This is a genomic window from Wolbachia endosymbiont (group A) of Trypoxylon clavicerum (assembly GCF_947251665.1).
GTDB lineage: Bacteria > Pseudomonadota > Alphaproteobacteria > Rickettsiales > Anaplasmataceae > Wolbachia > Wolbachia pipientis.
Genome location: NZ_OX366374.1, coordinates 403,701 through 461,371, shown reverse-complemented (window position 1 = coordinate 461,371; position 57,671 = coordinate 403,701). Strand labels below are relative to the sequence as shown.

Below are 57,671 nucleotides of genomic sequence, written 5' to 3'. Positions count from 1 at the left end.
CTTCTGCAGCTTTAGAGCTATCTAGTGATTTTAAAGATAACACTCCACTCTTTAAAATGTCTAACTCTTCCAATACATTAAGCTTAAATGGTTCATAGAGTGAAGACCATATGCGATATCTTAAATAAGAATCATAGTATAACTTAATTTTGTACATTAAAGTGGTAGATGCATCAGGAGAAATGTTATTCTCATATTGTGCAAGAGAAGATAATAAATTCTCATAATCTACTTTGCTTAAACATGGTTGTAGAGTCGATTTAAATTTTTCACTAAAGGTTAAATAACTAGAAGAAATGCCATGACTATATTTACTAAAGAATTCAGGAAATATATCCGCTTGTTCTAATTTAAGAGGTAAATCTTTTCTAATTTCTCTTGGTAAATTATGTATTGAGAACTGATAAATAACCCATACAAAATTCTCGTCAAACTTATCTGAGTAATCAGCATTATTATCAGGAAAAATTACATTACCTTTCTTATCATTCCAGGGTAGTATCTTATAGAAAAATTTGTTCAGCCTTTGTTTTAATTTCAAAATACCTTCATTTCTATCACCTGCTTTATACAATATTTCGCCCATTTGCTGTTTAGCATCTTTAGGGTTTATTCTGTCACTTATGTGCAATCCAATTCCATTTTTCTCTAATAACTCCCAATCAAACAATTTGTGTGGATCTGGTTTACGCATTGTATAGCCAAGCTCTGGATCATGCACTATAGTTCCTATTTCAGAATGACTAAATATCATATCCCTTTTAATTTTAAAACGCTCCATAAGATATAAAATCAGCTCTTTAACGGATCTCATTTGCTCTTCCGGAAAAGGCTCAAGTCCTGTGTTTACAATTTCAATACCTACAGAGTAGTTGTTAAGCTTCCGTAGCTCTTCAAGCTTGCTATCTATCTTAACTCTTGCATAACTAATACCAGCATGCCATGCTTCTTTCTCTAATGGAACCATTAAGGTGATGCTGCCATCCCTATCGACAATAAAATGAACTGACAATCCTCTAGCATTCAGTGTATCTTTTGTACCTTTTAATGTTGATGTTTCAGTATGGTGAACTATAACCATTAACACTTTTTTACCTGCCCTATCACCATAATTTAAAGCTGAAGCTGGATCTAAAAATAACAAATCCTGATCTTTCAATAATGGTAATTTTTCTTGTAAATCTTGAAAATCATTCTCGATATTGCTTGAACTGGATACTTGCCCAGATATGAGAAATGCTGAAACAGTAATCAGTAAAACTAATAAATATTTGTTAACTTTAGATAGTTGGATTTTCATACCATCTTTATAAACACTTTGTAGATAATTTTTCATTCTATAGTTAGAATAGGGTTGTTGAATAAATTTACAAGACAAAATCATACTAGTCCGGTAGTAGTAACATGTTCAGAGATGGAGCGTTTAAAGTGCTAGGAATAGATTCTGGAGCTAACCAAAATGAAATCAATAAAGCATATTAAAATTTAATGAAGCTAGTCCATCCAGATATAAGGAGGCTCGGAATATTTTACACAAAAATTAAATGCGGCACGTGATAGGTTGCTGAAGAGGTAATTAATATTGCTTTAAAGTTTTTATTTGTGCGTAAAGGATAAGTTGCTACAATAAAAAAATAAGATAAAAGTAGCAATGGACATGTGTTCAGAAAGGTTTAAGTTATGCAGGAAGATAACAAAAAAGAAACAATAAAAGAAGAAAAAGGCATATTAGGATGGATAGAATATAGATTGCCTATATTTTCTTTTCTAAGACACACTGCTTCTTACCAAGTGCCAAAAAACTTAAATTATGCTTGGAACTTTGGCTCTTTGGCTGGTATAGCGCTGATTTTACAAATAATAACAGGTATATTTCTTGCTATGCACTACACTCCGCATGTTGATTATGCGTTTAATAGTGTAGAGCGCATAATGCGAGATGTGAATTACGGGTGGTTAATACGCTACACTCACGCTGTTGGAGCATCGCTCTTCTTTATGGTAGTCTATGTTCATATAATGCGTGGATTATATTACGGATCTTATAAAAGACCGAGAGAGATGGTGTGGTTTATTGGAATATTTATATTTTTTGCAATGATGGCAACTGCCTTTATGGGATATGTATTGCCTTGGGGACAAATGAGTTTCTGGGGTGCAACAGTTATAACCAACTTATTTTCTGCTATACCTTTAATTGGCAATAAAATAGTTATATGGTTATGGGGTGGTTTTTCAGTGGATAACCCAACACTTAACCGTTTTTTCGCTCTGCATTATCTTCTGCCTTTTGTTATTATTGCTTTAGCTATGCTTCATGTGATAGCTCTGCATAGGTTTGGCTCTGGTAACCCAAGTGGAGTGGAGGTAAAATCAGATAAGGATACCATCCCTCTCTATCCTTATTATATAGTCAAGGATTGCATAACTTTTGGTCTGTTTTTTGTAGTTTTGTTCGCATTTGTTTTCTATGCTCCCAATTATCTTGGGCATCCAGATAATTATATAGAAGCTGACTCTATGGTAACTCCGGTACACATAGTGCCAGAGTGGTATTTTTTACCTTTTTATGCAATGCTACGTTCGATTCCAGATAAACTTACTGGTGTGCTTACCATGTTTGCGTCTATTTTAGTGTGGTTTTTGTTACCTTGGCTTGATAAATCAAAAGTTAAAAGTGGTGCTTATCGCCCGGTGTTTAAGAAATTTTTTTGGGTTTTTGCAATAAATTTTGCACTTCTTGCCTGGCTTGGAGGACAAGAGGTGAAAGAACCTTACATCACTATGAGTAGGCTATTTACTCTTTATTACTTTGCATACTTTGTGATAGTTTTACCACTGCTTAGTAAGTATGAAAAGCCAAAAGAACCACCAAAAACCTTAAGTGATTCTGTGCCGGAGATGAGGTGATGTCAATTCAAAGCAGATCTCTTACAAAATTCTCTGTCATCCCAGAACTCTCTTCTTTCACCCCAGAGCCCTCTTCTGTCATTCCAGAACTCTCTTCTGTCATCCCAGCACCCTCTTCTGTCATCCCAGTGCTTGACACTGGGATCCAGAAAAAAAATAAATGGATTCCAGCATCATGTACACAACTGTATGAACGTTGTATACAACACACAGTGTCATTCCACTATCTTCCGTTGTCATCAATTCGAAATTTACTAAAACAGTGGTTACGCATGGGATCTAATGTATTTGCAATCTCCTGCATGTTATTTCTATCTAGTCTTATATCTGCAGAAGAGTTTAAACCATTACCAAATAAGAAAATAGACTGGAAATTTGATGTAATTGTCGGATCTTTCGATAGAGAGTCAATTCAGCGTGGCTATAAAGTGTATAAAGAAGTCTGTGCTGCTTGTCATTCAATGAATAGGGTAGCATTTCGTAATTTGCAAGATGTCGGTTTTTCTGAAGAAGATGTAAAACAGATAGCAGCTTCTTACCAAGTTAAAGATGGTCCGAATGATTTGGGTGAAATGTTTGACAGACCTGGAGTACCTTCGGATTATTTTATTGCGCCTTTTGATACAAAAGAAGCAGCTGCAGCAAGCAACAATGGTGCAGTCCCACCAGACTTATCATTAATTATTAAAGCAAGGCATGATGGTGCAAATTATGTCTATTCACTGTTAACAGGCTATCAAAACGGCGAACACGATGAAAATGATTTATATTTTAATTCGTATTTTCCAACAGGCAGATTAGCTATGGCGCCACCACTTTCTGAAGGAATGGTGGAATATGATGGTGCAAGACAAGCCACAGTTGAAAATATGGCATATGACGTGGTAAATTTTTTACAATGGGCAGGAGAGCCAGAATTAGAGCGCAGGCATAAACTTGGATTAAAAGTAGTGGCGTATTTTATAATTTTAACAGTGTTTTTTGTATTAACTAACAACAAAGTTTGGAGCAAGCTCTATAAAAAGAAGTGATAGTCAATTTTGCCTCAAGCACAATGGTTGTCATCCAAGTAGCTAACACTGGTTCCTTTATGACGGTGTCATCCGAGTAGCTGACACTGGGATGGCTTTGTCGCATCGTACCTTATACGGTAATAATTTACGATAAATTCATGTAGCCATTTCGAATTTAGCCATACCAATGTCAGTAAATTTATTAAGCAAATAGCACTTAATGAGCAGTTCTTTTTCACGATTTATAGCTCTTTTCATAGAAGTCCGGATGTGATAAGGATAGATAATGATAAGGAGGTTGAATGCCAGCAGCATATAGTTATGATTTAAGAAAAAAAGCAATGGAGGCGCTAGACGAAGGAGAAAGCAGAGAAGCAGTGGCAGCAAGATTTAAGATTGGACGAACTACTTTATGGGAGTGGCAGCACTGTAGGCTTGACCATAAATTATGTTAAGATAGAAAATGACTATTTTAGATAGAGCTTGATGTAATGCAGTGCGATACAAAATAACGGTAGAATATAATGGTAGTAGTTTCTCTGGTTGGCAAAAACAGCAACACTCTGCTAACTCAATCCAGGAGAAGATAGAAAATGCTATATTTAATTTTAGTGGTGAGAAAGTTACTTTGTACTGTGGTGGCAGGACTGATGCAGGGGTTCATGCTTTAGGACAAGTTGCTCATTTTGATATGGAAAAGGAATTTGAGCTTTATAGAATAAGGAATGCAATAAACTATCATTTAAAATCAATTCCTATAGTCGTGCTTAATGCAGAAGTTGTAGATGATGCGTTTCACGCACGGTTTTCAGCAAAAAAAAGATATTACGAATATAGAATAGTTAATCGCTATGCTCCTGCCGCTCTGGAGACGGGTTATGTATGGCAAGTGTTTAGCCCACTTGATGTAAATATTATGCGTGAAGCTGCTAAACATCTACTTGGAAAACATGACCTTTCAAGTTTCCGTTCAAAAGATTGTCAAGCCGCAAATCTGATAAGAACAATTGATGATATCGATATAATACAAAATGGGAATCATATACACATCAAAATATCTGCTATTTCCTTTTTACATAACCAAGTGAGGATTATTGTGGGTACTTTAGTTGAATTTGGAAAAAATAGAACCAATCCGCAAGAAATGCTAAATATATTAAACCAATGCAAAAGAAGTGCCGCTGGAGTTACTGCACCACCTTTTGGCTTATATTTGGTAAAGATAGATTACTAATTTAATAAAAGCTAGTGAAATAAGTGCCATACCGCCACGGTATCTCCAGATTCCGCTAACAAGCAGCGAGATGACGAGTTTAAGTTCTCATTGGCATTACTACATATAATGCACTTGAATCGTCTTCATCAGTGATAATTGTAGCACTATTACCATCGGCTAAGCTAAACTTACATTTATTTTTTATGCAGGATAGAACATCAAGTAAATAACGCGAGTTGAACCCTATTTCTATAGGGGCTTCATTGTAGTCCACTTCTATGGATTCAGTTGCATCACTGCACTCTTGGGAGTTTGAATGCAGAGTTAGCAGCTTTTCTTGTAGTGAGAATTTAATAGATTTTACTTTATCAGATACAACAACGGAAACTCGATCTATAACGTCTGAAAGTTTTTTACTTTCAATAATCATATGCTTATCTTGAGATGCTGGAATAACTGCTTTATAATTTGGAAAAGTTCCATCTATTAATTTTGATATTAGAATATATTCACCGCATGTAAACTTGATTTTTCTGTCTGAGAGTTTTACTTTAATTTCATTACAATCGTCCAATATTTTTAACAGCTCCATAACAGTTTTACGTGGAATGATCACACCAAATTCGCCATTGATGTTCCCAGGCTTTGGCCTCTTTATACATGATAAACGATGGCCATCAGTTGCAACGCAGTACAGAAATTGCTCATCTGTATGTAGATATATTCCATTTAAATTATACCTTGTATCATCTAGTGATACAGCAAATTTTGTTTTAGTTAATAAATCTATCAGGTCCGTATTTAGTAGAGTAAAATCATGTTTATAATTGTCTTCTTCAAGAGCAGGAAAGCTGCTTGAAACTACATTCGGTAAAGAAAAGTTTGCATTTCCGCAAGACATCAATAATTTTCCTTGGTTGTTTACTTCAAAATTGACATCCAAATCAGCGGGTAACTTCTTCACTATGTCATGTAAAGTATGCGCTGAAATTTTTACTTCTCCTTCTGTTAATACGGTTGCAGCAAGTGAGGCAAACATTGAAATGTCAAGATCAGTTGCCATTAATTTTATGCTGCCGTGTTGTGCTTTGATATTTATACACGCCAAAACATCTATTGCATTACGCCTTTCAACCACTCCACTTACTCTGGATAATGTATTTAAAAGACTTGTGCGGCTCACGCTAAAACGCATCTGCTCACACACAGAATTTTGCTTTTTGATTTCTGTATCTACACCTGCAACCTCTGACATTACTAACTCTCAAAAATATATTTTAAATGATATCCGCATTCCATATAAAGTAAAGTGCTATTCATTGAAAGAGTAGTCTAGTTTATACTATAGCTGGGTATTCTGTTACAATAATTTACTTTGTATGGCATAAATCATGCATTTTTTGATACGCTTTTTGAAACCCAAGTAGGGAATAAGTATCATCAATGGTCACTGTTTTTGTTTTCCCATTCACTACCATTGATAATCCCTGCTTCATTTTTAGAATGAGATCTTGATCTATTTTTGTATGCTCTGCCCATGCAAAACTTCCCTGTATTATGGGCAGTGTATATTTAATTTTTTTATCGATATTGAGAGCTACAGGCTCCTTATCATACTGAAAACCAGAGGTAACGCTTACCTCATCTGCTTTTTTATCAACATAACTAACCATTACATATGGCTTGTGGTTGGTTGTATAATGTTCGCTTTTTTTTTTAGGATAGGATACAATATAACATACTTTCTCTCCATCTTCCAATGCAGTATACACGAGCCAATCTTTATATTTTTCCTTCAATTGTACATCACTAACTGATGCAAAAGTGCCTATTGAAAAAAATATTAGAAATATAAAAAAACTACGCATGCAAACCAAATTTCAAACTTTCAGATTGTATATATCGTTTTACCTTAGCCATCGCCTGCTCAGCCAACTGCCTTATTCTTTCTCTTGAAACACAATATTTTTTACTAAGTTCATCTAGAGTTTGAGTGTTTTCAGACAAATATCTACTGATAAAAATGTCTCTTGCCCTTTCGTTGAGGCTTGCTAGTGCATTGTTTAAAATTGTTTCTTTTAATTCTTTTTCTTCATGATTCTGATAGGTTACTTCTTGACTGACCAAGTTACATGGGATCATATCTTGTAACTCCCTTTTAGAGTCATCACCTATTTTTATGCAATCGTTTAGCGACTGATCCTTACAAGCCAAACGGTAATTCATTTGTACAACATCTCCTTCGGATACAGAAAGCTCATTAGATATTGCTTTTATTTCTTCATTATTTAAAGTTTCTCTGTTTGTATACTGTAAAATTCTTTTTTTTATTTTACGTAAACTAAAAAATAATCTTCTTTGTGCTTGCGTTGTGCCTATTTTCACAAATGACCAAGATTTCAATATAAAGTCTTTTATTGAAGCTTCAATCCACCACACTGCATAAGTTGAAAAACGAAACCCTAAATCAGGATTAAACTTTTTTACTGCATGCATTAAACCCATATTCCCTTCCATGACCAGGTCCATCAACAATAGTCCATAATTTTTGAATTTCATTGCAATTTTCACTACCAAATTCAAATGGCTGGTAATCAATTTATGAGCAGAAGAAATATCCTTGTATTGGTTCCAATTTTTTGCTAGTTGTACTTCTTCCTCTTGAGACAGCATGGGAAATTTTCGCACCCTAGCAATATATTGTATGAGATTGGTTCTGCTATCGACACATAAGCTTGCCATTGGGGTCAACATAACAACTTAAATTAAAACTTCATGCATATAATATATTGATTTTCCAGCAAAAATTCAAGCTTTGATTTGAAAAAAGTACAAATTTTCCATCTAATTTCTTGGAGACAGTAGGCCGCAGTGTTAGCTAATTGGATAACATTATGTAACTTTAGATGATATTCTATCAATACAATGGTGAACGTTATAGCTTAAACACATAGCAAATAGTGTTATTCCAGTGCCTTGACACTGGAATCCACATTTCTTTTTCTAGATCCCAGTGTCATGCTACTTGGATGACAAGAAAAAACCCACTGGGATAACAAGACTGAGATAGACTAGAAATTAAACGCTACTCCAGCTTCTGCACCAACAGTGCTGTAAAGAACTTTGTATGCGCCTGCATCAGTAACCTGTTTGGTTGAATCTTTAGGATCTGTTTTTTTTCCATCAAAATTAGCACCATAAGAACCGAAATAACGAGCTCCAGCATAAAGCTTGATTTCTGGAGTTACATCATAGCTAACACCAGCTTTTACTTGACCAGCAAAACCAAATTTACTTTTTTGATCATTTATAGGGGTTTTCAAAGGAGTGCTAATATACGCTGCACCAACACCAACACCAATGTATGGAGTGATAGGCATATCTTCAATTGCTACATCGTAATAAACGTTAACTAGTCCTGAAATTGCTGTTAAATTATCTGCAACTGTATCACCTACTACATCTGCATCTTTATTCAACCATGAGTAAAGCCCTTCAACATCAACTCTAATGTCGTCCATTTTATAGCCAAACGCACCACCACCAGCTATAAAAGATGCTTTTAAGGGACTATCCTTTTCTTTGCCTGTTACATTTGTAATACCATCAACTTTTGTGAAAAGAGGTAAAAATTCACCATTGTATTGCAAACGAACGTAGTAGCTAGTTTCTTCATCACTTATTGGACCAACAGGATCTGAAAAAGCAGAGCTTGATAAACTTAGCAACGTTGCTAAAGCGGCTGCTGAAAAAAACTTTTTATAATGCATAATTGTCCTCGTAAAAAAATTAAAATTCCACTTTAGCAGTCTAAGTAACAACTAAAGTTAAGTCAAGTGCTAACTTAATAACACAAAATATCTTACATTTTAACTAATTTTTAGGAGAAGACAAAGATTTTATTAATGAATAAATACGACTTTTTTACTCTTGATTTTTTGGTATAGCTAACATAGGTAAGATTTACTATCGAAAGACCTCGTCATTCCGCTACTTGTTAGCGGCTGAGATACCGCGCACAACTGTACGAACATTGCAATTTGGGCCTACCAGGAGGGCAATGCCTCTTATTCAAGTACCCTCTTCTTGTCATCCCAGTGCTTGACACTGGGATCCAGGAATTTTATTAAGTTGGTAAGCATAAAAGTAGCCGTTTTATGTTAAAGCACAACGTTCTTGATGAGATTACGGCAAGGCTGGATTCCAGTGTCAAGCACTGGAATGACATCGTTTACTATGTGATATCGTGCCATATTGCAATGTTTGTACAGTTGTGGAATGAATCACGGTATGACGTAGAACTGCTATCATTCCGCTACTTGTTAGCGGCTGAGATACCGCGGCGGTATGACATAGGGCTGTGCTAGCTATAGGCGCATTATATAAAGAAGTCTAGTATTAGAAAAAAAATACTTACACTAAAAGAAACTTCAGTAGTAAATTCAAAAAGGAAGTTTAAACCCAGGTGGTAAACCCATCATACCTGCAAGATCAGGAGTTGCATTTGCCATATCTTCTTCTGCTTTTTTAATGGCATCATTAAATGCTGCTGTTACTAAATCCTCTACTATATCTTTTTCCTCATTTCTCATAAGTTCTAAGTCTATGTTCACCTTTTTAGCTTTATAGCTACCTATTTTTATGACTTCCACTAATACAGAAACTTTGCCGCCACCAGAAATACCTTGAAACTCTTTTCCAATATATTTTTCTTGAGCTTCTGCAAGCTTTTTTTGCATCTCTTGCATTTGTTTCATTATTTGACTAAGATCCACAACTTACTCCTTATTTTCTATATTAACTACTTTTGCACCTTTAAACGTGTCAAGGATGTCCTTAACTGCAGGTGCATAATTTAAATTACTCACTTCCCTGTTTATATAACCCGTATCAACTGTAATAACCCACTCCTGCTGAGTTACCTGGTTTAAGTAATTTTTTAAATCATTGCAAAAATTACTATCCAACTTAGATACAGCTTTTAATTTTAGATATCCAGGTTTACAATCTATTAACTGTAGATTACTACACAGTTGTTTGTAAAGATAAATTTGGTTACTCCGCCTTAATAGTTGCAAAATCTTATCAAAATCGTAATTTTGTTGTTTATTTTCCACATGGATCCCAGTGTCACGCACTGGGATGACAGAGTGGGGTTGTTGTTTACTTTCCACATATTTTTTTGGATCCGAGTAGTCAGCTACTTGGGTGACAGAGGGGGAAGGTGCAACAGGTCTGCCCTGTCTATTTCCTTGCTCTGCATTCTGTGAAAGAACTTTTTTGATCACCTGTTCTGGAGAAGGTAGATCAGAGAGATAGCAAAGACTAATTAACATCATTTCAGCAGCAACGTCATTGCATGTTGAAGCTTTTATATCTTGAATACCTTTAAGCAACATCTTCCACAATCTCGAAAAAAATATTAAAGACTTCTTTATACTTAAATCTTTTATCCTATTCTTTTCATGCGTTGTAACTGCATTATCAATTTCTTTTGTAATCAAAAGACGGCATACTAACTGAATTGTTTGCAATAGACCTTCAAAAATACTAAGTGAGTTTGCTGTTTTTATCGCCTTGTCAAACACTGATAGAGCTTTCTGTAAATCACCATCTAATATTGCTCCTAATAGATCGAATATAATATCTTTATCCACTAGGCCAAGTATGTCTGTCACATTTTTAGTGGATATTGCACCATCTTTGCTATATAGCACTGCTTGATTCATTAAAAACAAGGCGTTACGCATTGAATTTCCAGAATGTCGTGCAATTAATTCTAATGCTCCCTTTTCAATGGAATAACTCTCTTTTTGTGCAACATCATTTAAACGTTCCACTATTTTAGCTACAGGAATGTTGTGTAAATCAAATCTTTGACAACGTGCAATAATAGTTATTGGTATCTTTTTTATTTCCGTAGTTGCTAAAATGAATTTTACACTAGATGGTGGCTCTTCTAGGGTTTTAAGTAATGCGTTAAATGCACTGCTGGATAACATGTGTACTTCATCTATAATGTAGACTTTGAATTTAGAGCTTATAGGTGAATAGCAAATATCTCCCAGGATTACTTTAATATCGTCAATGCTAGTGTGACTTGCTGCATCGATTTCAATTACATCTGGATGGCTTGAATTTTTTATTGCTAGACAATTTTCACATGATCCGCAAGGTTCAAAAATTGGCCCCAGGGAACAATTCAAACATAAAGCTATTATCCTTGCAGTGGTGGTTTTACCAACTCCACTACTACCAGAGAGCAGTATAGATTGTGGGATTTTGTTTAAAATAAAAGCGTTTTCTAATACACGCACTAATATATCTTGACCTACTAGATCTTTAAAGCTACTAGGACGATGTTTTAATGCTATATTCATAGCCTCGGATAAAACAAATAATGAAATAGGTATGCAACCCAAAAAGGTTCTGATATGGCTGCTTCATTTCTGATCTGACCAAATTACAGAGTTTTTGCCTGCATACCTTATAAAATATTATACTTTTTTTTTTATTTAGCAAGGTATATCCTATGTTAGTTTTATAATTTGATATGTCAGATTTTTTGCAGTGCTACTTTGGAGTAAATAACTGTTACCCAAAATACTCTTCTTCTGTCATCCCAGTGCCCAGACACTGGGATCCAGAAAACTTAATTTTAAATGAATACATCAGGCTGTTGTATAATAAGAACTGGATTCCAGTGTCAAGCACTGGAATGACACCCTTCCGGTGGGAATTGCTCTCAAACTACAATGTTCGTACAGTTGTACTGGGATCCAGATATAAAAATATTTACAAATTATGCAATGTACAACGGATTCTAGGAGTATATGTTAAAAATAATGTCCATAATGAAATAAGCTGGATGCCAGTATCATGCACTGGAATAACAACCTATAGGTACTGGGATGACAAAGGAGAGGTGTTATGATTTTATATCATTTTCCTCTTTGTCCATTTTCACGAAAAGTTAGAGCTTTTCTAAAAGAAAAAAAATTAGGCTGTGATCTAGTGTATGAAAATCCGTGGGAAAAGCGGAATGAATTTATGGAGATCAATCCAACCGGGCAAGTACCAGTGTTAATAGATAATAACTTTGTAATAGCGGATAGTAATGCCATTTGTGAATATATAGAAGAGACTTACAATAGCGACGTCAAATTACTTGGTTCATCCACTATTATTAAGTCTAAAATACGCGCTCTAATCAATTGGTTCGATAACAAATTTTACAATGAAGTTACTAAGTATATTATGAATGAAAAAGTAATTACTAACCGCAGCCCTGACTCTAGATTTCTTCATGCAGCTCAGCATAACCTGCCTTGCCATATGGAATACATCGAACACTTAATTAACAAGAACGTTTGGCTTGCAACTGATAAGTTCACTTTAGCTGATATTACTTTAGCATCGCATATTTCCGTAATGGATTATGTAAGTAGTTTTCCATGGGAAAAAAGTAAAATTTTAAAAGAATGGTACTCCATTGTTAAATCAAAGCCTTGTTTTCGTGAGATATTATTAGAGAGGATTTCTGGTTTAATCCCTCCTAAACATTATGCTGACCTTGATTTTTAACTTATGTTAGCTTTAAAGCTACAGTCATTCCTTCATCAGTTGGAATCAATATAGAGAAATATTTTTTTTCATCTGATAATCTATTATTAAACTCCCTCATGGCATGCCATGATTTTTCTGATACTTCTTTTGGAGGCGATTCTAAAAATACTGTGTTAAACAGTAGAGTGTTATCTGCAACGATTAGCCCATCTTGTTTAATGTATGACTCTGCCCAATCTAAATACTTAGGATAACTACTTTTGTCAGCATCAATAAATATCATGTCAAATGGTGCTTTTGCTGATAATTCATTAATTTTTTCCAGTGCATCGCCTTCTATTAGAGTAATTTTATCACTTAGATTAAAAGCACTAAAATTTTTTTTTGCTATTCTTGAGTGTTGAGGATTATTTTCTATTGTATATATATGACCGTCTTTTAGTAGAGCTTTTGCCATGCAAATCGACGAGTAACCGTATAACGTGCCAATCTCAACAATACTTTTGATTTTTTGGATTTTTATAAATAAACTTAATAGCTTTCCTTCTTCAGGGCCAATTTGAATATGTTGCTTTTTTTCAAGAATACAATATTCTTCTATTTTTTTATATTCTTTTGCAAATAGATTTCTTATGTATGACAATTTTATACTAAAATTATTACGCATATATTATAAATTAGGGAGACTTAATTCATACACAATTTATAAATATAATAATATAGTTTAAAATAATAAAAACATTTATTTTAAGTTATTATTTCATAGTATAAAATTTTAAGTGACAAAAATTATTATATATCGTACTATAGTTAACTAGTATAATAAACAGTCGATTATTATGCTAGAATTAAAGGGATTGTTTATGCGCATTTCTCTTTTTAAAATATAATTTTTATAATCAATTAGAGGGGGTTATATGTCTTATACTATTGCTGGTGAAGTTGAAACGTTAAACAAAAAATCTAACAAGAATGAAGGGGTTATGTTACTACATAATCCAGCTTATCGTGAAAAGTATAAAGAACGTTTTGATGAAGCTCAGAGAAAAGTTATGGATATGGTTCAGTTTTATGATGGGACAATAGTATTAATAGAGAATAAAATCGCTATGTATTACTACACTTGGCACAGTAAAAAAAGAGAGTTTGAGCGTAAAAAACAACAAACAGTAGTGAAAAACAATGACTCAGCATAGAGTCTTTTATATGGTAAGCTACAGTGGTATTACTTCACTATAGCTTTTCCATATAATTTATCTATCACATTAGTGAAGTATTTCAGCTCTTTATACCCTCCATGTTTAACTTTATTATGCTCTATATATGATTTATCATCGTTAAGCTTGATGAAAAATATTGGAGTGGCTGTGATACCAAGTTTATTAATTGCCAGTGATTTATCATTTACGATTTTATCCATTATTTTCTTATCATTAATGCATTGGTTAAATGCATCTTGCTTTAAGTTGCTTAGTGCAGCAATTCTTTGTAGTAAAGTCAAATCACTTAAATTGTAGTAATTCCACGAATCTATTGAGTTAAAAACAGCTTTGTTAAAATTAAAGTAGTCTTCTTGTTTTTCGTAGCAATGACTTAGCATTGCAGCCTTTAGCCCTCTGTAATCCAAAGGAAAATGACGAAATATATATAACATCTTACCTGTGTCTATATATTTCTCTTTAATTTTAGGAAAAACATTCCTATGAAAAAGAGAGCAGTGATAACAAGTTAATGAAGCATATTCTATCATTAGAATTGGTGCTTTTGGATCTCCTAATAATTTATCATCAGGTAATGGCGATAATAGCTCATTTGATGTTATTTCATTGGGTTTTTTTTGAATGTATTGGTTATCGGATAAATCTTGCTTAACAACTGCATAAGAATTAACACTTATGAAAATTAATAAAAACAATAGTCTAAAAATCATTACAATATAAACACTTAACTTACTAAAAAAAATTATACATTTATATTAATAATGTCAAGATAACTTTTGTTTAGCAAGGCTTTCAGCCCTATCTTTAAATGCAGCAATTATTTTACTTTGTGTATACTTATATACTGAGTTTAATAAAGTGGAAAATGAGTTGGACTTAAACTTAAACTCTATATAAAACTTTACCATAGTTTTATTTTCATCTATGGGAATGAATTGCCATTCATTGTATAGATGTTTAAATATTCCATTTGATGATACAGCTTTTATCCAACCTTCATTTGTTCCACTTGGAGAAAGAGAAGTAACTTCTGATGTATATCTACCTTTAATTCCATAAAAAGCTGCGAGGAGATCCACAACCATTTGGTTGTTAATTTTTTCTTTTATATAAACGGCTTTGCACCAAGGAACAAAATCAGGATACCTTTCAACATCAATTACAATTTGGAATACTTCATTAGGCAAACATAGGAAAACACCCTGTTCTTTGTATTGATGAAGCATAAATGTTAAACCAATCAAAATAGGATCCGTATCTACCGTCAGCCTTAGTAGATTCCTGAGACTAAAGTTAAGGTGGGCATCGCGTATCAATTTCAACGAAATTAACAGAGGCAATTCCCTTGACTAGAAATTATCGCTCGGGAAATTTAACTTAACTCATAACGCATAGAACAGACCCTTAATTAATTGTAGATGATTTATACAAGGTGTGTCTATAGATATATTAAAGCTAGCGATTATTATTTAATCTTTATTAAACTTTGCATTCTAAGTATCATAGCTAATAAATATATCTTATGAACATTACTAAAGTTTTAACTATCATTGTTTTTATTGTAATTTCTTCAAGTGCTTACACTAATTGTACAGATCACAAAATTTTTGTGCATACTATGAAGCAACAAGTGGATGGTATATCTACAAAGGAGAATAAAAAAAACCGGGAATGTGTGCAAAAAAAGCTTCAGGAGGTCATTCAAAACAATGTTAACCTCAAAGGAATATCGCAATTCGTTATAGGAAAACATTGGGCTTTAGTTAAACAAAAAGAAAAAGAAGATTTTTTAAGAGAGTATGAAGTGTATCTTACGCGTTTGTGCGTTAAAATTTTATATAAATACATGCATGATAGTGAAATGATCATAATGAGTACAAAAGCAGTTGAAGATGAAACTTGCTTAATTGGTACAAGATTTTCTTACGGTGATGAAGAATTTACAAATATTGATTTTAAAGTTACTAAAAATAACAGTTCTTTCTTGATAAGTGATGTTGTAATGAGTGGAATAAGTATTGCTATTAATCAACGTTATCAATTTAGTGAAAAAATCGACACGCATGGCATAGCAAGCGTTATAGCTGAATTAAAATGCAATAACAATCCATGATATATATGCCTCATTGGCCTAAGCCACTTGGTAGCAGGCCGAATGATTTTTCTCTTGATCGCATAAAAGGCTTTCTTAGCAAACTAGATAACCCCGAGAAAAAAGTGCCTCCCGTAATTCATATATCTGGAACTAACGGGAAAGGCTCAACACTAGCATTTATAAGATATATAATGCAAGCAGCAGGGTATAAGGTACACGCATACACTTCTCCACATTTGGTGAATTTTAATGAAAGAATAGTTATTGCAGGCAGTTATATCGACGATAATGAATTATATAGCTTGTTAGAAGAATGCCGTGCCGTAATTGCAGAACAACCTATCACTCTGTTTGAAGCTGCAACTATTGCAGCTTTTTTAGCTTTTTCTCGTCATAAAGCCGATATAACTTTAGTTGAAGTGGGTATGGGTGGAAGGCTTGATGCAACAAATGTTATAGATAATCCGATTTTAACAATCATTACTTCCATTGCACTTGATCATACAGAATATCTTGGCCCTACTGTAGAAATTATAGCAGGTGAAAAGGCTGGAATAATGAAACCTAATGTTCCTTGCGTAATAGCACCGCAAGAAAAATCTATAGTGAACACGCTAGAACACCACGCAATAAATAAGAAATCTTCCTTGTATAGAGGAGGTCTTGAATGGAATTGCAAAAAAAAGAACAACAAAATGGTTTTTCAATCAGCTATTCAATCAATAGAATTTCCTTTGCCATCTTTAAAGGGTGATCATCAGGTGATTAATGCAGGCAATGCTATTGCAGCATGTAGTATTTTAAGTGGAAAGTATGAATTTGATATTGGAGAAGAGGATATCACTTCAGGTTTACAGTGCACTTATTGGCCTGCACGGCTAGAGTTTATAAAAGAAGGTAATTTAATTTTCCTACTACCGAAAGATTGGCAATTATTTTTAGATGGTGCGCACAATAATGATGGTGCTAGAGTACTATCTCAGTGGGTAAAAGATAATTTTGCTGAAGGTATTTATATGGTTTTTGGTGTTACTCGTAACAGAAATGTGGAAGAGTTCTTAGAGCACTTAAAGCCATATATCAAGCTACTATGTGCGGTTTGTGTTAAGTCTGAACCTAAAGCAACAAATACAAATTTGATTAGGGAAAAAGCCAATAACATAGGAATAAAAGCAGTTGAATGTGAATCAATTGGCGATGCAATATCAAATCACATATTAAAAGCCTCTATCCAAAACGTCAAAACCATACTAATCTGTGGCTCATTGTTCCTAGCTAGAGATTTGAGTATGGAGAATAATCAACCCACTTCATGAGCTGAGGTGTTAAAAGCACCATCAGGATCTATAGTACTGCTTGGCTTTTCGGTTAATATTCCTACAGGTGCTCTTTGTTCAGTACCCCTTCCTTCAGTTTTCACAAGATCTACAACCTTTCTCTCGTAGGCTCTGTGGACAAAATTTTAGAGAAGCCATACAAGAGCTCCAACAAAATTGAGAAAACCAATAAAAACCTCAGCAGTTTTATCAAATCTGGAAAAAATGCGCCTAAAATTTTTAATTTTACCAAAAAAACACTCAATCAAATGACGTTCTTTGTAGATATGCTCATCGTAATACCTTTGCACTTTTCGATTCCGTTTTGGCGGAATAACTACTGTACATCCCTTGTCTTCAAGACTTGTAACAAAGGCATTGCTATCGTAGCCCTTGTCAGCTACTACAGTAGAGTTATAGATACTTTCGGTCAACACTTGTGCCTGCGTAATTTCATTTCTTTGACCAGGAGTCAGAGTAAATTTAAGTGGATTTCCAAGTGCATCGACAAGCGCATGTATTTTAGTTGTAAAGCCACCTTTGCTCCTCCCTAAAGCTTCTTGATCCTTGGAGTTTTTTGTATATCCAGATGAACATGGATGGGCTCGGATGATCGTACCGTCGATTATAGCAGCTTCTAAATCAGGCTCTTGTTTAGTATATTCAAGCAATTTTTTCCAGACATCTCTTTCACACCATCTTTTAAATCGCTTATGTATACTCCTGTAATTACCATAAGTTTTTGGTAAAAGTCTCCATTGGCAACCACTTCGCACTATGTACCACACTGCCTCTATGAATATTCTTAAACGTTTTTCATCTTTGCTGTGCATTCCTTTTACGCTTTTTATGAACTCTAAAATTTGTTTCCAATTTTCCTCTTTGATGTAATATTGCATATGGTAGTTTCTCCATTTTTTACCTATTAGGCTAAACTACCATCTTTTTCTCTCTTTTCATATTTTTTGTCCACAGAGCCTAGAAAAACCTTGGCAGGTTATTCGCGTTTGATTATCATAGAGAATTATATAAATTAATAAATGATCTATGGCAAGTAACCCAGAAGAAAGAAATAGTGATAAACAAAAAGCGCTAGATAACGCAATAAGCCAGATTGAAAAAGCATTCGGTAAAGGTGCAATAATGAAGTTGAAGCAAAACCCTGTAGAAAAAATAGACACAATATCCACAGGATCAATTGCGCTTGATTCGGCTCTAGGTGTTGGAGGTCTGCCAAAAGGGCGTATAATTGAAATATTTGGCCCCGAGAGTTCTGGTAAAACCACTCTTGCCTTGCACGTGATTGCTGAAGCACAAAAAAAAGGAGGATCATGCGCATTTATCGATGCAGAACATGCATTGGATGTCTTATATGCTCGTAAACTTGGGGTAAGCACTGATGATTTAGTGATTTCACAACCAGACACTGGAGAGCAGGCGTTGCATATTGTTGAGTATTTAGTGTGTTCTGGTGCGGTTGATGTGATAGTTATTGACTCTGTCGCAGCATTAACTCCAAGAGCTGAAATTGAAGGTGATATGGGTGATCAACATATGGGGCTGCAAGCAAGGCTTCTAAGTCACGGGCTACGAAAGCTAACCTCTGCCGTTTCAAAAGCGAACTGTATATTGATATTTATTAATCAAATTCGTATGAAAATAGGAGTAGTGTATGGAAATCCTGAAACTACCACGGGTGGAAATGCATTAAAATTCTATACTTCTGTAAGGCTTGATATAAGAAAAATTGGTGTAATAAAAGACAAAGAAAATATTACAGGCAATGAAACAAGAGTTAAAGTTGTAAAAAATAAAGTTGCTCCTCCATTTAGAGAAGCGAAATTTGATATAATGTACAATGAAGGTATATCAAAACTCGGAGAAATAATAGATATGGGAGCAAAGCTTGGTGTGCTTGAAAAAGCAGGCGCTTACTATTCATATAACAACACACGTCTTGGGCAAGGAAGAGAGAATGTAAAAACTTACCTAAAAACAAACAAAGAAGTCGCAAATGAAATAGAAACGAAAATCAGAGATTTACTCAGAAATCATGATAATTCTATCATAATAGACGAGGATAGTGAGCAACTTTTAGAAGAATCAGTTTTCTAATTTAAGTTATAACATAGTATTTTCAAAAATAAATGATATATAGATAAAGTTTTCTGGGCTCCAATGTTAGTTACCTGGATAACAGGAAAGGGGCTATTTGGATGGTAAAATTAGCATTGGGATAAAATGCAAGAATTTTAACGAAAAAATACAACCCTCTTCCGTTTGACCTTACCCAGAAAAAGTGGAGAGAAAGAAAGGAGTTTTTTCGGGTAAAATAAAATTTTGGAGGATTAGAAATGGCAAGAGAATATACGGCAGAATTCAAATTGGAAGCTGTTAAGCTGGCAAATGAACAAAGAAAGGTAGGTCAACCAGTTGCAAAAGTAGCAAGAGATCTAGGCTCTGTGGACAAAAAATATGAAAAGAGAGAAAAAGATGGTAGTTTAGCCTAATAGGTAAAAAATGGAGAAACTACCATATGCAATATTACATCAAAGAGGAAAATTGGAAACAAATTTTAGAGTTCATAAAAAGCGTAAAAGGAATGCACAGCAAAGATGAAAAACGTTTAAGAATATTCATAGAGGCAGTGTGGTACATAGTGCGAAGTGGTTGCCAATGGAGACTTTTACCAAAAACTTATGGTAATTACAGGAGTATACATAAGCGATTTAAAAGATGGTGTGAAAGAGATGTCTGGAAAAAATTGCTTGAATATACTAAACAAGAGCCTGATTTAGAAGTTGCTATAATCGACGGTACGATCATCCGAGCCCATCCATGTTCATCTGGATATACAAAAAACTCCAAGGATCAAGAAGCTTTAGGGAGGAGCAAAGGTGGCTTTACAACTAAAATACATGCGCTTGTCGATGCACTTGGAAATCCACTTAAATTTACTCTGACTCCTGGTCAAAGAAATGAAATTACGCAGGCACAAGTGTTGACCGAAAGTATCTATAACTCTACTGTAGTAGCTGACAAGGGCTACGATAGCAATGCCTTTGTTACAAGTCTTGAAGACAAGGGATGTACAGTAGTTATTCCGCCAAAACGGAATCGAAAAGTGCAAAGGTATTACGATGAGCATATCTACAAAGAACGTCATTTGATTGAGTGTTTTTTTGGTAAAATTAAAAATTTTAGGCGCATTTTTTCCAGATTTGATAAAACTGCTGAGGTTTTTATTGGTTTTCTCAATTTTGTTGGAGCTCTTGTATGGCTTCTCTAAAATTTTGTCCACAGAGCCTAGTCATTGTCTATTTTCAGTATTGGCGTTTTTTAAGTCTTAAACACTGCAATTTAGCTGCTTTTAAATGCAACTCATCTTAGTTTAAATGTTTAAGAAATTTACTAAGCAGAAAAAAAGGCAAAAGAAATCCCGTATTAGCTAGGCTCTGTGGACAAAAAATATGAAAAGAGAGAAAAAGATGGTAGTTTAGCCTAATAGGTAAAAAATGGAGAAACTACCATATGCAATATTACATCAAAGAGGAAAATTGGAAACAAATTTTAGAGTTCATAAAAAGCGTAAAAGGAATGCACAGCAAAGATGAAAAACGTTTAAGAATATTCATAGAGGCAGTGTGGTACATAGTGCGAAGTGGTTGCCAATGGAGACTTTTATCAAAAACTTATGGTAATTACAGGAGTATACATAAGCGATTTAAAAGATGGTGTGAAAGAGATGTCTGGAAAAAATTGCTTGAATATACTAAACAAGAGCCTGATTTAGAAGTTGCTATAATCGACGGTACGATCATCCGAGCCCATCCATGTTCATCTGGATATACAAAAAACTCCAAGGATCAAGAAGCTTTAGGGAGGAGCAAAGGTGGCTTTACAACTAAAATACATGCGCTTGTCGATGCACTTGGAAATCCACTTAAATTTACTCTGACTCCTGGTCAAAGAAATGAAATTACGCAGGCACAAGTGTTGACCGAAAGTATCTATAACTCTACTGTAGTAGCTGACAAGGGCTACGATAGCAATGCCTTTGTTACAAGTCTTGAAGACAAGGGATGTACAGTAGTTATTCCGCCAAAACGGAATCGAAAAGTGCAAAGGTATTACGATGAGCATATCTACAAAGAACGTCATTTGATTGAGTGTTTTTTTGGTAAAATTAAAAATTTTAGGCGCATTTTTTCCAGATTTGATAAAACTGCTGAGGTTTTTATTGGTTTTCTCAATTTTGTTGGAGCTCTTGTATGGCTTCTCTAAAATTTTGTCCACAGAGCCTAGTTGTCACTCTCTAATCCTGCAAATTGGCGTGCTATACTGTCTTAAACGCTTTATAAGCGCGTTTCAGCTTATATAGGTAAAAACCCAGAAATGTTGTGAAGACGTAGGGTGCGCATAGTGCAAAAAATTAAAAATAAGACGCCAATTACGTAATACTGTTGTCGTTTAATCTGCACAGATTGAAGATAAATAAATACCTTCAGTTTCATGATAAGAGGGCTGGCAAAGGGTGTCAAGTAAGTTTTTTCGTTTCTACCAGCTACTTGGATGACACCACATAAATTAATAAATAGGAAAATTACTACAAATCCTTTCAACTTTAGCTTTTACTGCTTTTTCGACACTTGAGCTATTTCCGCTGATTAATCCTTGAATTACTTCATTTATTAGACCAGCTATCTCTTTAAAATTTTCTGCCTCAAGTCCGCGTGTTGTCTCAGCAGCGGTGCCAAAACGGAGCCCTGAAGTGATGGTCGGCTTTGCTGTATCAAATGGTACAGAGTTTTTATTACAGGTAATACCGGCTCTCTCAAGGCTATCTACAACGTCTTTTCCAGTTAATTTCTGCGATCTTAAGTCAACTAGCACTATATGAGAGTCAGTGCCACCGGTTATAATGTCAAGTCCATGCTTTTGCAATTCTTGAGCCAGCACTTTCGCATTTTCCACGACTTTCTTGCTATAAGTCTTAAACTCTGGTGCTAATGCTTCTTTAAATGCAACAGCTTTTGCAGCTATCACATGCATAAGTGGCCCGCCCTGCAATCCTGGAAAAACTGCAGATTGAATTTTTTTGTGTAATGCTTCATCATTGGTCATCACTATTCCACCACGAGGACCACGCAAAGTTTTGTGAGTTGTGGAAGTCATAACATGTGCATATTCAGCAGGGGATGGATATTCGCCCGCTGCAATAAGCCCTGCATAGTGAGCAATGTCTACAAGCAAATAAGCACCAACTTTATCTGCAATTTCGCGAAAGCGTTTGAAGTCCATTTTTCTCGGATAAGCAGAAGCACCAGCTATGATCAATTTCGGTTTATGCTCCAGCGCCAGCTTTTCTATCTCATCCATATCCAGCAAGTAAGTGTCTTTATTCACTGTATATTGAATTGACTTAAACCATTTACCAGAAAGGCTTGGTGCCGCACCATGAGTTAGATGCCCACCGCAACTCAGTGACAATCCAAGTATTGTATCACCTGGAGTAAGCAGTGAAGCAAACACTGCTTGATTTGCCTGAGAACCAGAGTGAGGCTGAACATTTGCAAATTTTACACCAAACAACTTACAAAGTCTTTCTATAGCCAGACTTTCAACTTTGTCCACATGCTCACAACCACAGTAATATCTTCTGCCTGGATAACCTTCTGCGTATTTATTAGTCAGAAAAGAGCCTTGTGCCTCCATTACCGCTTTGCTTGCAAAATTTTCTGATGCAATTAGTTGCAGTTGTGATCTTTGGCGTTGCAATTCTTTTTCTATAGACTGATAAACCTCGTTATCAAAAGACTTTAAACTATTTTTAGAGCCACAGATTTTTTTTAAAACACTCATCATAGATCAAACCTCGCTTTAATTTTAAGATGCACAAGCAATTTTAAGACTGCTTATCCTGCTTTTTTAACCATAAGAGCCCAAAAACAGCTATTAGCAAACATACAGGAATAATAGATGTTGCTTTTATCAGCAATTCAGCACTATACACAGGATTTCCTTGTATCACTGTCCTATCCCAACACAAATCTATTATTTTTGCGATCCCAGTGTGAAAAAAATAGCCAAAAACCATGACTATCATATTTGACACAGCTGTAGTTAATCCTATTAAGTTATTATTTACATAACTTAATGCTTTGTACAGTGTTACTATTTGATATCCAGAAGCGAAACCTATAACAAGAAGTGCAGGCAATACAATATACAATCCGCCAGCCTGTGTAAAAAGTAAAAGGAAACTAGCAATCATTGCAAAGGAACAGACAATAATAACTTCATAATGTCTATTTGGATATTTTTCTAATATGTGAGCAAAAGAGAGCAATCCAGCTGCAAATCCTACATATATAACAGAAGAAATTGAAGACGCTAGATCACCGGCCATTTGATATACCTCACATAAAAAAGCTTTTGTCCAAGCATCAGCAAAACCTTCTAGTGGACCTACCATTAAGCCACCAAAAAAACTAATTAGAATGATATATTTATTGAAAAGCACAGTTTTTAGATCCTTCATGCTAATTTTTTCTTTTCGAAAGTCGTAAGCATTGTAAGAAATAACTAAAAATAAAGATAAAGCGAGTAAGAAACCAAACCCTGAAAGAATATAAATTACGTAATTCCAACCAAACTCATCAAGCAAAAGTTCTATTGGTAGACCACCATATATTGCCCCTAATAGCCCTATAATAACAGATATGCTTGCCATTTTTGCTGATTTTTCTCGCGGAAAATACATACTGGCAACTTTAAATACTCCTATTACTGACGCAGACGAGCCAATCCCAACAATTATTCTACCTAATACTGAATAATACCACTCATCAAAGCACACAAGAGGTAATGTTCCAATAGATACCAAGACAGCACAAATAGGTAAAACAATTTTTGGACCGAATCTATCAAAACAAAGACCAACAGGGATATGAACTAGTGTAAATCCCACATAGTAGAGACCATTAAATTGCCCTTGTATCTTGTCAAAAGCATCTAATGTTTTAAGCTTATGCATTAGATGGAGAAGGGAAGAACTTTGTAAATTGCCCTTGTATCTTGTCAAAAGCATCTAATGTTTTAAGCTTATGCATTAGATGGAGAAGGGAAGAACTTTGTAAATTGCCCTAGATACAAAATCTGTGTTTTAGAAAAGAGCTCCCTTCTCAAAAGTAGAGGCTGGACGGTATCGTAGAAAGACCTAAATGGTTCTAATTCTGTATTCACAAGGTTAGCCTTACTTTTCATTTTAAATGGTAACGTATGAGGTTATATATGATCAACAACTTTTTAGGTATAGACATATCAAAAGATCGCTTTGATATTTTTCTCTCATTTATAAGTAAAAAAGGAAAACGTGAAACTAGGCTCTGTGGACAAAAAATATGAAAAGAGAGAAAAAGATGGTAGTTTAGCCTAATAGGTAAAAAATGGAGAAACTACCATATGCAATATTACATCAAAGAGGAAAATTGGAAACAAATTTTAGAGTTCATAAAAAGCGTAAAAGGAATGCACAGCAAAGATGAAAAACGTTTAAGAATATTCATAGAGGCAGTGTGGTACATAGTGCGAAGTGGTTGCCAATGGAGACTTTTACCAAAAACTTATGGTAATTACAGGAGTATACATAAGCGATTTAAAAGATGGTGTGAAAGAGATGTCTGGAAAAAATTGCTTGAATATACTAAACAAGAGCCTGATTTAGAAGTTGCTATAATCGACGGTATGATCATCCGAGCCCATCCATGTTCATCTGGATATACAAAAAACTCCAAGGATCAAGAAGCTTTAGGGGGGAGCAAAGGTGGCTTTACAACTAAAATACATGCGCTTGTCGATGCACTTGGAAATCCACTTAAATTTACTCTGACTCCTGGTCAAAGAAATGAAATTACGCAGGCACAAGTGTTGACCGAAAGTATCTATAACTCTACTGTAGTAGCTGACAAGGGCTACGATAGCAATGCCTTTGTTACAAGTCTTGAAGACAAGGGATGTACAGTAGTTATTCCGCCAAAACGGAATCGAAAAGTGCAAAGGTATTACGATGAGCATATCTACAAAGAACGTCATTTGATTGAGTGTTTTTTTGGTAAAATTAAAAATTTTAGGCGCATTTTTTCCAGATTTGATAAAACTGCTGAGGTTTTTATTGGTTTTCTCAATTTTGTTGGAGCTCTTGTATGGCTTCTCTAAAATTTTGTCCACAGAGCCTAGGAGGTTATTTGATAGTGCTGCTATTTGATTTGCTTGAAATGGTATGCCGCCCAAAATCATTGCAATAAGTAGCATAATCGCATAAGTGAAGGCAAGAAATCTACCAGTTTTTGCAAATCCAATCTTTGCAAGCCCGTATTCCATGTAATAAAAAGCACCACCAGTTGTATTTTCAGAGCGATAAGTGAATGCAAGCACCACCTCGGCAAACTTTATCGACATAGCAAGTATTCCGGTAATTACCATCCAAAAAACTGCACTTGGACCTCCTATTGTGATAGCTATTGCAACTCCTGATATTGTTCCAAGACCAACTGTTCCTGAAATTACTGTTGCAAACGCTTGAATATGAGTGATTATGCCATTGTTGCTGTTATTACACTTTAGATTGAATAGCGTCTGTATTCCATATTTAAGTAACCTAAAGTTAATGAATTTGAACTGGGCAGTACAAAAGATTCCAGTTGCAATTACCCAAATAATTATAAATGGAATGTTGAATATCTTTATATACAGAAATGAATTTAATAGTTCACTTATCTTCAAAATCATGCAGTTTTCTATTTTTTGTTAGCTAACGAGTTTTATATGTAAAATATATATAAAAACCAATGCTTATTGGAATAGTAAGCGTATACACTATACCTAAAATTGGTAGAGTCATCCAGGGCTTACTGATGAAAAATACAATAAGTACTCCAAAAAATGACACAAATATATAGGATAGGCTTTTGGGAATATAAATATATTTTGCGGAGAAAGTTGGAATGTGACTTATCGAAAAAAATGAAATGGCCAAAAAGTAACAAGCTACGTTTCTTGTGTTAAAAAATCGCTCTATGAGAAGTAAGTATTCACTCTCATGAGATTGAAAGGTAATAATTATTGGTAACAAAGAAAGTAAAGCACACACTGGAGCTGGAACACCAGAAAAGAAAAATTTTTCCCAATGTGATTGTTCTGAGTGTAGCGAAACATTGAATCTTGCAAGTCTTATTGATATGCAGATTACGTATATCATTACTAAAATCCAACCTATGACTTTGATTTCGTTTAGCTTCCAAAAATACAAAAGAAATGCAGGCGCTGCACCAAAATTTAGAAAATCTGCAAAAGAATCAAGCTGGGCTCCAAAATCGCTAGTTGATTTTAGAATTCTAGCTATTCTGCCATCCATTCCATCTATTATTGCTGCAATGATGATAAAAATTACTGAGAATTCCCATTGTTCATTAAATGTAAATTTAAGTGAAGTGAGACCAGAACATAAACCCAATAAAGTTATAAAGTTTGGGAATAATTTAGTAATAGGTAAGAATCTACTGTTACTTCCATCGTTATTCATATAACGTCAAAAGTAAGCTTCTCTTGAGCGTTTTCCTTATTTAAGTTTGCTATAATTGTTTCACCACCAATAACAGTTTGCCCTTCTGAAACTCTTACTTCTATATCAGCAGGAACATAAATATTTACTCTACTGCCAAATCTTATAATTCCAAACCTTTCACCTGTTTTTACGTTCTGGGATACTCCTAAATTACAAACGATACGACGTGCAATTAATCCAGCTATTTGCTCCACAATAATTTCTTTTCCCTTTTCGTATTCAATCACAATAACCTGCTTTTCATTTTCATTACTAGACCTATTGCTCATTGCGGATACAAACTTGCCTTTTTTATAACTCATTTCCTTTATCGTACCAGATATTGGTATACGGTTCACATGGACGTTCAAAACACTTAAAAATATGCTAACAAGCGTAAACTTCTTCTCTTCTCCATTTTCTGCCGATAAAGGATAATTAACTTCTTCAATTTTTGAAATCACACCATCAGCAGGACTTAATATAAGATCCTTATTGTTTGGCACAACTCTTGCTGGATCACGAAAGAAATAAGTACACAATAATGTCGGGAACAAGCACGTAACACCAAACCCCCAAGATATAGAGAATGCTATACACGTTACTATAAAGGAAACTACTATAAATGAGTAACCTTCCCTGTTTATATTAGGTAAACTAAAACACATAATCTTATTCACAATAACCTATTGTTAACAATTTATCATTTATAATTTCTCATGAAAAGCTTTTTTTAAGAGAGCTTATACTATAGTATTTTTCAAGTTCAATTTGTAATTTAGGATATTCTAGGTTTCAGCTACTTGGATGATACCTTGTCATTCCAGCACGTAAATCTTACTTAGCTAAAAAAGTACTTCCGCATACTAAAAATTTTAATTATAATGACAATTGAGATATTTCTCGAGCTCAAAATTTATCTTCGCCTGCAGGCCTTTCTATTAAAAATAATCAAATTTCAGTAAAAATGTAGCGTATCTTCTTCAGCGTACATGAATGTGCTTAATCTCTGACCTTACCCAGAAAAAGTGGAGAGAAAGTTTGGAATGTTTTTCACAAAGAGAATGATGAATCAAAATGCTCAAGAATGCAATAGTTAATAGTGGAATGTCTACGTTGTTTGTTATAAAAAATTTCTATATATTCAAATATAGCAGTTTTGATATGCTGTTTAGAGTGCCGAGAGGTGTCTATTGGTAACTCCCTTTTTAGAGAACTGAAGAAGCTTTCCACAACAGAATTGTCGTAACAACAACCTTTATGACTCATCTATGTTTTTTATGGATAAGAGATATTGATAACCTTGCGAAGTATATTGTGAACCTTGATCACTATGTAATAGTAGATTTTTGGCAGGTTTACGCTTGTTAACGGCCATTAATAAAGAGTCCATAACCAATTGTTTATTTATTGAACTGCTCATTGACCAGCCAACTACCATGCGTGAATATAGATCGATTATTGTTGCCAAATATAGCCATCCTTCTTTGGTTTTTATATAAGTAATCCCATACTTTATTTGGTTGATCAACAATAAAGTTTTGGTCTAATATATTGGGAGCTAGGCTCTGTGGACAAAATTTTAGAGAAGCCATACAAGAGCTCCAACAAAATTGAGAAAACCAATAAAAACCTCAGCAGTTTTATCAAATCTGGAAAAAATGCGCCTAAAATTTTTAATTTTACCAAAAAAACACTCAATCAAATGACGTTCTTTGTAGATATGCTCATCGTAATACCTTTGCACTTTTCGATTCCGTTTTGGCGGAATAACTACTTTACATCCCTTGTCTTCAAGACTTGTAACAAAGGCATTGCTATCGTAGCCCTTGTCAGCTACTACAGTAGAGTTATAGATACTTTCGGTCAACACTTGTGCCTGCGTAATTTCATTTCTTTGACCAGGAGTCAGAGTAAATTTAAGTGGATTTCCAAGTGCATCGACAAGCGCATGTATTTTAGTTGTAAAGCCACCTTTGCTCCTCCCTAAAGCTTCTTGATCCTTGGAGTTTTTTGTATATCCAGATGAACATGGATGGGCTCGGATGATCGTACCGTCGATTATAGCAACTTCTAAATCAGGCTCTTGTTTAGTATATTCAAGCAATTTTTTCCAGACATCTCTTTCACACCATCTTTTAAATCGCTTATGTATACTCCTGTAATTACCATAAGTTTTTGATAAAAGTCTCCATTGGCAACCACTTCGCACTATGTACCACACTGCCTCTATGAATATTCTTAAACGTTTTTCATCTTTGCTGTGCATTCCTTTTACGCTTTTTATGAACTCTAAAATTTGTTTCCAATTTTCCTCTTTGATGTAATATTGCATATGGTAGTTTCTCCATTTTTTACCTATTAGGCTAAACTACCATCTTTTTCTCTCTTTTCATATTTTTTGTCCACAGAGCCTAGGCTCTGTGGACAAAATTTTAGAGAAGCCATACAAGAGCTCCAACAAAATTGAGAAAACCAATAAAAACCTCAGCAGTTTTATCAAATCTGGAAAAAATGCGCCTAAAATTTTTAATTTTACCAAAAAAACACTCAATCAAATGACGTTCTTTGTAGATATGCTCATCGTAATACCTTTGCACTTTTCGATTCCGTTTTGGCGGAATAACTACTGTACATCCCTTGTCTTCAAGACTTGTAACAAAGGCATTGCTATCGTAGCCCTTGTCAGCTACTACAGTAGAGTTATAGATACTTTCGGTCAACACTTGTGCCTGCGTAATTTCATTTCTTTGACCAGGAGTCAGAGTAAATTTAAGTGGATTTCCAAGTGCATCGACAAGCGCATGTATTTTAGTTGTAAAGCCACCTTTGCTCCTCCCTAAAGCTTCTTGATCCTTGGAGTTTTTTGTATATCCAGATGAACATGGATGGGCTCGGATGATCGTACCGTCGATTATAGCAACTTCTAAATCAGGCTCTTGTTTAGTATATTCAAGCAATTTTTTCCAGACATCTCTTTCACACCATCTTTTAAATCGCTTATGTATACTCCTGTAATTACCATAAGTTTTTGGTAAAAGTCTCCATTGGCAACCACTTCGCACTATGTACCACACTGCCTCTATGAATATTCTTAAACGTTTTTCATCTTTGCTGTGCATTCCTTTTACGCTTTTTATGAACTCTAAAATTTGTTTCCAATTTTCCTCTTTGATGTAATATTGCATATGGTAGTTTCTCCATTTTTTACCTATTAGGCTAAACTACCATCTTTTTCTCTCTTTTCATATTTTTTGTCCACAGAGCCTAGAGAGTGGTATTGATTTTATTTCCATTACAACTTATTATTTATAGATAACCTCAATAAAAACGATGAAGCTAAACGAAATCAGAGAAAGATTTATAAAATTTTTTGTAAATAATGACCACGAGCAGGTTTCTTCTTCTCCTTTGATTCCAGAACATGACCCAACGCTCATGTTCACAAATGCTGGTATGGTGCAGTTTAAAAATATTTTTACTGGTGCTCAAAAAACTGAAATGAAACGTGCTGTCTCAAGTCAAAAGTGCCTAAGATCAGGCGGTAAACACAATGATCTGGAAAATGTTGGCTATACAACTCGGCATCACACATTTTTTGAAATGCTCGGAAATTTTAGCTTCGGTGATTACTTTAAGGAAACTGCGATAGAATTTGCGTGGGAATTTATCACTAAAGAGTTATCTCTTGATAAAAACAGACTATCCATAACCGTCTACCATACTGATGATGAGGCGTACGAGATTTGGCGTAAGATAAGTGGCTTTTCAAGTGATAAAATCATAAGAATTACAACGGATGATAACTTTTGGAGTATGGGAAGCACTGGTCCGTGCGGTCCATGTTCTGAAATTTTTTATGACCATGGGAGTCCTAATTTACAAGAGGGCGATAGAATTGTTGAAATCTGGAATCTGGTATTCATGGAGTTTAACAAAGATGAAGAAGGTAATTTACACAAATTGCCAAAAAAATGCATCGATACTGGAATGGGCCTTGAAAGAATAGCGGCTGTTATGCAAAACGTCCATGATAACTATGATATTGATCTATTTTCTGCTCTGATAAGTAAATCACAAGAGTACTGTGGAAGAACGGAAAATAAAATAGCGTATAAGATCATAGCAGATCATCTTCGCGCGGCTGCATTTCTCATCGCAGAAGGAGTGCTTCCTGGAAATGAGGGCAGGAATTACGTATTACGCAGATTAATTAGGAGAGCCACACGTTATATTCACCTGCTTGGATATAATGATTCCCTACTCCATCGTATTTTTCCAGTGTTGATAGATAGCACGAGTTCGGCTTATATGGGAGCTGAATTAGTCAGAGCTAAAAGCTTAATAGAAACGACGTTAAAATCAGAGGAAGAAAACTTTAAAGACACTTTGATGAAAGGTATCAATCTCCTGGAGAAATTCACTACAGATTTAAAATCGGGCGATACTTTGCCTGGAGAATCAGCGTTTAAGCTATATGACACCTACGGATTTCCTTTGGATATTACACTTGATATTTTAAAAGAGAAAAAAGTAAATTTTGACCAGAAGGGTTTTGATGATGCAATGGGAGAACAAAAAGAGAGAGCACGTGCTAAATGGGCTGGATCTGGTGAAAAATCTGTTGAGCAAGTATGGTTTGATTTGATCAATAAATTTGGCAAAACAAAATTTGTTGGTTATGAGTTCAATGAAGTAAGTGATGCGAAAATACTAGCTATAGTTTCCTCTAAAAATGAAGTAATTGATTCTGCAAAGGAGGGAGAAAAGATAACCATTATACTTGATAAAACACCTTTTTATGGCGAGTCAGGTGGACAAGTGGGAGATACTGGCAGTCTGATCAAACCTGGTAGAAGTATTATTATAGTCGAGAATACCAATAAGGTTAATGACCTATATTTGCACAGATGCATAGTTAAATCTGGCTCAATGTGTAAAGGTGACACAGTTACAGCAAGCATAGATAAGGAAAGAAGGCAAGCCTTAAGAAGAAATCATTCAGCTACACACCTTTTGCACTTTGTATTGAGAAAAATCTTGGGTGATCATGTCACTCAAAAAGGTTCCCTAGTTGCACCGGATAAGTTACGATTTGACTTTAGTCATAACACTCAAGTTACTCAGGATCAGCTATTCTTAGTAGAAGATATGGTAAACTCTCTAATCAGAGAAAACCTTTCTACGTCTACAAAAATTCAGAGCATGAATCAGGCAATAGACGAAGGAGCTATGGCGTTATTCGGTGAAAAATATGGCAACCAAGTAAGAGTAGTGAAGATTGGAGATTCAAGGGAACTGTGTGGTGGCACACACGTTGAACATACTGGAGAAATTGGTTTGTTTAAGATAGTAACAGAGAGTTCTGTTGCTTTTGGAGTGAGGAGAATTGAAGCTTTAACTGGTCAGGAAGCAATCAATTATGTACGTGATAATGAAATTAACTTAAAAAAAGTTGCAGAATTCGTAAAAGCGCCAGTGAGTGAAATAACAAGCAGATTAAGTATTTTAAGTCAAGAACACAAAAAATCCGAAACCAAAATAAAAAACCTATATAAAAAGCTTGTGAGTGCAGAGAATATAAAAAGCACCGAAATAAATGGAATAAATTTTATAAGCCACACTTTCACTGATATTCCAGCAAATGTAATAAGAGAGTTTGTTTTGCAGCAACAAAAACCAAAAACGGTAATAGCTTTTACGGCAACAGAAAAAGATAAAACAGTCTTGATTATTAAAGTAAGTAAAGACTTAATCAATAAGATTAGCGCAAAAGAACTAATATCCATAGCAGTTAAAAAGAACTGTGGTGGGAATGCTGAACTTGCACAAACAGGCTGTGATAGCAATAAAATAAATGATGCCATTACAGCCATTTATAGCAAAATAACAGCTTCTAAGCACTCTACGTCATACCACCACGAACCGTCATACCGCCGCGGCGCTAACAAGCAGCGGGATGACGATTGTCGTTTAGCTACAAACATTAAGAAATTTACCAAACGAAAAAAAAGGCAAAAGAAGCCCCATGGTTAACTAGTTATTTATATGTACTTCAAAATATTGGCGTTTTTTATTCTAAACGCTGCGATTCAGCCGCTTTTAAATGCGACTAACCTAAATTATAAACGTTAAGAAATTTACTGAGTGAAAAAAAAGGCAAAAAAACCCTAGGCTCTGTGGACAAAAAATATGAAAAGAGAGAAAAAGATGGTAGTTTAGCCTAATAGGTAAAAAATGGAGAAACTACCATATGCAATATTACATCAAAGAGGAAAATTGGAAACAAATTTTAGAGTTCATAAAAAGCGTAAAAGGAATGCACAGCAAAGATGAAAAACGTTTAAGAATATTCATAGAGGCAGTGTGGTACATAGTGCGAAGTGGTTGCCAATGGAGACTTTTACCAAAAACTTATGGTAATTACAGGAGTATACATAAGCGATTTAAAAGATGGTGTGAAAGAGATGTCTGGAAAAAATTGCTTGAATATACTAAACAAGAGCCTGATTTAGAAGTTGCTATAATCGACGGTACGATCATCCGAGCCCATCCATGTTCATCTGGATATACAAAAAACTCCAAGGATCAAGAAGCTTTAGGGAGGAGCAAAGGTGGCTTTACAACTAAAATACATGCGCTTGTCGATGCACTTGGAAATCCACTTAAATTTACTCTGACTCCTGGTCAAAGAAATGAAATTACGCAGGCACAAGTGTTGACCGAAAGTATCTATAACTCTACTGTAGTAGCTGACAAGGGCTATGATAGCAATGCCTTTGTTACAAGTCTTGAAGACAAGGGATGTACAGTAGTTATTCCGCCAAAACGGAATCGAAAAGTGCAAAGGTATTACGATGAGCATATCTACAAAGAACGTCATTTGATTGAGTGTTTTTTTGGTAAAATTAAAAATTTTAGGCGCATTTTTTCCAGATTTGATAAAACTGCTGAGGTTTTTATTGGTTTTCTCAATTTTGTTGGAGCTCTTGTATGGCTTCTCTAAAATTTTGTCCACAGAGCCTAGGGTAGCTAGCATTCAAATTCTCCCTTGTTCTATTTGACGTCTTTTGATGTCTTGAACGCTTTATAAGCGCGTTTCTGCTTGTATAGGTAGAAACCTAAAAGTTTTATAAAGACATGAGGTGCACATAGTGCAAAAAATTAAGCATGATTTACGCCAAATACAAAGTTCCCTTTGTCGTTTTAATCTGCAGATTGCGAAGATAAATAAATAGCTTCATCTTTATGATAAGAGGGCTGGCGGAGGGTGTCAAGGAATTCTTATTAAAACTAAAGAGCTCAAATGAAAGAAGGTAAACTTTAAAGTATACATTTAATAGCGCTTTCTATGAGAGAAATCGTATTATCTATTCCATAAAGCTTTATGAAAGATCCCATTCTTGGACCGGTTTTTTGGCCAAGTAATGCTTCATATAATAGCTGAAACCAATCACGTAAGTTGGTGTAATCATATTTTTTTCCAATAAAAAATACCTGAGATTGAATTTCTTCAGCAGTAGCAGTTATAGATAGAGAATGTAAAGTGTCCTTCAAATCTAGTAACGCTTCTTTCTCTTTTTCATTTGGAGTTTTATACGATTTTGTTGGCTTGATAAAATCGTGGTAATACTTTACTGCAAAGTCTGAAAGTCTATCAAGCATTTTATTATTTTCTGGTGTAACGTTCGGTGCATAAGAGGATATAAAACCCCATAGGATCTCTTTGTTCTCGGCGTTGCAAGCCGCTGCTAGGTTTAAAAGTAGTGAGAAATTTATGCCTGAAGTTTCTATATTGGGAACATTGCCCTGGTGAATGTGCCAAGCAGGATTATTTATATCCTTTTCTTTGTTCTCATTATAACGCTTAACAAACTCTAGATACTCATCAGTTGATTTTGGTATCACATCAAAATATAAACGTTTAGCTTTTTTAGGACTCTGAAAAATGTACAATGCTAAGCTCTCTGTTGGTGCGTAAGTTAACCACTCTTCAATTGAAATGCCATTTCCTTTTGATTTTGATATTTTCTTTCCTTCTTTATCAAGGAAAAGCTCGTAGCAAAACAGAAGTGGTGGCTTTTCTCCAAGTATTTCACATATTTGACTTGAAAGCACAGCAGATGGAGTTAAATCTTTTCCGTGAGCTTCGTAATTTACTCCAAATGCGGCCCACCTCATTCCCCAATCAGGTTTCCATTGCAGTTTACATTTTCCTTTTGTCACTGGAACTTCTATTTTTCCCCCGTTTGGGTCTTCATATGTGATTGCTCCTTTCTCTGTATTTGTTTCAATTACTGGAACTTGTAAAACTTGAGAAGTTTTTGGGCATATTGGCAAGAATGGACTATAAGTCTGCTGTCTTTCTTCCCGAAATGATGGAAGCATTACGTCCATCACTTTATCATAATTTTTCAGTAAGAGTAAAAGTTTTTCATCGTAAACGCCAGATTTATAACACTCTGTTGCACTCCTGAACTCGTATTCAAATTCAAACATATCAAGAAATTTACACAACAATGAATTCATATGATGACCATAACTCTGATGAGTGCCAAATGGATCAGGTATCATAGTCAATGGTTTATTTAAGTGCTCTCTTAGCATCTCTTGATTTGGCACATTATCTGGTATTTTTCGCAAACCATCCATATCATCTGAAACTGCAATGATTTTGGTTTTTATACCAGGAGCTATTTTTTTTAATGCATTTACAATAACTGTAGTGCGGAAAACCTCTCCAAAGGTTCCTATGTGGGGTAAACCAGAGGGTCCATAACCAGTTTCAAATATTATTTCTTTTTTATTAGGAAACTCTTGCAATATTTTTTCTGCTTCTTGAAATGGCCAACTTGTCATTATCGGGATTAAATAATGTATCTTGACTTAAAGTGCTACTAGTTTCAATGGATTTTTAATATAATGATATAGTATTAGTGTAGAGCTATTATTAGAAGGTTAAAGATATGTCCACAGGTAGTATACAAACAGATCAATTATTCAAAGGTCTTACAAGACCTGCAATGCTCTTTGGTGTGAGTTATATGTTTGCAATATTAAACGTCCTGATTTGCATGCTAATTTTCATTAATTCAAATGATTTGAGAGTGATTCTCTTAATGTTACCAGGTATACATGGACTTGGTTATATAGCTTCTGCAAAAGAACCGTTGTTTATTGAATTATTTATGGTAAAATTAGGAAAGTGCTCGAAATGTTTAAATCGTTTTTATCATGGAGCCAATTCTTATGATATTGCTTAACGTTGTGTGATGCTGAGGTTTAGGGCTGTTCAATCAAAGAATAAATCTACTCTGAGCAGGGAAGTTCACGCTGCTGAATTTATTCCTTATTCTTGCTATTGGAATAGCACAACCTTGATGACAAAAGAAAATTGGTTGGTTAAGGTTATAAAATTAAGTGGCTTTGCATTTGAAACCGCCGATGACGAGGATTTAGTAATACAAAATAATATCAGGAACCAGATGCTAAGAAGCATTTCATCTCCAGCATTTAGTTTGTATTTTCATACTATCAGACGTAAGAAAAATATTTTTTCTGATGAATTTGCAAGTCAAGGTTTGCCGAATTTTTTCGCTAATCACGTAAATCTAAAATGGAGAGAAAAACATGCAACAAGGCAATCATTTATTAATGACCTATACATTACGATTATCCGTAGAGCGGACACAAAAGGAGTAGAATTTTTGTCACATCTACTAAAAAAATTCGGACATGTAACTTCAAAACATGCTTGGGAAAGTGATATACGTGCCACGTATGAAGATTTAGAGGAAACGACAAATCGTGTGGTGACAAGCCTTAGAAATTATTCGCCTAAAATTCTTGGAGTAAAAGAAACTCCAGGTGGTTTGTTCTGTGAAATAATGGAGTTTCTATCTAGAATTGTAAATTGTGGCTTCGTTACAAATACGCTTTTTCCGCTAAGAACTGAAATATCAAGATACTTACCAATACATAGGTTATTCTTTGGCCGTAAAATGATACAGGTTGTGACTCATAATGAGAGTAAATATGCTGGAATAGTTAGTATAAAAGAGTATGGAAATAATACTTCTGCAGGAATGCTTGATTCATTTTTACAACTTCCTTACGAGTTTATAATTACGCAATCTTTTCAATTTACAAATAGGCAAATGGCGATTGGAAAAATGCAGATACAGCAAAATCGAATGATACAGTCTGCAGATAAAGCTATTTCTCAAATAGCAGAAATTTCTCAAGCACTTGATGACGCAATGAGTGGTAAGATTGCGTTTGGTCACCATCACCTGACTATTTTATGTATAGCAAAAAGTCCTAAATCATTGGATAACGCTCTGTCATTGGTAGAATCTGAGCTTTCTAATTGCGGTGTTTACCCTATTCGCGAAAGAGTTAACCTTGAACCAGCATTTTGGGCGCAAATTCCTGGTAATTTCGATTATATAGTGAGAAAAGCTACAATAAGTAGTCTTAATTTGGCTGGATTTGCATCTCAACATAATTATCCTACTGGCAGTAAATTCAATAACCACTGGGGAGATGCCGTTACAGTTTTTGACACGACATCTGGTACTCCATTTTTTTTCAACTTTCATATAAGGGATGTTGGACACACTATGATAATTGGCCCAACTGGTGCTGGTAAAACTGTTTTAATGAATTTCCTGTGTGCCCAAGCAATGAAGTTTTCTCCAAGGATATTCTTTTTTGATAAAGATCACGGTGCAGAGATTTTTTTGAGAGCACTTAGTGGTATTTATATTGTAATAGAACCAAGAACTAAAACAAATTTTAATCCTTTGCAACTTGATGACACCTCTGATAATAGAACGTTTTTAATGGAGTGGATAAAGTCTTTAATTTCGGTATATAATGATAAATTTACTTCAGAAGATATTGCACGGATTAATGATGCAATTGAAGGAAATTTTAAATTAAGAAAAGAAGACAGGTTCTTGAGAAACCTCGTACCGTTTTTAGGGCTTGCAGGTCCTGATACTCTAGCTGGGGCAATATCTATGTGGCATGATAATGGTTCTCATGCTGCAATATTTGACAATAAAGAAGATTTGCTAGATTTTTCACGAGCAAGAGTATTTGGTTTTGAGATGGCTAGCTTGCTAAAAGATCCCGTTGCTCTTGGACCGGTCTTGATTTATTTATTTCATAGGATTAGTATATCTCTTGATGGCACTCCATCTATTATCGTTCTTGATGAGGCATGGGCGTTAATAGATAATCCAGTTTTTGCACCCAAGATAAAAGACTGGTTGAAGGTACTGAGAAAACTAAATGCTTTTGTAATTTTTGCTACTCAGAGTGTTGAGGATGCAAGTAAAAGTGCTATTAGCGATACGCTTGTACAACAAACAGCAACACAGATTTTTTTACCAAATCTGAAAGCTACTAGTGTCTATCGGGATGTTTTTATGTTAACTGAACGTGAGTATATATTAATTAAGCACACAGATCCAAGTACTAGATTCTTTTTGGTGAAACAAGGAGTTAATGCTGTGGTAGCTAGAATAGACTTAAAAGACTTAGATGATATAATCAACGTATTATCTGGACGTGCAGAAAGTGTTCTATTGTTACACGATATATTAAATGAAGTTGGGGACAACCCAAAAGTATGGTTGCCTATATTTTATCAGAAGGTAAAAAATGTTTAAGACTAAGCTGTCATTGCTATTAATTGCGATATTTTTACTAAATATAGACTTTTTACTCTCATATCCAGTGCTTGCAGATGGAGTAAGTGGTACTGACAAGACGGAATTTGTTAGTAGATTTAATTCTACTGGCAGCTTCAATCGTGCCTCTAATCCTGATTGTGGAGCGTTTAAAACGGCTGCGGCACTTGCTGGAATAGCGATTGCTGTTGGTGCAATATTTACTAGTATTGTTTTGATCGTTTCTTCTGCTGGTTTATTTACTGCTCTTGTCATTGTTGGAATGATAGCTGCAATTGTTGGAGTTTGGAAGGCGATAGGAGGACTTGTTGTTTGTGAGCATAGTTTTGTTAGACACCCAGTTGCGCGTGATCATAATGGAAAGTATAAGGATTTCGGATTCTCAAAATCAGAACACTCAAAATATTCAGAGTGCACAAATAAGAATTACCAAAAGGAAGATGAATATTTTAAATGTTTTGATAAGGAAAATGGATCAATAGAAGGAGGTAAAAATATAGAGAAAGGCATTTTAAACTCCATACCTGACCAAAATGCTGGTGGTTATTACTGGCCAAAAAACGGTGTGCAATACAGTGAATATATAGAAGTATGTCATCGAAACCCTTTAACGTTTGGCAATCTTTTTGGTGGTATAGACTTTGATGTAAGAGAGAAAGATACTGGATATGTAGATGGGTCATGGTCCCCGAAGGTTGATGGTGAGCTGAAATGTGAAGTTCTTAAAGCTGGACAGAGCAAAACCATACATGGAGCTACATTCAAAGCAGTGAGAAAAACGGGCAGATTATGTGTGGAGTTAGCCAGTGTTAGCATGCTTGGTATCGAAATGACTCCTTGGCCGCAAGGGGTTGATATGGGGTGCACGGAATTGCCACCTGACCCACTTGCTCCTATGTGTGAAAAATCTGTGATGATATTCAAAAATAAAGATGGTACAGGAGAGGAAAAAGTTCCTATTGGTAATAATGATGACTATAAAACTATTATCAGATCTAAAGAAAAAAGACTCAACGGACAAGGGGGGAAAATTTTTGTAGGTTATGATAATGCTGGCTGTTTTAGCTCGTATGTCTCTGAAGCTTGCTATAATCAGGCAGGGAGTAAATCATTAGCTCCTATTCCCATCACTTCTATGATAGTGCAATGCATTAAGGAATCGTTAGATAATTTAGTGGCAGGTATTGATTCAAGTGGCAGCTCACTTAAGGGTAAAAATGGACATAACAAGGGCAGTTTCTTGTCTGTAGCACAGAAAAGACTGAAAAACACTGTAACTGCTGTTTTGATTTTAGCTTTAATACTGTTCTCTATAAAAGCCATGTCTGGTGGAGTTCAGAGGCCTCAAGAAATGTATATGTTGATCATAAAATTCGCTTTAGTGATTTACTTCACAACAGGCAGTACCATGTCTCATTATTATGGAGAATTAACTCGTCTCTCAAATGGTTTGTCAGAGATAGTGCTAAAAGCATCATCTGAAAGTAAAGGCATATGTAATTATAAGGCAGGTACAGATTATGAATATACTCGTGCAGGAAAGAGGGTATCTTACAGTTATCTTGCACCTTGGGATAGGCTTGATTGTAGAATTTTATTTTATTTAGGTGCCCCTTTAGATGGAATTGGTGGCAAAATTGGTACTGGAGGTGTTGCAACGTTAGCAGTCTTGCTTGGTGCTGCTCCTGTCTTATTAGTTGCAGGTTCGGTAATCGGTATTATTTTTGCTGGTGGACAGATTTTAATAGCTCTTGTTGCTATATTTATGGCCATTTTGCTGATGATGGTTATTTTGTGGCTGTGCTATGTATTTATTTTATCTCTAGTTGCTTTGAGTGTAATCATCATTTTATCACCTTTGTTCATCCCTATGGTTTTATTCCAACACACCAAAGGATATTTTGACGGCTGGGTAAGAGAATTGATCACCTATAGCTTATACCCGGTTATCCTTTTTGCGTTTTTGTCTTTTATGTTTATAGCATGTGATAAAATCTATTATAAAAATTTAAATTTTGAACCGGATAAGTCATATGAAAATAACCAAGCAAAACCCTCAGCTAGTAAGAAAAAACAGTGGTTTAAATTGAAAGATGGAGAATGTGATAACAATGAAACTACTCTAGCGTGTATGATGCAAAACTACAGCTTTAAAAAGAACACTATACTTGGTCTATTTGATTTTACATACATGGAATTTGGCAGCTCTCTCATCGGAGAATTATTAAAATTGTGTTTAGTATTATTCCTCTTTTACCACTTTTTAAACATTCTTCCTGGCATGGCTGCCGAACTTGCTGGTAACCATAGAGCAGCACTTGGCTCAGGTCAGACACCTGGACAAATGGTGGGCAAAGCTTTATCTGCTGCCAAAGCTGCTGCTGGGGGAGTTGCTGGTGCTGCTGCTAAGAAGTTGAGTGGTGGAGACAAGAGTAAATCTCGAGGTTCTGGTTCTAGTAGCTCCGAGAGTGTTAACAAAAGCACTGAATGAGTTGGATTTATGCTAAAATTTTTGCTGATAATACCGTTTTTTTTTCTGTCAGGCTGCGGGGAACATCACTGTATTAAGCCAGAAAATTTATCAGGTTTGCGTGAAAAACTAGATATAGTGTCAACAGAGCAGAGGTGGGTTGATTCCGGTGTTAATATCTCAGATAGAATAAGAGTAACAGAGATTGATATAGTGCCTAGTAAGGTTAATTTTTGTCCTAAGCAGTATGCAGATTTTGCAATTGGGCCTGGGAGAAATGACGTTGCATTACCATTTGCACTTAAAAAAGGCGATACGATAAGCTTTAGTGTGATTGGAAGTAAAGTGTGTAAAGATAAAGAGAGTGAGACAAAAATCAGGTATTTGAAAATCGACGAAAAGTGTAGCGAGCAAGAAACGGAACATTTTGCACATGTTTTAAATCAAGAGAAATGCCAAGGTGGCAAGGATGGGATATGTCCTAATAAATATATAATAGGCGATGTGCAATGGTTGAGAGGAAGAGAGTACTGGGATTCAGATTTTTCGAAGTTAGATCAAGATGAAAGAAAAAAGGAAATTGAAAATATTATTAACTCTATAAAACAAGGAGAAAATATAGATTGCAGCAAGCTTTCAGAGAGCAGTGCAAGTAAGATAGATACGCACATTTTAAATTCACTCTGTAGACGTATATGTAAATTTTCTTCTGGTCGTAGAGGCGAGGATTGCGTGTATATTGAATATAATAATATAGAAATTGAGCTATTCAATGCTTTAAATTCTAGTGGTGAATCTGTTGTTGCTGAAATTATTAGTAACGTATTAAAGGGAAAACAGGTAAAAACTGACATTACACTATTACGTGCTTACATGGATAATGAGAATTTTGAACACATTCCAGAAGGTGGTTTATGCACTAATTGTGATCACAAGATAAGAGATAACTATCGAACACCAAGATTAATTTTTAGTTTATGTAGTAGAAATGACAAGTACTGCTACGATCAAAATGACAAAGGTGGTTTCAATATAAGAGTAACAAAGAACCACAGTCTAGAAAATAGCTTGTATATAAGCGTCTCTGACAAACTTCCTGAGCATAAGCCTGGTGAAAACCAAGCGGATATATCTGTAGATATCAGCAAAGTTCATGATACTGAGTACATGGAAGGCTTAAAGGAAAAGTTAAAAGAAAAAAAAGGCACCATATATTATGGAATAAGAGACCATGGCTGCGATTACAAAAATGAAGGTCAGTTTAGTATTAACCTAACAACTAAAGAGCCACCTACAAAAACTTTTAGTGCAATATATAATTTCTTTGATGAAAAAGTGAAAACTGCATTTTTCGGCTCTAATTATAAAGACCCTAACGCAATTCACTCTGATACTAGTCCTGTAAAGTCTCTTTACGAAAGTTTTATAAAATCAAGCAGAACAAATACCATTAGATCTACTATAATATCACTATTAGTACTATATATAATCTTATATACTCTTTATTACTTTTTTGGATTAACTCATATTTCTATATATGAGTTTTTAATTATATGCGTAAAGATAGGAATCATCGCCCAGCTATTGCAGGATAATAGCTGGGACTTTTTTTATAACAACGCATTCTCTATATTTATTAACACTCCAAAACAACTAATAGAAATAGCAAATTTTAGAGGCACTACTTCAAATGTTTTTGAGTTTCTTGATTTGCCGCTCAATAGGTTCTTGTCATCGCATTCAGTATTGTTAATAGTATCTCTTATATTTTCTGGCCCTTTGGGCATTGTATCTTTTTGCTTGGTGATTTGGGGTTTAATCACAGTGAGCTTATCTATTTTTAATGCCTTATTTTCTTTTATTACATCTATAGCAATAGTTGCGTTATTACTTTCTTTAGCACCTATTTTTATTATTTGTCTTTTATTTGCGTATACTAGGCAGATGTTTCAAAACTGGGTTAAAAATTTAGCAAGATTTGCAATTCATCCAGTGGTCCTTTTAATTTTTATATCACTGATAAGTCAGGTTATGGATTATATTGTGTATTCAATATTTGATTTTGAGGTCTGCTCTACATGTATACTTAATATTAACCTAAAGATTTTTAACCCTTGTATTTTTTATGGTTATGCTTCCAAATATACACCTAATATTACCGCTATGATGGCTTTTGTTATTTTGGGACACGCTATGAAAGCTTTAGTTGAAGCTTCTTCGGCAATATCTGACTCGTTGTTTGGTGCTTATGTAGCAAGCGAACCTGGAAGACAGTATCAACAAAGCTTAATGGGAACAGTAGGGTTAGATGAACAAAGCGTTCAAAGAAGAGAAAGAGGAGATGCCTTTCAACAGTCAGGTACGTCAAGACCTCAAATACCACAAGGGACTCAAAGGTCAACGCCTCAGATACCACAAGGAAGACAGCAATGATAAGTAAAAGATTACTATTGTTGATACTGTGTCTTGCAATCACTGGTTGTACTATGGATTGTGTTGAGCCTGGGTTACAGAGCAGAAACACTAGTGTTAACGTGGATGTTCCAGTTCATAAAGCCGATAAAGGAGTTAAAATTCATTGGGTTGATTCTGGTCAGGTAATTAGTCAGGGTGAGAAAATCAAATTCACCCTCGATGGATCAGTAAATTTTTGCCCTTTTAAAGAAGACAAAAATCCAAGGAAAGTACTTGTGCCAGCTAGCTTTTGTGCTGATGGCTCAGAACCAAATTATAGTAAGGCTGCGGATATTAATAGTGTACCTAACAATTATGGTGTTAATGAAAGTAAAAACGAACTATGTGGTGGCAAAGGATTTGGCAGCAATAGACGTTATGTGGACACTGGAATTAAAGTAAATCCTAGTGACAAGTTAAGCTTCAGCTTAGTTCCCAGAAAAATAACAATTGATTACGACAATCCAGAAGGGAAAGGCATCAATTTTGATGACAATTGTTATAAAGCTGTAGAAAATGACCGTAAGGAAACTGTATATAAGAAAGCTACAGTGAGTGAAGTACATCAGGGGGGAGAGTTTTTTTGTGATGGTAAAGATGGTACAAAAAATAAAATACAATTTTTACCTCTTGATAAAACAAAAGCAAAGGAAAGCAAAGTGCTAGTTGGCAATGGGTATACCCCATATGATAATAAGGTGCATTTTAATAAAGGTTATATTCAAGACAACGAACCATGGGTATATGGTTCACTACTTGATTTACGCCGCGCTAAAATAGGATTGAACGAGTTATGTGATGGAAAAAACTGTAGTCTTGATGAGAGAAAAAAGTACTCCTCCTATGAGCTTAACTGTTACCATCAAAATATATGCTATACTGAGAAGGGTATATGGAACTATGGTTTAGGTCAAGCAGGAGAACGGAACTGTGTCTCCTCTATAAGGTATAAGAAGTACGATAAAGGAAATAAATGTGATATGTATTCTTATCTAGAAAAAATGGAAGGGAATGTTAAAGCAGGTAGTTTTACTGAAGATGATAAATCTTGGGCTGAGGCTCTTGTTGCAAAAATAAGCGATCCAGGTGATGCAAGTATTTCTGAAGGCAAGCGTAATGATATGAAGGGCGATGCTAAAGGTATTCAATGTCTTCCAAAAAGAGGAGGAGCAGGAAAGGAGAAAAATGATAAACTAGTATGCTCAAAAATCAGTGATAATTTTGAAGATTTTTCCTTAAAATTAAATCATGACTATCCAATAGGAAGTGTAACACCTGGTAGCAGTGTGATGCTTGCCATTGCAGATTATGGTCACTATGGAGCTAATAGAGGTGGGTACCATGTTAAAGTGACTAGATCGTGTGAATATATCAATGGCAAAAAACTGTATGTGTATTTGGGTGATAACCCGCCAGGGGATCCATCTGCTCCAAAGACTAATGATTTCAAAAAAGTAGAGAACTTAGATAAAACAAAGGATAAGGTATATTATATAATAGATGGAGGTCTTTTAACAGATGAATGCAAAGACAAAAAACCTATAACAGATGAATGCAAACCTAAGAAGATATATTTCGGCATCAATGTAAGCAACGTAGAGAAAGATGACATTACGGACAAAAATGGCAAATATTACGAAAACAATAAGTATAGTGTAACTTTATTTGTCAAAAGAAAAATTAATGATTTTATTTCATCGAATGTAAACGGGGTATTTAAATTTATAAAAGAAGAAGTAATTGGGGACAGCGTTAAAGATTCATACAAAGGATATGCAAGAGGTCTTCTTCAAGGAGTAAAAGCTTTGCTTACTCTATACGTTATATTTACTGTCGTTGGCTATATGCTTGGAACAATACAGCTAAGTAAATTTGATTTCATTGTAAGAATGTTCAAGATAGCATTTATAGCTTTTGCCTTTAGCGATAGAAGCTGGGAACTTTTTGGTACAACTTTATCCAGACTTTTTATAGATGGTAGCACTTATTTAGTTGATAGCTTTTCTGGCTATATAGGGGAAGGGGGGAGAAAATTTGCATTCTTAGACTTGACAGCAGGAGTATTATTCACAACAGAAACTTGGCTAAAGTTTTTATCGTTGATGCTCTCTGGTCCTTTTGGCTTTATTGCATTTTTGGCAATACTCTATGCTACTTTTATGTTCTTAAAATGCATTATTAGCGCTACGTTTAAATATGTAATATCTACTGTTCTAGTGGCGTTTTTACTGTCATTAACACCTTTATTTATCGTATTTATTCTATTTCAAAAGACTAAACCCTTGTTTGATAATTGGATAAAAACGTTGGCTCATGTTTCATTAGAACCAGTCATTTTATTTTCATTTTTATCTCTTTTAAATCAGTTGATGTATTCAGTTTTATATAACCTCACAAATTTTTCTGCATGCTATCAATGTTTAATTAGCGTAAATTTCTTATCGTATGATCTGTGCTTGATGAAATCAATACTGCCTCTTGGATACAGTCCTGGCACTAGCGTTGATGTTGCACTCAGTACCGGAGAAAGGGCTGGTGGACACTTTGCAGCATTACCTATAGACCTAATCCAGGCGTTTATATACCTCATTATTGCCGGTGCAATGGAAGCTTTTGTTCCTATATCGGAAACTATGGTACAAACACTATTTAGCTCTGGTTATGGAGTTACTGGCGGTGTTGGTCAAGTTGCTAAGAGCGCATCGCAAGCTATGCTGTCCACCGTTGGCCTTGATGATAAGACCCAAGGTATTATACAGAACATTAGGCAACAAGTGGGTAAAGATCGGACGGAAGTTGACGTGAAGGATAATTCCATGAGCCCTAAATCTGAAATACCAGAACAATCAGGTAAGCAAGAAGGTCCTGATAAAAAGGAGAGGGGGAGCTCTAACCCTGAAGCACCAAAACAATCAGGTCAGCAAAAAAATCCTGATGAAACAATAAGAAGTGATCCTAGTGATAAAGTTAAAAACAAGGAAGGAAATGGAGAGAAGTAAGATATGAATGATGTTATGGAGTAACTAATTAAAAAGATATTTTAAGTAAAGTTTTAGAAATTTATTCTGTATTTGGAAAAAGTTTAGATATGCAATCACGCTTAGGCAAATGTTGGTTTAGGGTATTACTTCTTGCAGCTTATGTGCTGATCACAGGTTGTAGTAAGAACGATATGCCTTTTCCAAGGTGCATATCTGCTGACTATTTTGGTCCTGAACCTATTGCAGTAAGCGCTCATTTTTCAAGCGATCATGATGCTTTTATTCCAGAAGGTGAAGATGAAAGCGTTATTGATCCTGACACTGGTGAAATTAATTCTGGTTTTCACCATAACCAAGTGGTGAAGTGGAAAGATACTGGATTAGAAACCAATGGAGATAGCTTAATAGTGCGAGTAAATGGTGCATGGACATCTTGGAGTAATAATAACAAGAAGGAATCTAAAAAAGGCAGTTATACCTTACAAAGCTTGGAGCAGTTAAAATATGCAACTAAATTTGAAGGTAAACAAAGTGATAATAGTTTACCTAATTTTCACTTAGTTTGTAATGATTATAAACCTAGCATACAAAAATTTTCAAGTAAGTCTGATACAAGTTGCACTGTAAATTGCAAGTGCATTAATGAAGATGATAGCGCAAATACAGTATCACGTGGTGCTCCATGTTGGTTTACCAATGGTCATGGTGCTTATCTTTTGTTTCAAACGGGGAAAGATGATCCTAACGAAAATCTAAAGTTAATGCGCGATCCTCAATATCCTACTGTACATCTAGGTTACAACTCCGTGGCAGAAAATGGGAGCGGTCTTTTTACTTTAGACAGAGATAGCACTAAATTAAAAGACAGAAATTGTAACCCGGTGAAATTAAAAAAGGGATGGAAAATATATGTAAAAATATTAGATAGATATTACTTAGATAATGTAGGTGGCTACTCTTTTGAGTTCTTAAGTGGAGTACAGCAGCCAAGTAGTTTTGGGTTTTTTGATTACATTTATAACTATCTAAAATGTGTATTATTGATTAACGAAAATTGCAAAGAACATTTTAATAGCAATGATCCTGCAGTTGCACAAGCTATGTTCGAAAATATAGCTGAAAAAAGTACGAGCTTTCACAATTTTGTTCTTTCCTTGCTTGTTCTATTTGTAATGATTTCATCGTTTCTTTATCTTTTTGGCATGATACGAGAAACTAAGCATGATATGCTCATCAGAATGATGAAAATCACTCTAGTAATAGTGCTTATATCTCCTGGAAGTTTTAGATTTTTCTATGATCATTTTCTTGTTTTATTCGTTAAAGGTCTTGAACAATTGATAAGTGTAATTACTAACTTTGCTCCCAACATGAACACCGGAATTATTGCTCAAGGAGATGAAGCTAAGTTGTTTAGCTTCATGGAGGACATGTTCAATAAATTTTTTGCTTATTCTGTTTGGAAAAAGTTTGCAGCGTTTTTACATTACCAAATGTGGGCAAGCCTTCTTATGATACCGGCAATTTTCATAGGGATTGTGCTATACTTCTTGTTGTGCTTGTATGCTTACATAATATTTCTCTCTGGCTTTATGGGTATAGCTTTTCTTATAGCTATCATGCCACTGTTCCTGATCTCTATTTTATTTTCACCGCTGAAAAGTCTATTTGAAGGTTGGATAAAATTCTGTATAAGCTTTTGTTTACAGTCGATTATGATATTTACCCTGCTGTCATTGCTGGCTGCTATTATAATGAACACCTTTTATAGACAACTAGGTTTTACTGTATGCTACAATAAATGGTTCGAGGTAAAGTTATGTGCTCCAAAATGGGTGTTTGGCGGTTTTTGTATCGTTGATAAGCAGTACTTTGGTTGGACCCCAGGGCAAATTTTTGTACCTTACACTCTTGGAGAAGCTTCTTCTCTTAACATAGATAAAAGTATAGAAGGTATAGAAAAGATAAGCAGAGAAGGTGGTACAATAAAATTTACTGGAGGCGCTGGATATATCCCGCTTCCACCGGATTACCCTAAAGATAAAAATGGTGAACATATAAAAGGGTTTCGTTATATAGATTATCCTTTCTTTAATCCAATGCCTGGAACTAAAGATAATCCAGCAGACCACTATATTGCAGAAAGTGATATGGTAGTTAGTAATGGCTGCAGTGCAAAAGATCTAGTACGCTTAACAAATAGTTTATCCCATGCATCAGAGAGGGCTGACATTATATTACTGATCAACAATATAGAGAAAAGGATAGGTGATGTTAGTGAAATAATAAAACGCTACTGTCAAGATATAAATAAATGCAATAGTTATAGGGAAATAATTAATGAAATAAGATCTTTAGTGCGGAGTGCGGTAGAAAAACAAGGTTGTAGAATACTGAAATTTCATGATTTATATAAGGATCCCAACAGTGAATACTGTCAGAAATGTAAAGATTGTGAGGATTGCAAAAATTATCAAGAAAATAGCGATTACCAAAGGGTGCAAGACATACAGAGAGGTTATTTAATCAATGCAGGGGAAATCTTTATACTATTCTTGCTTTCATTTTTAATGTTCTCCTTACGCACGTTCGTACAACAAATGGGCTCAAGTATCGCTGGTGGTGGATTCAGCGTTTACAATATATCTAGTATGTATCAGGCATCGCCTTTGACTGGTATAATGGAAGGATTCAAACAGCAGTGGCAAAATTTTGCTGGTAGAGGATTTGAGTCTTTAGGCAGTTGGGCTACTCATTTACCGGATAGATTAGCCGGAGGTGCAGCTAATCTGCTGGGGAGAGTACCAAGAGTTGGAGGAGTGCTGAAATACGCTATTGATGTGCCACGTAAATTTGTAGATGCTACTATTGAAGCAACAAAGTTTGCAACATCGCCTGAAAATGATGTTGATAAGCTCGAGGAAAAAATTTACAGGGCATTTGGAGTTGATAAGGAAGATATTACACACAGAAGGATCGGTAAATATTTAGATTATTATAAAGGATACGTAGGATCACATTTGGGCTATACAATAGAAGATGCTATGAAATTTACTTGGGAGCATGGCCTTGACTCTATAGGAAAGCATGGCTATGATCATAACCTACTCTATAGAGCAAAAGAATATAGGCGAGATTTCTTAGAGAAGCTTCATGATTACACTATCGGCCGTAAGAGAGAACCAGAAAAAGACAATCCTGATCAATCAAATAAGGTAGAACGAGAGTTAGGCACGGAACTAGTAAGAGATAACCATGATCAGCCACTAGAAGAAGGCGACCCTCTTCAACTACGAGGGGGAGGTCAGCCAGATAAGGTAGTACGAGAACTAAGCACAGAACAAGAAGACAAGCCTAATCAACTACAGCATGATCAGCCAACAGAAGAAGATAAGCCTGATCAATCAAATGAAGTGACACGAAATTTAGGCACGGAACCAAAAGGCCCAGATGAAATTGATGATTTTGGATCTGCTTTTGAAGGTATGGAAAAACGTGCTGAAAGAGAAGGCAGAAGAAGTCAAAATAAAGTTTACAACCTCTCACCACTTTTTGAAATGAACACTCCAGAAGCTGTAGAAAAACGTGCTGAAAGAGCTAGAAGAAAAGAAGAAAGAGATCGAAAAGACGAAGTTTATAATCTTAAGCCTTTATTTAAAGAACCAAAAAATCCAGAAGAGTACATTAAGGCACTTTTTGAAATGAATACCCAGGAAGCTATAAAAAAACGTGCTGACAGAGAGGAAAAAAGAAATCGAGAAGACAGTAAAAGGAAATTACCGGAACCAATGAGGAAACCAGATGCAAAAGGAGATGAGAAGAGGATTGAAGATGAAGACTAATAAAAATTTCAAAGGCCTTGATTATTATAAATTGCAGCAAGATGATGATGGCAATATAAAATTAAATAATTATGATGACGTTTTAAATGTGCGTAGGGCGAGAGTAGATCTACTATTAGACAACACACCAGACAACAATATCGACCTCACTAAATTAAATAAAGCTTTGAGTGAGAAATTTGTAGATAATCATAGTTTATTGTCTGAATTTGATAAGGAAGACAAAGAGATTGTACAAGAAAGGATTAAGGTGTTTAGTATTTTAGAAAGTCTTGAAGACCTTAAAAGCGTGAAAAGTGAAGATCTGTTAGAGGTTAGCTTACTGTTGTCAGATCTTAGCTTCATAGAGAGAAATGTTGTACTAAATACCGATCAGAATTCTGATCTAGCAGGATTTAAAAACCTATTTATTGAAAAAAAAGCATCTGGTGAAGAGTATAGTGAAGAAGAATGTAGAGGCTTTCTTGATAATATAGATAAAATCAATACTATAATTAAGTTAGAGTTAGAAAGCAGAATTGAAGGGCTAAATCATGATGAAAAAAATGATCATGATGATTTACAAGATGAGATTGGTCAAGCAATTAATGCAGCAGGCAAATCAGAAAAAGATAACTGATGAGTCTTGTGTTTGTGTTTTTCTTACAAGCGACTCGATAGCTTCTCTCTATTAAACTGCTAAAGCCATATTGACATTAATCATATAGTATAAATAATTAATTATTTTGGAGCTTATTTAATATGCTACGCATCATTGCAGGCAAATATCGCGGAAGAAAAATAACTACAGGTAAGCATTTAGCTGCACGGCCAACTATGAGTATTGTCCGAGAAGCAATATTTAATATGCTTTCCTCAAGAAAACCTATTTATAACTTGAATGTACTTGATTTATTCTGTGGTAGTGGTTCTTTTTCATTTGAAGCGCTTTCTCGCGGCGCTAAACATGCATTTATGGTAGATTCAGATTATTACAATTTGCAATTGCCTAAAAAAACAGCAGAAGATTTTGGAATTACGGACAATGTTACGCTAATTTGCTGCAGTGCTAACTGCTTACCACAACCTATTTCAAAATGTGACATAGTTTTTATAGACCCACCTTACAATAGCAATCTAGTTGAATCAACGTTGAATGGACTAGCTAACTCAGGCTGGTTAAGTGATGATGCATTGATAATTCTAGAGATCAAAAAAAATGAAGATTTTCAATGCAACGAAAATTTTAGCGTAATTTTGGAACGTATTTATGGTATAGCGAGAATAATTTTTCTTTCTCTATTAACTTGAACTTGCATATACTTTTCATTGATGAGTTCCAGTTCTATTTTCGTCAAGTTTCCGGAGAAATTACTTATTCTGTACTGCCCTAGGCTCTGTGGACAAAAAATATGAAAAGAGAGAAAAAGATGGTAGTTTAGCCTAATAGGTAAAAAATGGAGAAACTACCATATGCAATATTACATCAAAGAGGAAAATTGGAAACAAATTTTAGAGTTCATAAAAAGCGTAAAAGGAATGCACAGCAAAGATGAAAAACGTTTAAGAATATTCATAGAGGCAGTGTGGTACATAGTGCGAAGTGGTTACCAATGGAGACTTTTACCAAAAACTTATGGTAATTACAGGAGTATACATAAGCGATTTAAAAGATGGTGTGAAAGAGATGTCTGGAAAAAATTGCTTGAATATACTAAACAAGAGCCTGATTTAGAAGTTGCTATAATCGACGGTACGATCATCCGAGCCCATCCATGTTCATCTGGATATACAAAAAACTCCAAGGATCAAGAAGCTTTAGGGAGGAGCAAAGGTGGCTTTACAACTAAAATACATGCGCTTGTCGATGCACTTGGAAATCCACTTAAATTTACTCTGACTCCTGGTCAAAGAAATGAAATTACGCAGGCACAAGTGTTGACCGAAAGTATCTATAACTCTACTGTAGTAGCTGACAAGGGCTACGATAGCAATGCCTTTGTTACAAGTCTTGAAGACAAGGGATGTACAGTAGTTATTCCGCCAAAACGGAATCGAAAAGTGCAAAGGTATTACGATGAGCATATCTACAAAGAACGTCATTTGATTGAGTGTTTTTTTGGTAAAATTAAAAATTTTAGGCGCATTTTTTCCAGATTTGATAAAACTGCTGAGGTTTTTATTGGTTTTCTCAATTTTGTTGGAGCTCTTGTATGGCTTCTCTAAAATTTTGTCCACAGAGCCTAGATCAAAATTTTTATTAAATTCAGAGTCTATTAAATATTCATGTGCTTCTTCAATAAATTTATTTTCTTTTTCTTCGTAACTGGTGTATTTTGTTGTACCATTATTATCCTCACGATAAACTAAATGTTCTTTATGATCAGCATGAATATTTTTATTTTCACAAACCTTTTCAGGATCGTGCTCAAGTACTTTTCTACCAACAATCAATAGCTTATAAGAAATTTCCTATGATTCCTTTTAAGCGAGTTTTGAATTTTTGAAATGTCATGACATTGTTGATACGGTTATCAAGAAACGATAAAGTATCCGCAAAATCTTCTGAATAATCATTGATAAAAAAAAGTATCGTACTTAAGTACACTCCAGCTAATATTGCTCTTTTTGTATAGTAGTTAAAATCTGTTGATTGGTCATAAATGCCATACCAAATCGCACTAACAGTTCTGTATAAAAGTTTACTAGAAAAATATGTATTTTTTGGTGATACAGAGAATAATAAGACATTTTTTAAAAGTTCTCTATAATTTGGTAGCTTAGCGTAATTTGAAAGGCGTATTTGAATGGCTAACTTTACTCGCTCTCGCACTTTCATATCTTCTAAATTAGAATTCCTTAGTTCAGCTTCCATTGAGCTATTTAAGTCCTCTGCTATGTGCTCCAAAGCGCTATATATTCCATTCTGAAATTTGCAAAAGCTATTAGCTAGATTAAGGTCTGTACACACCTTTAATAGGGTTTCATCGCTTATCCCTTCAAATGGAATAACCCTAATTAGCTTATCTATTATTAACTTTTGTTCCACAGTAGCATTATACTAAACAACATGTGTGATTGTACCTGAGATTTTCAAACATTCTACAAAATGCTTCACCACGTTCCTCGAAATTTTTCCATTGATCAAAAGAAGCACACGCGGGAGAAAGTAATATTGTTACTTCTTCTGCGCTATTTAAGGCCTCTTCAAAAGCCAATCTGAATGCATCTTCTAGATTGCAACATTTAACATAATCTACTTTATTCTCCATAACATTTGCAAAAGCTTCGGTTGATTCTCCAATAAGAAAAGCTTTTCTAACCCTTGTAAAATGCTTGCTTAATGATTCTATTCCACCTTTTTTGCTTCTTCCACCAACGATCCAATTTATGTTTTCATAAGATAAGATCGCCTTTTCGCTCGATTTTGCATTAGTTGCTTTACTATCGTTCACGAAAAACACATTTCTTATTTTGCCAAGCAGTTCATTCCTATGCCTCAGTCCTGAAAAGGACTTGATTCCATTGATAATAGTGTTGCTATCTACTCCAAGTACCTTACATACGGCATATGCGGCTGCTATGTTTTCTGCGTTGGATATTAGGTTTATTTTCACGTCGCTTACTGATAAGCTATGATTCTCTAGTTTTAACGAGATCTTCTGGATCCCAGTGCCCCTTTTGTCATCCAAGTAGCTGACACTGGGATCCAGATAATTTCGATCTATACCAGTAATCTGTTCACTATAATCAAGCAAATTGTTACCTGCCAATGATATTAGATCTCTTGCACCACCCTCTGTCATCTGAGTAGTTGGCAATGGTTTTTCTTTTCTGGATTCCAGCGTCACGCGCTGGAATGACATCGGGGAATATGTTACTGAGATTGGAATTTTGTTCCCAGTGAATTTGTTGAATATATCAGCGGTAATCCCATTGTCACATCCTATCACAGCAATCTCACTACCGTTTATCAGTTTTAATTTAGCTGCTATGTAATTCTCCATACTTCCATGCCTATCTATGTGGTCTGGTGTAATATTGAGCAGTACTGAAATGTCCACGTTAATTTCATTCATCAACTCCAATTGAAAAGAAGAGAGTTCGATTACATAAATTTCTGCATCTCTTTCTAGATCCAAAACAGGAACACCTAAATTTCCACCAATAGCTACTTTTTTCCCTGCAGATTTTAATATGTGCCCTATTAGTGATGTAGTGGTTGATTTACCATTTGTTCCTGTGACGCCTATTACCTTCTGGTTTATAGTTTTAGCTTCAAGAAATAGCTCAATGTCTGATTTTATTTTGCAATCAAATCTCCTTGCAAGTTTTACTATCCAATGTGGCTCTGTTGGCACTCCAGGGCTTAAAACCAATGCACTGATCTCATGCCAATTATATTCCTTGGGATGAATAAAATTACATTTTTTATACATCATTTTTGCGTTTGCTATTTGCTCTTCATGATCATCCCATGCATATATTCTTGCACCACTCTTTGTTAGAGCGTTAATGGCGGATAAACCAGTTTTACCAAGACCAAAAACCGCGACGTTTTGATTTTTGTATTTGTTTAGTTGCACTGCTAGATAACTTATGCGAACCATTTTATAAAGATATCGTACAAATTACAACAGACTTCTTTCGTAGGTTACAACTGTCATTCAATAGAAACAAAAACTTCCTTGACAAACTCCGCCAGCCCCCTTATCATGAAACTGAAGCTATTTATTTATCTTCTCTGTACAGATTAAATGACAAAAAAACTCACGTATCTGGCGTCTCATGTTTAATTTTTTGCACTATGTGCACCTTATGTCTTTATCAAATTTCTAGGTTTTTACCTATATAAGCTGAAACGCGCTTATAAAGCGTTCAAGACATCGCCCAACGTCAAATTTTAAAATAGAGAGTGTAATAACTAGGCTCTGTGGACAAAATTTTAGAGAAGCCATACAAGAGCTCCAACAAAATTGAGAAAACCAATAAAAACCTCAGCAGTTTTATCAAATCTGGAAAAAATGCGCCTAAAATTTTTAATTTTACCAAAAAAACACTCAATCAAATGACGTTCTTTGTAGATATGCTCATCGTAATACCTTTGCACTTTTCGATTCCGTTTTGGCGGAATAACTACTGTACATCCCTTGTCTTCAAGACTTGTAACAAAGGCATTGCTATCGTAGCCCTTGTCAGCTACTACAGTAGAGTTATAGATACTTTCGGTCAACACTTGTGCCTGCGTAATTTCATTTCTTTGACCAGGAGTCAGAGTAAATTTAAGTGGATTTCCAAGTGCATCGACAAGCGCATGTATTTTAGTTGTAAAGCCACCTTTGCTCCTCCCTAAAGCTTCTTGATCCTTGGAGTTTTTTGTATATCCAGATGAACATGGATGGGCTCGGATGATCGTACCGTCGATTATAGCAACTTCTAAATCAGGCTCTTGTTTAGTATATTCAAGCAATTTTTTCCAGACATCTCTTTCACACCATCTTTTAAATCGCTTATGTATACTCCTGTAATTACCATAAGTTTTTGGTAAAAGTCTCCATTGGCAACCACTTCGCACTATGTACCACACTGCCTCTATGAATATTCTTAAACGTTTTTCATCTTTGCTGTGCATTCCTTTTACGCTTTTTATGAACTCTAAAATTTGTTTCCAATTTTCCTCTTTGATGTAATATTGCATATGGTAGTTTCTCCATTTTTTACCTATTAGGCTAAACTACCATCTTTTTCTCTCTTTTCATATTTTTTGTCCACAGAGCCTAAGACCTGCTGCAAAAGGTGATTGAAAAAATGATGTGAGAGGGGTAGAAGAAGAATAAGCAGATCAAGTAAGGAAAAAAAATGAGCTTTAGTTACTATAATATGAAAAAACACCCAAGAAACTTTCGTAATATAACAGGTTTAAGTATAGAGGAGTTCGAAAAAGTAGTAGAAAAAGTGAGGTCTGGATGGAAAAAACTTGAAAAACAGAAAAAGTGTCATGGTAGAAGATCAAAACTACCAACTCTGGAAGATAAGTTGTTTTGCGTAATTTTGTACTATCGCACTTACATAACACATAGATTTTTAGGATGCCTATTCAATGTGCACAACGCAAATGTATGTAGGTTACTTAAGAGAATAGAGCCATTACTCGCCAAAAAAGTGACTATAACAAAAGATAGAAGTATGACGCCAGAAAAAATACTGAAGATTTTGGCTGATGTTACAGAACAGCAAATACAGAGGCCAGAAGATAGTAAAAAACGGAAGAAATCATATTCAGGAAAAAAAAGAACCAACACTATGAAAACTGAGATTATTATCGAAGAAGGAGGAAGAATTTTATCAGTGTCAAAGTCATACCGTGGTAGAATTAGTGATTTTCGCATAAGGAAACAAGAAAAATATTTACCACTTGATAGCATAAAACATGCTGATTCTGGATATCAAGGTTGGCAAAAATTGCAAAGCAATGTTATAATTCCATATAAAAAGTATCGTAAAAAGCCATTAACTCCAGAGCAGAAAGAGCATAATAGAAGGTTAGCATCATTTAGAATGAGAGTAGAAAATAAGATCCGAGAGATAAAGATATTTAAGATTATGTCGAATGTTTATCGCAATTTTCAGAAAAAATATAACTTGAGGTTCAATATTATTGCTGGTATTGTAAATCTTAAGCACGCCTTTTAGTTAACCTTGATTTTATTCACCCTCCTTTCCTTTTTTTTATCGCTTGATTCGCAGCAGGTCTTATGGTAGTTTAGCCTAATAGGTAAAAAATGGAGAAACTACCATATGCAATATTACATCAAAGAGGAAAATTGGAAACAAATTTTAGAGTTCATAAAAAGCGTAAAAGGAATGCACAGCAAAGATGAAAAACGTTTAAGAATATTCATAGAGGCAGTGTGGTACATAGTGCGAAGTGGTTGCCAATGGAGACTTTTACCAAAAACTTATGGTAATTACAGGAGTATACATAAGCGATTTAAAAGATGGTGTGAAAGAGATGTCTGGAAAAAATTGCTTGAATATACTAAACAAGAGCCTGATTTAGAAGTTGCTATAATCGACGGTACGATCATTCGAGCCCATCCATGTTCATCTGGATATACAAAAAACTCCAAGGATCAAGAAGCTTTAGGGAGGAGCAAAGGTGGCTTTACAACTAAAATACATGCGCTTGTCGATGCACTTGGAAATCCACTTAAATTTACTCTGACTCCTGGTCAAAGAAATGAAATTACGCAGGCACAAGTGTTGACCGAAAGTATCTATAACTCTACTGTAGTAGCTGACAAGG

Annotated in this window: 46 protein-coding genes, 2 other RNA genes and 6 pseudogenes (2 of these 54 cut by a window edge); 27 read left to right on the top strand and 27 right to left on the bottom strand. The window is 35.0% G+C overall.

Annotation, left to right across the window (positions count from 1 at the left end; translation table 11 throughout):
- Window positions 1-1,384, bottom strand: the 5' portion of a protein-coding gene (locus OPR60_RS02325; RefSeq protein ID WP_265039920.1) for an N-acetylmuramoyl-L-alanine amidase. It extends 194 nt beyond the left edge of the window; only the first 1,384 of its 1,578 coding nucleotides appear in the window; it begins with the start codon at window positions 1,382-1,384; its stop codon lies off the left edge, out of view.
- Between the two features lie 296 nt (window positions 1,385-1,680).
- Here OPR60_RS02325 and OPR60_RS02320 point away from each other — a divergent pair, with 296 nt between their 5' ends.
- Both OPR60_RS02320 and OPR60_RS02315 read left to right on the top strand, forming a co-directional pair.
- Window positions 1,681-2,910 carry a cytochrome b gene (locus OPR60_RS02320; RefSeq protein ID WP_265039918.1) on the top strand — a complete coding sequence of 410 codons (1,230 nt, stop codon included), beginning with the start codon at window positions 1,681-1,683 and terminating at the stop codon, window positions 2,908-2,910.
- Between the two features lie 272 nt (window positions 2,911-3,182).
- On the top strand, window positions 3,183-3,941 hold the full coding sequence (locus tag OPR60_RS02315; protein WP_265039916.1) for a cytochrome c1: 759 nt from the start codon (window positions 3,183-3,185) through the stop codon (window positions 3,939-3,941).
- Between the two features lie 138 nt (window positions 3,942-4,079).
- Here the strand turns inward: OPR60_RS02315 and OPR60_RS07000 are convergent.
- A pseudogene (locus tag OPR60_RS07000) lies at window positions 4,080-4,178 on the bottom strand (IS5 family transposase); the annotation flags it as partial.
- Between the two features lie 47 nt (window positions 4,179-4,225).
- On the opposite strand from OPR60_RS07000, the pseudogene OPR60_RS02310 reads away from it, so the two are divergent.
- A pseudogene (locus tag OPR60_RS02310) lies at window positions 4,226-4,348 on the top strand (IS630 transposase-related protein); the annotation flags it as partial.
- Window positions 4,349-4,419: 71 nt separating this feature from the next.
- A complete protein-coding gene (gene truA, locus OPR60_RS02305) occupies window positions 4,420-5,157 on the top strand; it encodes a tRNA pseudouridine(38-40) synthase TruA (RefSeq protein ID WP_065094507.1) in 738 nt (245 codons plus the stop codon).
- A gap of 79 nt (window positions 5,158-5,236) precedes the next feature.
- On the opposite strand, the gene dnaN is transcribed toward truA, so the two are convergent.
- The 7 genes from dnaN to ffs form a co-directional block, all read right to left on the bottom strand.
- Complete coding sequence (gene dnaN, locus OPR60_RS02300; RefSeq protein ID WP_038199350.1) at window positions 5,237-6,394, bottom strand: DNA polymerase III subunit beta; 1,158 nt, start codon at window positions 6,392-6,394, stop codon at window positions 5,237-5,239.
- Window positions 6,395-6,509: 115 nt separating this feature from the next.
- Window positions 6,510-7,007 (bottom strand): invasion associated locus B family protein, encoded by a 498-nt coding sequence (locus OPR60_RS02295; protein WP_320109787.1) that lies wholly within the window; start codon window positions 7,005-7,007, stop codon window positions 6,510-6,512.
- The gene (locus OPR60_RS02290; protein WP_065094505.1) at window positions 7,000-7,893 is read right to left on the bottom strand and encodes an RNA polymerase factor sigma-32; all 894 of its coding nucleotides are present in this window, start codon (window positions 7,891-7,893) and stop codon (window positions 7,000-7,002) included. Before OPR60_RS02290 ends, OPR60_RS02295 begins: the two co-directional genes overlap by 8 nt.
- Before the next feature lie 317 nt (window positions 7,894-8,210).
- Entirely contained in the window at window positions 8,211-8,909 is a 699-nt protein-coding gene (locus tag OPR60_RS02285; protein ID WP_065094504.1) for an acyloxyacyl hydrolase, read from the bottom strand.
- A gap of 672 nt (window positions 8,910-9,581) precedes the next feature.
- Window positions 9,582-9,896 carry a YbaB/EbfC family nucleoid-associated protein gene (locus tag OPR60_RS02280; RefSeq protein ID WP_065094503.1) on the bottom strand — a complete coding sequence of 105 codons (315 nt, stop codon included), beginning with the start codon at window positions 9,894-9,896 and terminating at the stop codon, window positions 9,582-9,584.
- A gap of 21 nt (window positions 9,897-9,917) precedes the next feature.
- Window positions 9,918-11,519 carry a DNA polymerase III subunit gamma/tau gene (gene dnaX, locus OPR60_RS02275; protein ID WP_265039906.1) on the bottom strand — a complete coding sequence of 534 codons (1,602 nt, stop codon included), beginning with the start codon at window positions 11,517-11,519 and terminating at the stop codon, window positions 9,918-9,920.
- A 15-nt stretch (window positions 11,520-11,534) separates the two neighbouring features.
- Window positions 11,535-11,634, bottom strand: an RNA gene (gene ffs / locus OPR60_RS02270) — signal recognition particle sRNA small type.
- A 127-nt stretch (window positions 11,635-11,761) separates the two neighbouring features.
- On the opposite strand from ffs, the pseudogene OPR60_RS06995 reads away from it, so the two are divergent.
- Both OPR60_RS06995 and OPR60_RS02260 read left to right on the top strand, forming a co-directional pair.
- Window positions 11,762-11,907, top strand: a pseudogene (locus OPR60_RS06995) (WPE palindromic element domain-containing protein); the annotation flags it as partial.
- A 162-nt stretch (window positions 11,908-12,069) separates the two neighbouring features.
- Window positions 12,070-12,723, top strand: coding sequence for a glutathione S-transferase family protein (locus tag OPR60_RS02260; RefSeq protein WP_065094500.1), 654 nt, complete (start codon window positions 12,070-12,072; stop codon window positions 12,721-12,723).
- 1 nt (window position 12,724) lies between these two features.
- Here the strand turns inward: OPR60_RS02260 and OPR60_RS02255 are convergent, their stop codons facing one another.
- Window positions 12,725-13,372 carry an O-methyltransferase gene (locus OPR60_RS02255; RefSeq protein WP_010081993.1) on the bottom strand — a complete coding sequence of 216 codons (648 nt, stop codon included), beginning with the start codon at window positions 13,370-13,372 and terminating at the stop codon, window positions 12,725-12,727.
- 250 nt (window positions 13,373-13,622) lie between these two features.
- On the opposite strand from OPR60_RS02255, the gene OPR60_RS02250 reads away from it, so the two are divergent.
- Window positions 13,623-13,901: a DUF2671 domain-containing protein gene (locus OPR60_RS02250; protein WP_006279425.1), complete on the top strand. Its 279-nt coding sequence runs from the start codon at window positions 13,623-13,625 to the stop codon at window positions 13,899-13,901.
- A 29-nt stretch (window positions 13,902-13,930) separates the two neighbouring features.
- Here OPR60_RS02250 and OPR60_RS02245 read toward each other — a convergent pair whose 3' ends face one another.
- The 3 genes from OPR60_RS02245 to ssrS all read right to left on the bottom strand — a co-directional run bounded on the left by OPR60_RS02245 (window position 13,931) and on the right by ssrS (window position 15,331).
- Window positions 13,931-14,635 (bottom strand): DsbA family protein, encoded by a 705-nt coding sequence (locus OPR60_RS02245; RefSeq protein WP_065094498.1) that lies wholly within the window; start codon window positions 14,633-14,635, stop codon window positions 13,931-13,933.
- A gap of 54 nt (window positions 14,636-14,689) precedes the next feature.
- Window positions 14,690-15,151 (bottom strand): type II toxin-antitoxin system RatA family toxin, encoded by a 462-nt coding sequence (locus tag OPR60_RS02240; RefSeq protein WP_458694349.1) that lies wholly within the window; start codon window positions 15,149-15,151, stop codon window positions 14,690-14,692.
- A 19-nt stretch (window positions 15,152-15,170) separates the two neighbouring features.
- Window positions 15,171-15,331: non-coding RNA, 6S RNA (gene ssrS / locus OPR60_RS02235), on the bottom strand.
- Between the two features lie 116 nt (window positions 15,332-15,447).
- On the opposite strand from ssrS, the gene OPR60_RS02230 reads away from it, so the two are divergent.
- Both OPR60_RS02230 and OPR60_RS02225 read left to right on the top strand, forming a co-directional pair.
- The gene (locus tag OPR60_RS02230) at window positions 15,448-16,038 is read left to right on the top strand and encodes an MlaC/ttg2D family ABC transporter substrate-binding protein (protein ID WP_265039903.1); all 591 of its coding nucleotides are present in this window, start codon (window positions 15,448-15,450) and stop codon (window positions 16,036-16,038) included.
- The gene (locus OPR60_RS02225; protein ID WP_265039902.1) at window positions 16,035-17,336 is read left to right on the top strand and encodes a bifunctional folylpolyglutamate synthase/dihydrofolate synthase; all 1,302 of its coding nucleotides are present in this window, start codon (window positions 16,035-16,037) and stop codon (window positions 17,334-17,336) included. Before OPR60_RS02230 ends, OPR60_RS02225 begins: the two co-directional genes overlap by 4 nt.
- 146 nt (window positions 17,337-17,482) lie before the next feature.
- Here OPR60_RS02225 and OPR60_RS02220 read toward each other — a convergent pair whose 3' ends face one another.
- Window positions 17,483-18,235: an IS5 family transposase gene (locus OPR60_RS02220; protein WP_265039901.1), complete on the bottom strand. Its 753-nt coding sequence runs from the start codon at window positions 18,233-18,235 to the stop codon at window positions 17,483-17,485.
- A gap of 148 nt (window positions 18,236-18,383) precedes the next feature.
- Between OPR60_RS02220 and recA the strand changes: the two genes are divergently transcribed.
- From recA to OPR60_RS02200, 4 genes are all read left to right on the top strand, one after another.
- Entirely contained in the window at window positions 18,384-19,451 is a 1,068-nt protein-coding gene (gene recA / locus OPR60_RS02215) for a recombinase RecA (RefSeq protein ID WP_012673345.1), read from the top strand.
- A 239-nt stretch (window positions 19,452-19,690) separates the two neighbouring features.
- Window positions 19,691-19,846 (top strand): hypothetical protein, encoded by a 156-nt coding sequence (locus OPR60_RS02210; protein WP_265039636.1) that lies wholly within the window; start codon window positions 19,691-19,693, stop codon window positions 19,844-19,846.
- Between the two features lie 26 nt (window positions 19,847-19,872).
- Window positions 19,873-20,625 carry an IS5 family transposase gene (locus tag OPR60_RS02205; RefSeq protein WP_265039632.1) on the top strand — a complete coding sequence of 251 codons (753 nt, stop codon included), beginning with the start codon at window positions 19,873-19,875 and terminating at the stop codon, window positions 20,623-20,625.
- A gap of 242 nt (window positions 20,626-20,867) precedes the next feature.
- Window positions 20,868-21,620 (top strand): IS5 family transposase, encoded by a 753-nt coding sequence (locus OPR60_RS02200; RefSeq protein ID WP_265039650.1) that lies wholly within the window; start codon window positions 20,868-20,870, stop codon window positions 21,618-21,620.
- A gap of 303 nt (window positions 21,621-21,923) precedes the next feature.
- On the opposite strand, the gene glyA is transcribed toward OPR60_RS02200, so the two are convergent.
- Together glyA and OPR60_RS02190 are read right to left on the bottom strand one after the other, a co-directional pair.
- Entirely contained in the window at window positions 21,924-23,201 is a 1,278-nt protein-coding gene (gene glyA, locus OPR60_RS02195) for a serine hydroxymethyltransferase (RefSeq protein WP_065095441.1), read from the bottom strand.
- Window positions 23,202-23,241: 40 nt separating this feature from the next.
- Window positions 23,242-24,372, bottom strand: coding sequence for an MFS transporter (locus OPR60_RS02190; protein ID WP_265040314.1), 1,131 nt, complete (start codon window positions 24,370-24,372; stop codon window positions 23,242-23,244).
- Window positions 24,373-24,800: 428 nt separating this feature from the next.
- On the opposite strand from OPR60_RS02190, the gene OPR60_RS02185 reads away from it, so the two are divergent.
- Entirely contained in the window at window positions 24,801-25,553 is a 753-nt protein-coding gene (locus OPR60_RS02185; RefSeq protein ID WP_265039900.1) for an IS5 family transposase, read from the top strand.
- A gap of 21 nt (window positions 25,554-25,574) precedes the next feature.
- On the opposite strand, the pseudogene OPR60_RS02180 reads toward OPR60_RS02185, so the two are convergent.
- The 6 genes and pseudogenes from OPR60_RS02180 to OPR60_RS02155 form a co-directional block, all read right to left on the bottom strand.
- A pseudogene (locus tag OPR60_RS02180) lies at window positions 25,575-26,126 on the bottom strand (alanine:cation symporter family protein); the annotation flags it as partial.
- Between the two features lie 22 nt (window positions 26,127-26,148).
- Entirely contained in the window at window positions 26,149-26,919 is a 771-nt protein-coding gene (locus OPR60_RS02175; RefSeq protein WP_182319661.1) for a CDP-alcohol phosphatidyltransferase family protein, read from the bottom strand.
- Window positions 26,916-27,608 (bottom strand): phosphatidylserine decarboxylase, encoded by a 693-nt coding sequence (locus tag OPR60_RS02170; RefSeq protein ID WP_065095000.1) that lies wholly within the window; start codon window positions 27,606-27,608, stop codon window positions 26,916-26,918. The genes OPR60_RS02175 and OPR60_RS02170 overlap by 4 nt, the downstream gene beginning before the upstream one ends.
- A gap of 385 nt (window positions 27,609-27,993) precedes the next feature.
- Window positions 27,994-28,505: pseudogene (locus OPR60_RS06990) on the bottom strand (IS3 family transposase); the annotation flags it as partial.
- A 17-nt stretch (window positions 28,506-28,522) separates the two neighbouring features.
- On the bottom strand, window positions 28,523-29,275 hold the full coding sequence (locus OPR60_RS02160) for an IS5 family transposase (protein ID WP_265039898.1): 753 nt from the start codon (window positions 29,273-29,275) through the stop codon (window positions 28,523-28,525).
- Between the two features lie 100 nt (window positions 29,276-29,375).
- Entirely contained in the window at window positions 29,376-30,128 is a 753-nt protein-coding gene (locus OPR60_RS02155; protein ID WP_265039632.1) for an IS5 family transposase, read from the bottom strand.
- 145 nt (window positions 30,129-30,273) lie between these two features.
- Here OPR60_RS02155 and alaS point away from each other — a divergent pair, with 145 nt between their 5' ends.
- Both alaS and OPR60_RS02145 read left to right on the top strand, forming a co-directional pair.
- Window positions 30,274-32,976, top strand: a complete 2,703-nt coding sequence (alaS, locus tag OPR60_RS02150) for an alanine--tRNA ligase (RefSeq protein ID WP_265039896.1) — start codon at window positions 30,274-30,276, stop codon at window positions 32,974-32,976.
- A gap of 217 nt (window positions 32,977-33,193) precedes the next feature.
- On the top strand, window positions 33,194-33,946 hold the full coding sequence (locus OPR60_RS02145; protein WP_265039632.1) for an IS5 family transposase: 753 nt from the start codon (window positions 33,194-33,196) through the stop codon (window positions 33,944-33,946).
- Between the two features lie 317 nt (window positions 33,947-34,263).
- On the opposite strand, the gene OPR60_RS02140 is transcribed toward OPR60_RS02145, so the two are convergent.
- Window positions 34,264-35,799, bottom strand: a complete 1,536-nt coding sequence (locus tag OPR60_RS02140; RefSeq protein ID WP_265039894.1) for a lysine--tRNA ligase — start codon at window positions 35,797-35,799, stop codon at window positions 34,264-34,266.
- 107 nt (window positions 35,800-35,906) lie between these two features.
- Between OPR60_RS02140 and OPR60_RS02135 the strand changes: the two genes are divergently transcribed.
- The 9 genes from OPR60_RS02135 to OPR60_RS02095 all read left to right on the top strand — a co-directional run bounded on the left by OPR60_RS02135 (window position 35,907) and on the right by OPR60_RS02095 (window position 52,591).
- Window positions 35,907-36,203 (top strand): type IV secretion system protein VirB3, encoded by a 297-nt coding sequence (locus tag OPR60_RS02135; protein ID WP_007548615.1) that lies wholly within the window; start codon window positions 35,907-35,909, stop codon window positions 36,201-36,203.
- A 9-nt stretch (window positions 36,204-36,212) separates the two neighbouring features.
- Complete coding sequence (locus tag OPR60_RS02130; protein WP_265040312.1) at window positions 36,213-38,618, top strand: VirB4 family type IV secretion/conjugal transfer ATPase; 2,406 nt, start codon at window positions 36,213-36,215, stop codon at window positions 38,616-38,618.
- Window positions 38,611-41,130, top strand: a complete 2,520-nt coding sequence (locus tag OPR60_RS02125; RefSeq protein WP_265039892.1) for a TrbL/VirB6 family protein — start codon at window positions 38,611-38,613, stop codon at window positions 41,128-41,130. The genes OPR60_RS02130 and OPR60_RS02125 overlap by 8 nt, the downstream gene beginning before the upstream one ends.
- Before the next feature lie 9 nt (window positions 41,131-41,139).
- Entirely contained in the window at window positions 41,140-43,542 is a 2,403-nt protein-coding gene (locus tag OPR60_RS02120) for a TrbL/VirB6 family protein (RefSeq protein WP_265039890.1), read from the top strand.
- Window positions 43,539-46,562, top strand: a complete 3,024-nt coding sequence (locus OPR60_RS02115) for a TrbL/VirB6 family protein (RefSeq protein WP_265039888.1) — start codon at window positions 43,539-43,541, stop codon at window positions 46,560-46,562. Before OPR60_RS02120 ends, OPR60_RS02115 begins: the two co-directional genes overlap by 4 nt.
- A gap of 89 nt (window positions 46,563-46,651) precedes the next feature.
- On the top strand, window positions 46,652-50,386 hold the full coding sequence (locus tag OPR60_RS02110) for a TrbL/VirB6 family protein (protein ID WP_265039886.1): 3,735 nt from the start codon (window positions 46,652-46,654) through the stop codon (window positions 50,384-50,386).
- Window positions 50,376-51,005 carry a WD_0853 family protein gene (locus OPR60_RS02105; RefSeq protein WP_065094405.1) on the top strand — a complete coding sequence of 210 codons (630 nt, stop codon included), beginning with the start codon at window positions 50,376-50,378 and terminating at the stop codon, window positions 51,003-51,005. Before OPR60_RS02110 ends, OPR60_RS02105 begins: the two co-directional genes overlap by 11 nt.
- 122 nt (window positions 51,006-51,127) lie before the next feature.
- Entirely contained in the window at window positions 51,128-51,676 is a 549-nt protein-coding gene (gene rsmD, locus OPR60_RS02100; protein ID WP_065094404.1) for a 16S rRNA (guanine(966)-N(2))-methyltransferase RsmD, read from the top strand.
- 162 nt (window positions 51,677-51,838) lie between these two features.
- The gene (locus OPR60_RS02095) at window positions 51,839-52,591 is read left to right on the top strand and encodes an IS5 family transposase (RefSeq protein ID WP_265039672.1); all 753 of its coding nucleotides are present in this window, start codon (window positions 51,839-51,841) and stop codon (window positions 52,589-52,591) included.
- A gap of 3 nt (window positions 52,592-52,594) precedes the next feature.
- Here OPR60_RS02095 and OPR60_RS06985 read toward each other — a convergent pair.
- The 4 genes and pseudogenes from OPR60_RS06985 to OPR60_RS02080 form a co-directional block, all read right to left on the bottom strand.
- Window positions 52,595-52,801, bottom strand: a pseudogene (locus OPR60_RS06985) (hypothetical protein); the annotation flags it as partial.
- Window positions 52,802-52,823: 22 nt separating this feature from the next.
- Window positions 52,824-53,414 (bottom strand): COQ9 family protein, encoded by a 591-nt coding sequence (locus tag OPR60_RS02090; RefSeq protein ID WP_065094403.1) that lies wholly within the window; start codon window positions 53,412-53,414, stop codon window positions 52,824-52,826.
- 7 nt (window positions 53,415-53,421) lie between these two features.
- On the bottom strand, window positions 53,422-54,975 hold the full coding sequence (locus OPR60_RS02085; protein ID WP_065094402.1) for a Mur ligase family protein: 1,554 nt from the start codon (window positions 54,973-54,975) through the stop codon (window positions 53,422-53,424).
- A 335-nt stretch (window positions 54,976-55,310) separates the two neighbouring features.
- Window positions 55,311-56,063, bottom strand: a complete 753-nt coding sequence (locus OPR60_RS02080; protein ID WP_265039632.1) for an IS5 family transposase — start codon at window positions 56,061-56,063, stop codon at window positions 55,311-55,313.
- 182 nt (window positions 56,064-56,245) lie between these two features.
- Between OPR60_RS02080 and OPR60_RS02075 the strand changes: the two genes are divergently transcribed.
- Window positions 56,246-57,058, top strand: coding sequence for a transposase (locus OPR60_RS02075; RefSeq protein WP_265040287.1), 813 nt, complete (start codon window positions 56,246-56,248; stop codon window positions 57,056-57,058).
- Window positions 57,059-57,163: 105 nt separating this feature from the next.
- Window positions 57,164-57,671, top strand: partial view of an IS5 family transposase gene (locus tag OPR60_RS02070; protein WP_265039632.1) — the 5' portion only. Its footprint extends 245 nt past the window's final position; 508 of the gene's 753 nt are visible here — the first part of the coding sequence; its start codon is at window positions 57,164-57,166; its stop codon lies beyond the right edge, outside the window.

Coding starts and splice junctions, on each gene's coding strand:
- OPR60_RS02220 (WP_265039901.1), bottom strand. CDS start 18,235: ATGCAATATTACATCAAAGAGGAAAATTGGAAACAAATTTTAGAGTTC.
- OPR60_RS02250 (WP_006279425.1), top strand. CDS start 13,623: ATGTCTTATACTATTGCTGGTGAAGTTGAAACGTTAAACAAAAAATCT.
- OPR60_RS02185 (WP_265039900.1), top strand. CDS start 24,801: ATGCAATATTACATCAAAGAGGAAAATTGGAAACAAATTTTAGAGTTC.
- OPR60_RS02230 (WP_265039903.1), top strand. CDS start 15,448: ATGAACATTACTAAAGTTTTAACTATCATTGTTTTTATTGTAATTTCT.
- OPR60_RS02245 (WP_065094498.1), bottom strand. CDS start 14,635: ATGATTTTTAGACTATTGTTTTTATTAATTTTCATAAGTGTTAATTCT.
- OPR60_RS02210 (WP_265039636.1), top strand. CDS start 19,691: ATGGCAAGAGAATATACGGCAGAATTCAAATTGGAAGCTGTTAAGCTG.
- OPR60_RS02280 (WP_065094503.1), bottom strand. CDS start 9,896: ATGAAACAAATGCAAGAGATGCAAAAAAAGCTTGCAGAAGCTCAAGAA.
- OPR60_RS02085 (WP_065094402.1), bottom strand. CDS start 54,975: ATGGTTCGCATAAGTTATCTAGCAGTGCAACTAAACAAATACAAAAAT.
- OPR60_RS02240 (WP_458694349.1), bottom strand. CDS start 15,151: ATGCTTCATCAATACAAAGAACAGGGTGTTTTCCTATGTTTGCCTAAT.
- OPR60_RS02170 (WP_065095000.1), bottom strand. CDS start 27,608: ATGTGTTTTAGTTTACCTAATATAAACAGGGAAGGTTACTCATTTATA.
- OPR60_RS02290 (WP_065094505.1), bottom strand. CDS start 7,893: ATGTTGACCCCAATGGCAAGCTTATGTGTCGATAGCAGAACCAATCTC.
- OPR60_RS02105 (WP_065094405.1), top strand. CDS start 50,376: ATGAAGACTAATAAAAATTTCAAAGGCCTTGATTATTATAAATTGCAG.
- OPR60_RS02130 (WP_265040312.1), top strand. CDS start 36,213: ATGCTGAGGTTTAGGGCTGTTCAATCAAAGAATAAATCTACTCTGAGC.
- OPR60_RS02205 (WP_265039632.1), top strand. CDS start 19,873: ATGCAATATTACATCAAAGAGGAAAATTGGAAACAAATTTTAGAGTTC.
- OPR60_RS02190 (WP_265040314.1), bottom strand. CDS start 24,372: ATGCATAAGCTTAAAACATTAGATGCTTTTGACAAGATACAAGGGCAA.
- OPR60_RS02160 (WP_265039898.1), bottom strand. CDS start 29,275: ATGCAATATTACATCAAAGAGGAAAATTGGAAACAAATTTTAGAGTTC.
- OPR60_RS02125 (WP_265039892.1), top strand. CDS start 38,611: ATGTTTAAGACTAAGCTGTCATTGCTATTAATTGCGATATTTTTACTA.
- OPR60_RS02115 (WP_265039888.1), top strand. CDS start 43,539: ATGATAAGTAAAAGATTACTATTGTTGATACTGTGTCTTGCAATCACT.
- OPR60_RS02095 (WP_265039672.1), top strand. CDS start 51,839: ATGCAATATTACATCAAAGAGGAAAATTGGAAACAAATTTTAGAGTTC.
- dnaX (WP_265039906.1), bottom strand. CDS start 11,519: ATGAATATAGCATTAAAACATCGTCCTAGTAGCTTTAAAGATCTAGTA.
- OPR60_RS02140 (WP_265039894.1), bottom strand. CDS start 35,799: ATGACAAGTTGGCCATTTCAAGAAGCAGAAAAAATATTGCAAGAGTTT.
- recA (WP_012673345.1), top strand. CDS start 18,384: ATGGCAAGTAACCCAGAAGAAAGAAATAGTGATAAACAAAAAGCGCTA.
- glyA (WP_065095441.1), bottom strand. CDS start 23,201: ATGATGAGTGTTTTAAAAAAAATCTGTGGCTCTAAAAATAGTTTAAAG.
- OPR60_RS02225 (WP_265039902.1), top strand. CDS start 16,035: ATGATATATATGCCTCATTGGCCTAAGCCACTTGGTAGCAGGCCGAAT.
- OPR60_RS02080 (WP_265039632.1), bottom strand. CDS start 56,063: ATGCAATATTACATCAAAGAGGAAAATTGGAAACAAATTTTAGAGTTC.
- rsmD (WP_065094404.1), top strand. CDS start 51,128: ATGCTACGCATCATTGCAGGCAAATATCGCGGAAGAAAAATAACTACA.
- OPR60_RS02155 (WP_265039632.1), bottom strand. CDS start 30,128: ATGCAATATTACATCAAAGAGGAAAATTGGAAACAAATTTTAGAGTTC.
- OPR60_RS02120 (WP_265039890.1), top strand. CDS start 41,140: ATGCTAAAATTTTTGCTGATAATACCGTTTTTTTTTCTGTCAGGCTGC.
- OPR60_RS02175 (WP_182319661.1), bottom strand. CDS start 26,919: ATGAATAACGATGGAAGTAACAGTAGATTCTTACCTATTACTAAATTA.
- OPR60_RS02135 (WP_007548615.1), top strand. CDS start 35,907: ATGTCCACAGGTAGTATACAAACAGATCAATTATTCAAAGGTCTTACA.
- OPR60_RS02315 (WP_265039916.1), top strand. CDS start 3,183: ATGGGATCTAATGTATTTGCAATCTCCTGCATGTTATTTCTATCTAGT.
- OPR60_RS02255 (WP_010081993.1), bottom strand. CDS start 13,372: ATGCGTAATAATTTTAGTATAAAATTGTCATACATAAGAAATCTATTT.
- OPR60_RS02295 (WP_320109787.1), bottom strand. CDS start 7,007: ATGCGTAGTTTTTTTATATTTCTAATATTTTTTTCAATAGGCACTTTT.
- OPR60_RS02260 (WP_065094500.1), top strand. CDS start 12,070: ATGATTTTATATCATTTTCCTCTTTGTCCATTTTCACGAAAAGTTAGA.
- OPR60_RS02110 (WP_265039886.1), top strand. CDS start 46,652: ATGCAATCACGCTTAGGCAAATGTTGGTTTAGGGTATTACTTCTTGCA.
- alaS (WP_265039896.1), top strand. CDS start 30,274: ATGAAGCTAAACGAAATCAGAGAAAGATTTATAAAATTTTTTGTAAAT.
- OPR60_RS02200 (WP_265039650.1), top strand. CDS start 20,868: ATGCAATATTACATCAAAGAGGAAAATTGGAAACAAATTTTAGAGTTC.
- OPR60_RS02075 (WP_265040287.1), top strand. CDS start 56,246: ATGAAAAAACACCCAAGAAACTTTCGTAATATAACAGGTTTAAGTATA.
- dnaN (WP_038199350.1), bottom strand. CDS start 6,394: ATGTCAGAGGTTGCAGGTGTAGATACAGAAATCAAAAAGCAAAATTCT.
- OPR60_RS02320 (WP_265039918.1), top strand. CDS start 1,681: ATGCAGGAAGATAACAAAAAAGAAACAATAAAAGAAGAAAAAGGCATA.
- OPR60_RS02285 (WP_065094504.1), bottom strand. CDS start 8,909: ATGCATTATAAAAAGTTTTTTTCAGCAGCCGCTTTAGCAACGTTGCTA.
- OPR60_RS02145 (WP_265039632.1), top strand. CDS start 33,194: ATGCAATATTACATCAAAGAGGAAAATTGGAAACAAATTTTAGAGTTC.